This window comes from Agriterribacter sp. (genome assembly GCF_035497235.1).
GTDB lineage: Bacteria > Bacteroidota > Bacteroidia > Chitinophagales > Chitinophagaceae > Agriterribacter.
Map to the genome: position 1 here is coordinate 1 of NZ_DATJEB010000003.1, position 57,671 is coordinate 57,671.

A 57,671-nucleotide genomic window follows, 5' to 3' on the forward strand; every position below is an offset into this window, starting at 1 on the left:
GTAGAAAATATTGCAATAATTTTCTCCCAGTCTTGCATCATCTATTCCTCGATATTCCCAATCCATTGTATTTTGCAAGGAAATATCCATTTTCAGTCCGATCCCATTCTTCTTCCTTCTTAATGCTATATCTTCCCTGCAATCCAGTATAATATACTGAAAATTATAATGGGGCAGGTCAACAAGCTGCACCAGCAAACTACCAAAGCTGCTCTCCACAGTAAATACCTGGCTGCCTTCTATTATGTATCTCTCCAATCTCGCAGGTATTTCCCGGGTAAATCGTAAGTCACTCCCGCCAGGAATACTTATATTCAGATCTGTTTCTTTCATTTGATAGGGATTTAGAGGGAATTGGTGCACTGGGTTTTGCATAGTCATAAGATATAATGAAAGCTATCTGCTTGTCTAAAAATAAATGTTGCGCTTGCGGGGAAAAGATTTGACTGGCAGTCTTTGCTTTGATCTGTACTTGTATGCCGGGAATATTATTGCTGCAACATTTAGTGGCTGGAAGTAAAATTAAAAAACAGTGGACGAAAGTAAAATGGTATCAACTTCATTCGCATAGAGCAAACAGCATTCTGCATAGAGCAAACCGGCTTTGGTGTAATCGTTTATTCTGAAAGTCTTGCCTGACAAGCGTTTTACTTTCCCCAAAAAAATATTTTTTTCCCATAAAACTTAAGGTCTTTATTTATATGTTTTGCACGACAATACCGCATTCTGCATACAGCAAATGAGTGCTGGTGTAACAGATTTTAAAAGGCTTTTAAAACTGTTGAGGTTTGATGTGTAAAGACAATGTTGATGTACACAACAATTCATACACATTAAAATCAAAACAAATGGAAAAGACTAAAAACATCTTCGAAAATGCGATCAGCATTGAAGAGCTTGAAACAAGATTTGAAATGTCATCTACCGGACTGGGCGCTGTTTTAGCCAACCCATCCTGTATTGGCCCTACGCCGCCCTTTCCACCACAAACCGGGAATTAATGAAGTGATACATAGCCAGCTTCATTTCAGGAATCTGCAAGGATTCCTTTTTTGTAAACGGATTCCCGGTTCTTGTGCACATCAATTTGTCTTAAAAAAACATATAACCATTACCATGCACAATTTTACATTACAGGTAGTACCGGAGAAAAGGCAGTCAAGGCATATACTTATAACCATTGATGAAAGAATATACACCATCAGTGAAACATTGTACCATATTCTCACAAAAAAGCAAACGGGAGTTTTATCAGACGACCATATCGCCGATACGTTAAACACTCAATTTGCTACTGAAGCATTTACCGGTAATTATGTGAAAGATGCAGTTGCAAAAACAATAGATAAGATAAATCCTGTCAAAAGTAAAAACACGGTTCACCCGCAATCATATATTTTATTTCGCCGGACGATAGTACCTGAAAAAAAAGCGGGAAAACTTTACCGGCTTTTATCTTTCCTGTTCATCCAAAAATTATTTGGTGTTTTATGTGTGGGATCTATAGTCGCCACTGTATGTTTTTTCTGGCAAAGTGATCCATATTTGATTCTGGCAATCTATAGCCATGCTTCATCCTATTTTTCGGTTAGCAGCCTGCTTATGCTATATGCAATTTTTCTACTCATCATTTTAGCTCATGAAACCGGGCATGCCGCTGCCGCATCGAGATTTGGGATAACACCAAAAGAAATAGGCATCGGGTTGTATTTTATTTACCCCGTATTCTATACAAATGTTACAACGATATGGAAACTTCCCTCCAACCAACGGATTATTGTAAACCTCGGCGGAATATATTTTCAATTACTTATCAATATCATTTTGATCTTGTTGTTTTATACAACTTCCCTCAAATCCGCTTTTCTTTTATTGGTCATCATTAATTCAGCCAGTATACTCTCTTCACTAAATCCATTTTTCAGGTTTGATGGTTACTGGATTTTTTCTGACTGGTTCAATTTACCGAATCTGCGGGCAAGATCGTTAGGGCTGTTGGCAAAATTAGTAACGGGAAAGATAGTTGGCATTCCTGTTTCCCCTGCTTTGGCAGTATATACTATTCTGAATACCCTGTTCTGGTCGTCTTTGGGATATTATCTCATCAGGTTCCTGGCAGAACAGCTTTCAGGTTTGCCGGATATTATTTCAATGGAGCACCCGGCCACCTATAGTAACATAATCAAACTATCTATTGGAATTGCAGGATTATTGTTTGCAATTCTATTACTCGTTAAATCCGCTTATCAAACCTTTAAAATATTTCGCCATGAAACCAGGTAATTACATTCAACAAAGGGATGAACTGATTAACAACTTTGCCACTAAGGTAAAGATCAAACAGGACGATGCCCTGAATGCACAATTTAATATTGTCAGCGCGGGGCTGTATAATTATTTACCGTCAATTCCTTTTAAAAAGCATGAAGAGATTTTTGTAAATATCCTGCTGTACCAGCAATTAAGCATGCTGGAACAATCGTCTTTTGAAGTATTGGAGCACATAACCTATGAAAATCTTGATAGCAATACTGAAACAATATTGAGAAGCCGTCCTTCTATTATTTGCACTTTTCATATGGGCTCATACAGGGCGATCAATCTTTTCCTGGCAAAACATAATATTCCCTATTCATTGGTCATTGCCAGTAAAGTGATTGAAGAATCCGGCAAACTGTTTACCGGTCTTTATAAACAATTGCCCGGAGAAAACAGGATAGACAAATTTTCCCTGATTGACGCGGAAGCTCCGGGATCGGGTTTACGTATGCTAAAAGAACTGAAAGGCGGAAGGAGCCTGTTATTATACATTGATGGCAATACAGGATCAGGAACTAACACGACTAATAATACGAACTGTTGTACCATTAATTTTCTTCAGCAACAGATCTTTGCCAGAAAAGGTATTGCCTACCTGTCTCATGCAACAGGAGTACCCATAATTCCCGTTGCATCCTATAGAAAATCACTCAATGATATACGGTTAAAGTTTTTCAATCCAATTTATCCTGACACTATTACCGGCCGGACAGAATTTTCAATGAAAGTAACACAACAACTATATGACTTGGTAGCTCCTCTCATCAGGAAATATCCCAGTCAATGGGAATCCTGGTTATATCTTCATAAGGTAGCCCGCGTTGTACATCAAATGAGTACACATTGCAACACGCATAAAAAAATACCCGCCGACAGCGATCAATTTCGTTTTAATTCATCCGGATTTGGTATTTTTAGAGAAGAGCAAAACTACTTTTTATTCCAGAAAGCTGGTTATATTTCCTACCCAATAGACAATAGTCTGTATGCCTTGTTATCTGCCTGTTTTGATAACCCGGTTCTAAAACGAAACATCAGTGATGGGCTATTCAATCAGCTTTACGAAAAGGAAGTATTTGTATTTGCCTGATCATGGTCTAAAAGACTTCAACTCAAATACTACTTTATGGCTGCTTTACTCATTGAAAGCAAGAACAAACAACTAATTATCGGCTTGCATCTTGCCGGATGGTTTATGTACGGGGCTTTAATGAACCTGACCCACCGGCTTTCCACACCTACTGTAACCATTACAGATACGGTATCCGCACTCATTCCTTATATCCTGACATTTTATGTCAGCCTTGCTTGTTTCCACTTGCTGAAAGCGAAAAGGTTTGTCGTAGGTGTTGCCGTTTTCGTTGTTGTTTTTATTACGATGTCTGGTATTGGCTATTTTTATGTGTACTGGTTTTTACCAAGGAATGGGATCGTACTTTTTTTAGATTCTGATTTCGGGCTTTTCCTGTCACAAGCGATATGGGGCTTTTTTTACATGTTCTTTTCCGCTGCCCTGTATTATATCATTCCACTGCTTTTAAAAAATGAAAGAAAGCTGAGAATAACTGAAAATGAGAAAATGCAGCAGGAACTGGAGAACGTGCTATTAAAACAGCAGGAGTTAAAGGCGCAGCAGGAAAAGTTACAGTATGAAAATGCTTTTGTCCGTTCGCAGATCAATCCGCATTTTTTGCTTAATACACTTAATGTGCTTTTTTCACAGGCATTGCCTCATTCAGAAATGCTTGCTGCCAATATCAGGAAGTTGTCTGAGATGATGCGTTATTCTCTGGACAGCATACAGTTTGAAAGTGATAAGGTCCCGGTGCAACGGGAATTGGATAATCTTAAAACCCTGATTGAAATAAATGAAATGCGATTCCCTTCAGCTAAAGTTATTGATTACCGCATTGAAGGTGAGGCGGGCTCACAGATGGTACCGCCTCTATCGTTAACTACCATTGTAGAGAATGCTTTTAAATACGGCGACTTAAAAGACCCCGGTAACCCTTTGCAGATAAAGGTGGTGTTTCATCCTGAGCAGTTCTACTTCTATTGCCGTAATAAAAAAAGGAAGCAAAAAAATAATATCGAAATATCATCTTACAAGATCGGTCTCTCCAACCTGCGCAGGCGATTGGATGTTTCGTTTAAAGGCCGGTATCTTACTAAGGTAGAAGATGAAGAGGATTTTTACACTTTTGAATTAACTATAAACGCTATCCACTATGATTAAATGTGCCATAATTGACGATGAACAACCTGCTATTGATGTAATTCAATTTTATATTGACAGAATGAGTCGGCTACAATTAGCCGACCTGGAATTAACGGGCACGGCGACCAATCCGCTTACCGGGCTTGATATGATAAAAGAACAAAAGCCTGATGTTGTTTTCCTGGATATTCAAATGGACGAAATGAGCGGGCTGGAAGTAATGCGAATCATCAGCCCCGAGACCAAAGTGGTATTTTGCACGGCATTTTCTGAATTTGCGGTGCAAAGCTATGACCTGGAAGCCGTGGATTATTTGATGAAGCCGGTGGAATTTGAGCGGTTTGTGAAAGCGGTGCAGAGGGTTGCTGTTAGTTTATCCGCTCCTCTTTTACCCATACACAATATCGTTGTAAAGGATTATGTGTTTGTAAAGACAGAAAACAAGGGAAGGATGATTAAAATTGATTTTAACGATATTGATTATATAGAAGGCCTGCGCAACTATGTAACATTTTATCAGGCAAACCGAAAAATAATAGCCCATTATACGATGAAAGAAGTGGAAGATTTATTACCTGCCGACCAGTTTATGCGGGTGCACCGTTCATACATTGTAGCCGTTAAAAAGATCAGTGAGATCCGGGGCGGGGAGTTAATATTGAAAACGACGCCGGTGCGTATCCCTGTAAGCAACCACTACCGGGAAGATTTTTTGATCCGGACAGGTAATAAATAAATAAGAAATATTATTGGTTTGGCGTATGGCAAATAAAGAAATAACAATTCAGGTTTAAAAGATTTAAATTCGGCTATCTATCACCTCTCCGAAAGTTGTAAGATATGAAGAGCTCAACCTGGCAGGAAACAAAAGAGGAAATTGAACGGATTGCCGTTCTTAAAAAATATAATATTCTTGATACTCCCCCTGATGGCTGTTTTGACCGGGTGACAAGATTAGCAGCTAATATTCTTAAAGTACCTATTGCAATTGTCACAATTGTTGATACAGACAGGGTTTGGTTTAAATCAAAATATGGAATAGATATTAATGAGATAGACCGCGAGCCTGGCTTATGTGCCTCGGCCATTCTTTCTAATGAATTATACATAGTCGAAGACGCTATTTCCGATCCGAGAACATTATCAAATCCTCTTGTTGCAAGTGAATTTGGGTTACGGTTTTATGCAGCAGTTCCATTACAGGTCCGGGATGGTTATAATCTGGGTACTTTATGCATTATTGATAAAAAACCCCGAACGCTTTCAGCAGAAGAAAAGCAAATATTAGAAGATCTTGCACAAATACTCATTGATCAACTGGAACTGCGCCTGGAAGCCCGGACAGCAAATTTTCAGCAAAACCAGGTGCTTAGCTTTGCCGCTCACGATTTAAAAAACCCGCTTGCTACCATTCTGATGTCTGCTAATCTTATCAAAGAGGAAAGCAAAGCATTACCTGGAATGATTCATCAGTTGGGCAACAGCATTGAAAGAGCCAGTAAACGAATGACTGTTTTGATTAATGAATTACTTGAGTCAGCGAAGAGGCTTACGAGCCAAATTCGTTTAAAGTATTCCCAGGTTGATTTCACAGCTATCGTTAGTCGTGTAGCAGCATCTAATCTTGTATTGGCGAATGCTAAGCATCAAAAGCTTTTTGTAAATATTAATAGCAACCCCTTAATCCTGGGAGATGAAAGCCGTCTCTCAGAAATAGTTGACAATCTTATCAATAATGCGATTAAATATTCACCACCAGGTACAAGTATATCCATATCATTAACAGAAAAAGATAGAATTGCAATATTGATGGTAAGTGATCAGGGCCCGGGTTTATCAGGCGATGACCTGCAAAATCTTTTTCTTCCTTTTATGCGTCTTAGTGCACGACCAACCGGCGGTGAAATATCAACCGGACTTGGATTATCTATAGTGAAGTTCCTGGTTGAAGCACACGGAGGAAGAATATGGGCGGAAAATAACAAGGATGAACCGGGCGCCAGGTTTGTGGTGCAATTGCCTTCTGTTATGCTGCAATAAAGTGAAAGTCCTATCCCCTTCAATTTATATATATTTCTTTATTACCGATTTTTAAATGTTAGCTTTTTGCGTCAGCTTATCATCTGCAAACACCTATGCACATGATGCATATAAGTGGTTATCCTTATTAAATGCTTGCAGTTTGATTACGCTATATCAAATAAAATAAATTAGTCACCCGTTTCATTTGATTTCAGTGAAGATTATAGTAATTTTCTAATCGTCTTACTACCTGTTAGTAAGAAAAGAGCTGGCAGTTTCAGAATGGCTCCCCTGGATTAACGAGTGTCCAAGCTTCCATACATACTGCCTACAGCCCTGCAATTGTCATTTGTTGTTAGCAACGAATGCCTGTTGTAGCATTTCAAAGGACACTTGTAATAATTAATTAAACGCATTTATAGCGCGACGCAATCAAGAAATGAAACCTATTCGCGATAAACAAATCGCCAGGTGTTTCCTTGTGTGAATGAATTGATCTAACAATTAAACCCTTGCCCATGATTACACTAATCCGGTTACTGCAGGCATTTTCGCCCATGAGCCACGACCTGATAAATCATTTTTACGGGATCGTAGAAGAAAAGGAGGCTGAAAAGAAAAGCTATCTTCTTAAAGCGGGGAAAATATGTCAAAACGTTTATTATATAAAAAAGGGATTGATTCATTGCTACATAAAAGGCAAAGAGGAAGAAGAAATAACCACCTGGTTTATGAAAGAAGGTGATATTATTATGTCACCAGTCAGCCTGTACAAGCAATCTCATAACCGGCAATATATCCAGTGCCTGGAAAAATGTGAACTACTTTATATTAGTCGCAGTCAGTTGGACAGCATATACGAGCATCATCCTGAATTTAATTTAACCGGCAGGTTAATAACCCAAAAATACAATACACTCCTGTCCAGGTATAATTACATTACCAGGATACGTCGTATGGAGGAACGTTACCGGCATTTTCTGGATCATTTCCCCGACCTGGCTAACCGTGTGCCTGCAAAAGTTATCGCTTCCTTCCTGGGAATGTCTGTATATCATTTTAGCAGGTTAAGGCATGCCGGTCATAAAACAAATCATTGCCAGCCGCAACAATAATCCTGGTTTTATTGCTATTTCACAATCATAAGAGACTATTTATAGTCAAATCACAAAACAAATTACTAATCTGCAAACTATTTTTATATAAGCAAGCCCTGTTACCTGTCCATCTCATTTTACTATTATCGAAATATAAATACATGAGATCGTGCAAGTTTTTGAAACAGACTTATATGATAAACTAAAGGGTGCATTGAAAAAGATCATTGCTGAGGAACATCATCGTTTTATGCAAATAAGGCAATGCATCAATGCTTGCCAGGATGCAATCACCGAGTTGAAATCTTATGTTCTCCAAAAACCTTTTGCCGGTTCATCGGAAGAAATACATTTCTTTAAGGAAGTACAACCCAGGTTCTATTGCCAGTTCATTTACTACGTAAAGGTCTGCAGGATAGAAACGAACCGCCCTGCAGGCAGTGACAAAGTCCTGCTGAAATATCTTCGTGTACAACTTCATAAAATAAAACACTTCTTTTATAACAACCGGGATCTTTATCAATACTACAGAATGGGCGCTACTTATCTTGATGAAACCTATTTCATACGGGGGAGGTCTGATATACAGCTATTGCCGGATGCCCTGGCATTAACCATAGACCCCGGTTTCAGCACTATACAAAGTTACAAGCTTGCCAAACTTCAGGCCAATGAGCTTCTCCGTATTTATATAAATCGTGCCATCGCGGAAATCCAGGGAACAGATGATCCGGCGACAATTCATGTCAATAAAAAATCCGTGCTGCAGTGGACAGGTTCCAAAGTTGCATTGATCGAATTGAGCTATGCTTTAAAAGATGGGGGTGTTTTTAATAAGGCAACAGCGGATGTAAAACAAATCATCGCCTGTTTTGAAGAGGTATTTAATATTGAGCTTGGAAACTTTTATAATGTTTTCCAGGAAATGCGTATGCGCAAGAAAAACAGAACAAGTTTCCTCGATTTATTAAAGGAAAGACTGGTTCAGCACATGGACGAGGCGGATGAAGGGTATTAAAAGGCATATATCGGGATGCTACTTACAGGCAAAATATAGTTAATAAAAAATATTTTTCCATCTATGGAAAAGGAATCACTAAAAATTTGTAATGAAATCGAAATTTAAAAACAAGTCATTGTTTCTCAATCAATGCGCGGTTATAGTGTTTTTAATAATTTTCTTCAACGTGTTCTGTTCTTTAGGCTTTTACAAAGTATTTATACATAAAAAATTATTCTGTAGTCTATCCGTCTATTGATCAATTCCTTAAATTTTATTTTTCCCGACTCGGGATTAACTATTGAAAAATGATTTTTTGGTGCGCCCATATTTGCAGTAGAAAATCTATTGCAAATGTTTACATCAATTTCATGGAAGACTTACCTGACAGCCATAATAGTTCTGGCAGTTATCTATTACCTCATTATCGCAATCCTTTATTACCGTAAAGATATTCAGAAACGAGTTTCCGGTTACAGTGGGTCAAAACTACGCAAGCAGCCGCCTGCCGTTGCTACCAGCGAGGAAGATACTAATGTAACAGCATCCGCTTCACAGGAAAAGCGTAACAAGGATGATGTTTTACTACCCGCTACTTATGAATTAAAAAGGGAACTGAAAGAACTGTTTGAAAAATCTGCGGCCAATAATTACCCTGTTTCTGAATTACTCAGGAGCATACAATTACTCCTTAGAAGTTATCCGCACCTGCAGGATACGGCTTTCCAATATGCCATCAACAATTTTATCAAATCTGAAATTAAAGAACTGTTTGACATTCCTATCCCGGATGCTGATTTAGCAAAAGCATGGGTGGGATAACCAGATATATTTCTAATAAGTAAACATACAATGAATATGAACAGGATAAAACAAAGAATAGCTATTGCAGCGCTGCTGCTATTATCGCAAATAGACGCTATGTCTCAGGATGGTAATGCCGGGATAAACGAAGCCAATACTAAAGTGCGTGGATATTTTGATTCCGGAACCAACCTGATGTACGCTGTAGGTGCCGTCCTCGGATTGATCGGCGCAGTTAAAGTATACCAGAAGTGGAACTCTGGTGACCCCGACACGGGGAAAGTGGCGGCCGCCTGGTTTGGCAGTTGTGTATTCCTTGTGATCGTGGCTACTGTCATCAAATCATTTTTCGGCGTTTAAATTTCTTTTATGCAAGAGATATTAATAAGAAAATTAGAAGAGCATATCAGGATAAATAATCCTGACCTGTTGCTGCATCTGCAAATGGAAAAGGCAGATGTTGACTACCTGCGCGAAAAGGTTCAGCATGTTGAGCCATTGCTCAGTGAATTGTTAGCTGCGGACATACCACTTTATATTATTGAAGATAGCTGCATGGATGTGTTGACGCTGGATCTGCGCCCTTCCAAGTTTAATTATCTCTTGCTATTACTCCAGGAAAATTTTCCCATCCACTATGAACGCTTCGGTATGAGCGGGATACTGCTTCTGGAGTTGGCTAACCTGGTCGCTTTTTGCCAGCCCCTGTTAGATACACTGGGGTTTAATGAAGAAAATGAAACAGATAAAAATTCAGATAACACTGTAATACAGGCAATGCAAGACTATTTACAAAGTAATTAAGTGAATAAAAAATTGAGACGTGGCTTATAATCCTCTACATAAACTAAATGATAATATTGCGGCGATCCGTATTGGGTTGACAAACAAAGTTCCATCAGGTCCGGAAATAAAACTGCTGCAACGTTACAGTGGTTTCGGCGGTATCAAAGCCATTTTATATCCTGAAGGGATAAAAGAAGAATGGTCTAAGCTTGGTGCAACCAATGCAGATATGAAACTGTATGATAGTGTCCAGCAGTTACACCGGCTATTACATGATTCATTCAGTGAACCCGAATACAAGACGATCATTGAATCTCTGCGCAACAGTGTTTTAACTGCCTTTTATACACCTGCGATCATTCCAAAAACATTCTATGAAATACTTGAGCAACAAAATATTGTTGTAAGGAATTTGTATGAGCCAAGTGCTGGCAGCGGTATTTTTATTACCGAAGCTGTACGTGCATGTAAGGGTTTGCGAAATGTAACAGCGGTTGAAAAAGACATCCTGACCGGAAAAGTATTAGCTGCTTTATGCAAGGGATTATCCCTATCAACGAAAGTGCATATCTGTGGACTGGAACAAACACCTTTGCATGAGAATGAAAAGTTTGATCTGGCTATCAGTAATATCCCCTTCGGAAATTTTCCTGTTTATGATCCCGGGTTTACCGACCCCTCTATTTCCGGCAAAATCCATAATTATTTTTTCGCAAAAGGAATTGATAAGGTAAGTAATGGCGGCTTACTCGCTTATATCACCACAGATGCATTTCTGAACAACCCGTCCAATCAATCCGCCAGGGAATACCTGTTTAGCCGTGTTGATTTTATCAGCCTTAGTGTAATGCCCGATAACCTGATGAAAGATACCGGCAATACCGAAGCGCCAAGTCATTTACTGGTCGTTCAAAAGAACACCGGGAAACAACAACTATCCGCGGAAGAACAATTACTGCTTCAGACCGTAACCAGGGAAAACCAGTTCGGTACTTATCAGCTTAACCAATATATCGACCTGCATCCCGGATGTATTTGCGGCAGTGAAATAAAGGAAGGTAAAAATCAGTATGGCCATGCGCATCAAACGGTATGGCAGCACGGAGATATAAGCGGCATTGCCGGAAAATTATCCGCAACTATCAGCGAAGGGTTTGAAGGAAGATTTGACGCCAAAGCATTTAAAAAATCACAACAGCAGGAAAACATTGAATCAGTCAAACAAGGAGCCATGTTGACCTTTCTTGAACTGCCTGAAAATAGAACAGACAATACAGGGATACAATTAGGGTTATTTGATGCTGCACCTGTAGAGAATATCAATCGTGCAATGGCATATATCAATGAAGCAGATACATCCGTAGTGCAAAAGCAAACGGCAAGAATCGCAGGCATCGTCAAAACAACGGAGCATCCCGAACATGAAACTATTGTTTTGCTAACTGCAAAAGGGAAAAACAGTCCTTTCTATATTTATAAGCTGCACTCCAATGTAAAAGAGATCGGGCTATCCGCTAACTGGATGAACGGTTCCTCTTTGGGCAACAAGCTGGAGAGATTATCAGTCCAGCTAAAAGCATTCGAACATGATTTCCGTTATGAAGGGGAAAAATATTTTGCATCATCTCTGGGACTTGCCGGCAAGCAAGAGTACTTCACGGGGTTAAAGCCTCATTATAAAGAAGGAACATTGGTAATTCACCAGGAAAGGGCTGGCACTCTCCATCATTTAGATCAGGATCATGACCGCTCGGAATTCAAAGCGTTTTTAATGAATGGGAAAAGCACATCTTTCTACCGGCAATACATAACTGTAAGGGATTGCTATTTTGAGTTATCTGAAAAGGAAAATGCAGCCGGTATTGAATTCAGCGTATTAAGGGAAGAGCTTAATCAGGCTTACCAGCAATTTTACTCTCAAAATGGTTGGCTCAATCAACCAGGCAACCGCAAACACCTGTTAAATGATGCGCTGGGGTTTATTACACTGTCTTCACTGGAGCGTAAAAATGGTGAGCGATATGAAAAAGCAGATATATTTTATGAATTCCTGCATAAAAAACAGGAAACCTATATATCTGATGACCCACTGGAAGCTTTGGCACGTTGTTTAAATGAAAGGGGCCGTGTAGAAATTGATTTTATTGCCAAAGCTACCGGCAATACGGATGCGCAAGCCATTGCAGCATTATCATCGCATATATACCTGAATCCTTCCACCGGCCAATGGGAAACCGCTGACCAGTATTTAAGTGGTAATGTAGTAGCCAAACTAGAGGGTGCCCAAAAAATTGCAGCACAAAACCCCGGGGATACTCAAATAAACAGAAGCCTGGAAGCTCTTATCAAAGTACAACCGGAAAAAATCCCTTTTGAGCTACTGGATTTCAACATGGGAGAACGCTGGATACCCATTGAATACTATACCCAGTTTGCTTCCCACTTATTTGAGCAGGACATTAATGTCCATTATTTCCCTTCTATTGATAGTTTCAAAATAACGGTTGAAAAACAGAACGCCAAGGTCCTTATAGAATATGCGGTAACACCCCGCAATGGGAAACCTATGTATGGCAATGCTATCCTGGAACATGCATTGGAAAACACAGCTCCATTCTTCACGTATGAAGTAGAAGTCCCGGATGGAAGAAACATCCGTGTTCCTGACAACGAAGCAACGCAGCTCGCCCATCAAAAAATTGAATCCATACGTACCCGTTTTACAGAATGGTTAAATGAACTGCAGGCAGAGGAAAAAAAGAAGATTGAAAATTTATATAATGCTATTTATAATTGTTATGTACTCCGGGAATATGATGGCAAACATTTAAGTTTTCCCGGCTTAGATAAACAGGCACTCGGCATTACTGATCTGTACGATTCTCAAAAAAATGCAGCCTGGCGTATTTTGCAAAACAGGGGTGCATTGGTAGATCATGAAGTGGGGCTGGGTAAGACGCTTACCATGATAATTGCAGCTCATGAAATGAAACGTCTTGGCATCCTGCATAAGCCGCTAATCATTGCCTTAAAAGCAAATGTGTCGCAAATTGCAGATACTTACCGGAAAGCCTACCCATCTGCAAAAATCCTTTTCCCTGGTGTAAGTGATTTCTCGCCCGCCAAAAGACAAAGCTTATTTCATGCGATCAAAAATAATAACTGGGATTGCATCATACTTACACATGACCAGTTCGGAAAGATCCCGCAATCGCCCCAAATACAAAAAGGAATTTTTGAAAAAGAACTGGAGAACCTGGAACGTGATCTTGCGACACTTAAAGACCTGGGTGGGGATATTTCCAAAAAAATGCTGAAGGGACTGGAAGTAAGAAAAAATAATCTCTCAGCGGGCTTGCAGCAAATACTGGATAAGATCGAACAAAAAAAAGACACCGACATCAATTTTAAAGAATTGGGTATAGATCATTTGTTTGTAGACGAAGCTCATAAATTCAAGAATCTCACATTTACCACAAGGCATAACCGGGTGGCCGGACTTGGTAACATAGAAGGAAGCCAGAAGGCACTCAATATGTTGTTTGCCGTCCGCACATTACAAGACAGGTTTCAGACTGACCTGTGCGTTACTTTTTTATCCGGTACCCCTATTTCAAACAGCCTGACGGAAATGTACCTTTTTTTTAAATATCTGCGTCCCCGTGAAATGGAACGTCAGTGTATTGAAAACTTTGACGGATGGGCAGCAGTGTTTGCAAAGAAAACAACAGACTTTGAATTTTCTGTTACCAATGAAATTATAGCGAAGGAACGTTTTCGCCATTTTATCAAAGTGCCGGAGCTGGCTTTGTTCTACAATGAAATCACCGATTATAAGACGGCCAAACATATCAACCTGGATAAACCACGTTTGGCAGAAGAATTAGTGAACATCAGGCCTACTGAAGAACAAAAGACATTCATCAGGAACCTGATGGCGTTTGCAAAAACCGGCGATGCAACATTGATTGGCAGGCATCCATTAACAACAGAAGAAGACAAAGGCAGGATGCTGATCGCTACTAATTATGCTAAAAAAATGGCAGCGGATATGCGCCTTATTAACAGTAACCGCTATGACGATGATCCGGGAAATAAAGTCAGTACCTGTGCGAAGAAACTCGTTCATATTTATCATGAAACTGTAGCGCACAGGGGCACTCAAATTGTTTTTTCTGACATTGGCACACCCAAACCAGATGAGTTCAACCTCTATGATGCGCTCAAAGAAAAATTGGTGAATGAGTTTAACCTTCCTTCCCATGAAATAAGCTTTATCCATGACTGGTCAGATCATAAAAAGCCTGAACTCTTCCGTAAAATGAATAGCGGCCATATCAGGATACTTGTCGGCAGCACAGAAAAAGCCGGAACGGGCCTGAATGTTCAGCAGCGGGTAGTTGCTATGCATCACCTTGATATTCCCTGGAAACCTGCCGAGCTTGAACAACGCAACGGACGTGGCGCAAGGCAAGGTAACCAGGTTGCTAAAAAGTATTACAACAATGAAGTGAAAAGTTTCATCTATGCCGTAGAACAATCATTGGATAATTACAAATTTAATCTGCTGAAGAATAAACAAACTTTTATCAGCCAGATGAAGAACAGCCAACTGAATGTGCGGACAATTGATGAAGGCGCCATGGATGAAAAAACAGGGATGAACTTCTCAGAATACATCGCCATTCTATCCGGTGATATCTCGTTGCTCGAAAAATCAAAGCTTGAAAGAAAGATTGCCGTACTAGAAAGCCTTCGTTCCGTTCATTTCAAAGAGACAACCCGTTCAAGGCATAGCCTGGAAAGATTACGTAATGATCACGAATCCAAAAGCTCTATTCTTTACAAGCTAAGTACTGATGAAACCGATTATAAAAAGCAGCTATTATATGATAAAGATGGAAGCAAGTTAAATCCTTTGAAGCTGGATGGGCTCAATAGTGCAGATCCTGAAATGACAGGGAAATTTATCATTGATCTTTATCTGCATTGGAAACCGCCGGAGCAACACCTGATTGATCGCAGGATCGGTAGCCTCTATGGTTTTGATTGTTGCATACGCCGGCAGCAGGAAGGCTTTGAAGATAACGGATTATTCAGCTATCGCTATCACAATTCCTTTTATATACAAAGTAAAGAGGGAGGCATTAAATACACCTACAACCAGGGACACCCGACTGCCGATAATCCAAAGCTTGCTGCACGTCATTTCCTGAATGCACTTGACAGGGTCGTGAAAATAAAGGAACAATATGGGAAAGAACTGGCAGAGATTGATATGAATATGCCGGTGCTTGAAAAGCTTATCGTCAAACCATTTGAAAGAGAAGAAGAGTTAAAATCATTGAAGCAGGAGGTGTCAAGGCTGGAGCGGGATATCTCCCTTAAAATAAAAGAGAACCAGTTGAAGCAGCAACAACAAAGAGATGATGAGCCGGGTAGTTCAAAAGAACTGCAAACGACAGAAGTTATTAAAGAAGCGCCTGTCATAAAAATGTCGGATGGCAAGCAGAGATTGAAGAAGGAACAAGTGATTGAACAAAAAACAAGAAGGGCTAACAGGTTTAAACTATAATAACGATGGCAAACAGTGTCTATAATATCAACAAAGGAATCAATAAAAGCATTGAGTTCAAAGGTTTAAAAGCACAATACATCTGGTATCTCGGAGGCGGATTGATCGGACTGCTGATATTTTTCGCAGTGATGTATATCACCGGTATAAACACCTTCATTTGCCTGGGTATTATACTGGTCGTTGGTGGGTTTCTCTTTAACTATATCTATAAGCTCAGCAACACCTATGGCGAATATGGCATGCTGAAAAAAATCGCACAAAGAAATATCCCCGGAAAAGTAAAATCCAATAGCAGGAAAATATTTCAGCAAATCAAAGCCGGTACTTCATTTCAAAAAAAACATCATCATTAATGGAAAAAAATCTTCATACTATTTTACCCATCAAAGGTGTCGAGCATGATTGCATCCTCTCCAGAACAGGTGATGTAACAGTAGCTTACGAGGTGACGCTGCCTGAAATTTTCACACTATCTGACCAGGAATATGAAGCGTTTCACCAGGCATGGATCAAAGCTATCAAAGTACTGCCCCGGCAATCTATTTTCCATAAGCAGGATTGGTTCATTGAAAGTAAATATAGCCCGGACTTTTCAAGAGATGACACCAGCTTTTTATCCATGAGCAGTGAACGATTCTTTAATGAACGGCCCTATTTGGATCACCGCTGTTATATTATGCTGACCAAAAAACCGGCTAACCGGAAAGCATCAAGTTCTTTATTCTCTACCCTGCTGCGTAATTCTATTATACCCGAGGAAACATTGAAGCCACAACTGTTGCAGGATTTTTTAGATAGTTGCGGACAATTTAAACGCATACTGGAAGACAGCGGATTTGTGCAATTAAAAAGGTTGACTGATGATGAACTACAAAGCCAGGAAAATAAAGCCGGGTTAATTGAAAGGTATTGCTTTCTATCCGATAGCAGCAGCGACCTGCTGATCAAAGACATCAGTTTTAAGGATGATTTCAGGGTGGGCAATCTTCATTGCCAGTTGTACACTCTTGCAGATGCGGTGGATTTACCCGCATTATGTGGCTCACGCATCAACTATGATAAGTATAGTACCGATAAAACAAAATTCAGCATTGGGTTTGCATCTGTATTAGGGCAGTTACTTCCGTGCAATCATATCTATAACCAGTATGTATTTGTAGATGATGCACAGGCAACGATTAAAAGGCTGGAAAGCAAAAGGCTCAGGCTTCAGTCCTTATCGGCTTATTCAAGGGAAAATGCCATCAGCCGGGATGCGACCAATGATTTTTTAAACGAAGCGATCAGCCAGCAGCGATTACCGGTTAAGGCGCATTTCAATATCCTGATATGGACGGATGAAAAGGAAAAACTAAAGGATGCAAAAAACCTGGTATCAAGTGCCCTTGCCCAGATGGATGCGGTACCGAAGCAGGAGCTGTCGGGGGCGCCGCAGATCCACTGGGCGGGCATACCAGGAAATGCTGCTGATTTCCCAATGAATGACACGTTTGACACATTTGCAGAACAGGCTTGTTGCTTTTTGAATTTAGAAACCAATTACAGAAGTTCCATCAGTCCGGTTGGCATCCGGTTGGGCGACCGGCTGACAGGAAAGCCGGTACATGTGGATATCAGCGATGAGCCGGTTAAAAAGGGCATTTGTACTAATAGAAACAAATTCATCTTAGGGCCATCTGGTTCAGGCAAAAGCTTTTTCACCAATCATATGGTGCGCAGTTATTATGAACAGGGAACGCATGTGGTGCTGGTAGATGTCGGGCATAGTTATAAAGGGCTTTGCGATATGGTGAAGGGATACTACTTCACTTACTCAGAAAAAAGCCCCATCAGGTTCAATCCATTTTATATCGGCGATGGGGATACACTGGACACGGAAAAGAAAGAGAGCATCAAGACGTTGTTGCTCGCACTGTGGAAAAAGGACAATGAAACCTTCGGTCGCTCTGAATATGTTGCCCTGTCCAATGCCCTGCAAACCTATTATGATCATCTTGACAAGAATAAAGACCTGTTCCCTGGTTTTAATTCATTTTATGAGTTCCTGCAAAAAGAATTCGTCGCCATACTGGAAGCAGATAAAGTAAAAGAGAAAGACTTTGACGTTACCAACTTTCTTTACGTGTTACGTCCTTACTACAAAGGTGGCGAATTTGATTACCTGCTGAATGCCACGGCGAACCTGGATTTATTGCAGCAGCGCTTTATCGTCTTTGAACTGGATAACATCAAGGATCATCCCATTCTGTTCCCGGTAGTAACCCTGATCATTATGGAAGTATTTATTTCCAAAATGAGAAAGCTAAAAGGGATTCGCAAGATGATACTGATCGAAGAAGCCTGGAAGGCTATTGCCAAAGAAGGCATGGCAGAATACATCAAATACCTTTTCAAAACAGTCCGGAAGTTTTTTGGAGAAGCCATCGTGGTAACACAGGAAGTAGAAGATATTATTTCCTCACCCGTAGTAAAGCAAGCCATCATCAATAACAGTGATTGCAAAATATTGCTGGATCAAAGCAAGTATCAAAACAAATTCGATCAGATACAGGAATTATTAGGGCTAACCGAAAAAGAAAAGGCATTGGTGCTCTCGGTCAATAAGGCTAATGATCCTGCCCGTAAGTACAAGGAAGTATTTATCTCGCTGGGTGGTATGCTATCGAGGGTTTACAGGACTGAAGTATCCCCCGAGGAGTATTTAGCCTACACAACGGAAGAAACGGAAAAAGTAAAACTGATGCAATACGCTAAAAAGTACGGTAGTATTCATCAGGGGATTACGGCATTGGCGGAGGAAATCAGAAACAGGAATTAGGTATTAAAAATTACAGGCTTGAAACAACGATTTCAAATAATAGTAATTGATCTGCCATGGAAAAAAAAGAAAGGTGGAGTGCGAAGAATAAGACCGAATCAAACCAGGGAATTAAACTATAGCACTCTATCAACGGAAGAAATTTTTAGGTTATTGGATAAGGAAATATTTGTTAATGCTGGTAACCCGCATTGTGTTTTTATGTGGACCATTGAACAGTATTTGCTGGAGTGTGAAGGTTATATGAAGGAGCGGAATTATAAAAGACATTGCCGGTTTATCTGGGATAAGACCAATGGAGTTGCCCCCGCTTTCACTGTGCGGTTTTCCCATGAATACCTGATTTGGTATTATAAGCCACATCTGCTTCCTGTTGCAAAAGAAACGCGGGGAAGTTTCAGAACTGTATTTACGCAAAAAGCAAGGGAGCATAGCAGGAAACCGGACTTCGCTTATGAAATGATCCAACGATTGTATCCGGAGCTTAGAAAGATTGATGTTTTTAGCAGGGAGAAAAGGGATTTGTGGGAACAATTTGGGGATGAGCCAAATTACTTTATACGGGAGTAAAAAGATATAACAGGAACACCAGGGTTAATTCATTTTAAAAAAATAACAAGATGAAAAAAATAGTATTGATAATTATACTTAGTGTTGGTTTATCCATTGCTCCTACCACAAAAAGTCATGCGATAGTATGGGTGGTGGTGCAGGAAGCCATAAAAGCGGTGATCAATGCAATGGACCTGGCTGTACAGCGATTGCAGAATAAAACCATCTGGCTTCAGAATGCACAAAAGACCCTTGAGAATACCATGTCCAAATTAAAACTGGATGAAATAACGGGTTGGGTTGAAAAACAAAGGAACCTTTATAAAGATTATTTCGATGAATTAAAAAAGGTCAAAAGTCTTATTGCCTATTACCAGCGAATAAAATCCATTACAGAGAAACAACTCAGGCTGGTTGAAACCTACAAACGGGGCTTTGCATTATTTAAAAGAGATAAACATTTTTCTGTCCGGGAAATTCAATACATGGGCCAAGTGTACACAGGTATTATCAATGAGAGCCTGAAAAACCTGGATCAGATATTCTTAGTTATTAATTCTTTCTCTACACAAATGACCGATGCCAAAAGATTGGAGATCATCAATGCAGCGGCGGACAGGATTGACCAAAACTTTACAGACTTACAGCAATTCAATACACAAAACCAGTTACTGAGCCTGCAAAGAGCGAAAGATCTCAGGGAAATAGAAATCGTGAAAGCACTATATGGTATTCAATAAATAAAGTGGCCATGAAAAAAATGATAACTATCATATTTATGTTGGGTTTTGCTATTTGCAGCCAGGCACAGTCTTCGCAGATCAAGCTTTATATAAAACAAATAGCAGCCAATAAAATATACATAGAGTACCTGCAAAAAGGATACAGGATCGCAAGGAAAGGACTTACACTGATTAGCAACATAAAGAATGGAGAATTAAACCTGCACCGTGATTTTTTTAGTTCACTAAAAGGCATTAATCCCAAAATAAAGAACATGTCCCAGGTAGCTGACATGATTACTGCACGGGCAAAAATCTTCGGTACATATAAAAGCAGTTTTAAAAAAATATTGGACAGCGACCAGTTTACTCCATCCGAGATTGCGTATATCCATGCTGTTTTTAAAAAGCTGCTGGATGATACGGCTGCTTCGCTGGAGGAGTTATTGACGCTTATCACTGCCGGCAATTATCAGATGAGTGATGATGAACGGATAAAAAGAATTGAAGAATTATATACCGGTATGCAGGACAACTGTGGATTTGTACAAAAATTCAGTAACGAAATACTCGTATTGGGAGCGCAACGGATGAAAGAAAAACAGGATGTGGAAACCAGCAGGGCATTGTACGGCTTGCCTCAACAGCCCTGATCTAAACTATCATTAAATAACTGAAGATGAAAAAAATAGTGATAATACTTGTATTGGTCATTACCAGCTACAAGTCTCCGGCACAGTATAAGGAAATCATGCAACTGGCACTTAACATAGAAAAGCTGGCGCAATTCAAGCAAATCCTCACCGATTTAAAAAAAGCTTACGAGATATTGAACGGGGGTTATAATACCATTAAGAACATATCTAAGGGAAACTTCAGTTTGCATAAAACCTTTCTGGACGGGCTACTTGAAGTAAGCCCTGCTGTAAAAAAGTACCGGCGTGTAGCAGACATTGTTGATCTGCAGCTACTATTGGTAAGAGAATATAAGTCCGCTTATAACCGGTTTAAAGCTGAAGCCAGCTTTACTCCGCAGGAAATTGAATACATGGGGAAGGTCTATAAAAATCTTTTTGAAGCCAACCTGAAAAACCTTGATGATCTGTTCATGGTAGTTACGGCAAAAAAACTTCGCATGTCGGATGATGAAAGATTGAATGCTATTGATAAGATTTTCACCGAAATGCAGGACAAGGTTGTTTTCCTGCGACATTTCAACAGCAGTACTTCCTTATTAAATATACAACGCAGCAAAGAGCAGCAGGATGTGGACGTGCTGAGAAAGTTATATGATGTACCCAAACCCTGATCAGTTTTAAAGCAGTAACATGAAAAAGCATACAAGGATATTTTTACTACTGGCAATGATTTGTTTTCCGGGGATGCTTCTTGCCCAGGATCTGACGGATGAAATTCACAGCCTGCATTCGGTGCTGGATAAATTATATGATGATATGATACCCCTTTGCAGTAAGCTGATCGGCGTGGGAAGAGGCATTGCAGGATTTGCGGCTACCTGGTATATTGCCTCAAGGGTTTGGCGTCATATTGCCAATGCAGAGCCTATTGATTTTTATCCCCTGTTCAGGCCATTTGTTCTCGGCTTTGCGGTTATTATATTTCCCTCGGTGCTGGCCATGATCAATGGCGTTATGAAACCGACTATTTCCGGTACCGAAGATATGGTAGCCGGTTCTGACAAAGCCATTGCAGCACTATTAAAACAAAAAGAAGAAGCGATAAAAAAAACGATCTACTGGCAAATGTATGTAGGTGAATCAAGTGAGGGTAACCGCGACAAATGGTACCAGTACACTTTTGATGAAGCACCCGGGGAAGAAGGATGGCTGGAAGGAATCGGCAATTCTGTTCATTTCGCTATGGCCAAATTGAGTTATAATATCAAAAACTCCATTAAGGAATGGCTGAGCGTAGTGTTAAAAGTTTTCTATGAAGCTGCCGCACTTTGTATCAATACTATCAGGACATTTCATTTGGTTGTATTAGCCATCCTTGGACCGCTTGTATTTGGCATTGCCGTTTTCGATGGGTTCCAGCATACACTCACTGTATGGATTGCCCGCTACCTGAATATCTTTTTATGGCTTCCGGTCGCCAATATTTTCGGGGCAATCATGGGCAGGATCCAGGAGAATATGCTAAAGCTTGATATCAGCCAGATACAGGAGCAGGGTGATACCTTTTTTAGTTCCACTGACATCGCTTACCTCATTTTTATGATTATCGGAATAGCAGGCTATTACCATGTGCCCAGCGTAGCCAATTATATCGTCAATGCCGGTGGGGCCAATACGCTTTTACAAAGAGTGAGTTCAGGTTTTTCCAGGTCTGTTACAACAGGAAGGAATATTGTAGTAGCTGCGCCGGGCATGGCTGTTGACGCATTGGGTAATGCTGCGTCAGCGATGAGTCAGAGCATGGCAAGCCAGGGCACCACCAGTGGATATTTTAACGATGATAAAAGTTCTTCCGGGAATTATATGCGTGATAAATTAAAAGGATAGGCAATTATGTTTAGACAAATGAAAAATATTGATACTGCCTTTAAGTATGTCCGTGGATTCACACTGCTGATCATACTGGTAAGTACCGGGCTGTGTTGCTATTCATTATACAAAAGCTTTCAACTGGTAACCAATATCCAGGATAAGATTTACATTTTGGCCAATGGCAAGGCACTGGAGGCTTATGCGGCAGAAAGAAAAGATAATATACCGGTAGAGGCAAAAGATCATGTAAAAACCTTTCATCACTTCTTCTTTACCCTTGACCCTGACGAAAAGGTAATTCAATCCAATATCACCAAAGCGCTTTACCTCGCTGATCTATCTGCAAAAAGGCAATATGACAATTTAAAAGAAAGCGGGTATTATATCAATATCATCTCAGGTAATGTAAGTCAAACGATCAATGTGGATAGCGTAGTTGTGGATATCAACCAGTCTCCTTATTATTTCAGGTGTTATGCTACACAAAGGATTATCCGGACTACAAGTGTTGTCGCCAGGAGTTTGATCACAACAGGTTATTTGCGTAACGTATCACGGTCAGACAACAACCCGCATGGTTTTTTGATCGAGCGATGGCGAACAATTGAAAACAAGGATATAAAAATTCAAAACAGGTAAGTCATGTTTGGATTATTTAAAAAAGAAAAAAAGTTGCCTGTCTCCAAAGTTCATAAAGGGCAGGAAAGGATTGCTGATGCTCTTGTCAGTAAGACCTTACGTTTTCAAAAACGCTGGGCTGATTTTATGCAGGGATGGAGTGAAAAATTCTCAATACGGTCTAAACGGCTCATCCTTGTATTGTTCTGTTTGTTTACAGGAGGATATAGTGTTTTGGTGTTGGTGAACAGTATTACCGGGAAGGACAAGCATATATTTTCCGTAACCCGGATAAAAACATCAAAAAACATTACGCATACCGGTGATGAAAGTACAAAACCCTCATCCATCGTATCAAAACGTGCATATCGAAACATTGTTGAGTTTCGCAGGTACATGGATAGCCTGTACGGTAGCAAACAGGGAAAGAGAATCGCCGACAGTATTATAAATGCGCGACCAGGGTTGATTGATAGTATTTATCAGCTTGAACGCATCTATCAATTGCAAGCCCCGTATGAAAAAGACAATAAATAAATACCGTTAAATAAAAATAAAACATATGAAAGATATACAACAGCCGCAAGCATTCCTGCGAAAGCGAAAAATGTTACTGGCACTACCTCTTTTGATTATTCCTTTCATTACAATGGCTTTCTGGGCATTGGGCGGTGGAAAGGGTTCCGATGCCCAGGCAGCTATGAATACCCGGCAGGATGGGCTTAACCTTAATCTTCCCGGTGCTAATAATAGAGAAGATAATTCACTTGATAAGCTTGGGTACTATGAAAAGGCTGCAACCGATTCTGCGAGGCTGCGGGAATTAATAAAGAATGACCCTTATTTCAACAAACAGATTGAACAGGAAAAGGAAGATACCATTGCGGAAGAAACTATAGAAGAAGTCATACTTCCCGGTAATAAATCCTATTTATCCGGCGAACTCAATGCCTCACCATATGGCAGGAAAGCGTACAGTGACCCTAATGAAGAAAAAGTATACCAGAAGTTAGATCAGTTGAACCGGTCTTTGAATGAGGCGACCACGGGTAATGAGCAAGAAGAAATCTATTTGCCCGAACACCAACAAGCCGGGTTACCTACTGAAAACGTTGACAGGCTGGAACAAATGATGCAGATGATGACGCAAAATGCTACGACAGAAGACCCGGAAATGAATCGGCTTAGCGGCATGTTGGATAAGATCCTGGATATACAGCACCCCGAACGAATGAGGGACAGATTGAAAGATCAATCAGAAAAAAGCAGGGACCAGGTATTTGTTGTGACCAGCGATGCACCAAAAAGCAATATCAGCTTATTGGACACGTCACGAATAATTGCACCAACAAAGGCTACAGGTTTTTTTGGCTTGAATGATGAAATGGCTGTCGTTGTTTCACAAAATGCTATTGAGGCAGTAGTACATGAAAACCAAACGCTGGTTAACGGTGCCGTTATTAAAATGAGGTTGCTCAATGATATTTATATTAATGGTCATCTCATTGGCAAAGACAATTTTGTATTTGGCACTGCTTCACTTAATAATGAACGTCTAAACGTTGAGATAAACTCGATCAGGGATCAGAATTCCTTATATCCCGTTAAGCTGGAAGTATTTGATATGGATGGATTACCTGGTATTTATATACCCGGAGCTATAACCAGGGATGTAGCCAAACAATCTACCGACAATGCTCTGCAGTCAGTCGCCTTAAATAACCTGAATCCATCTATCGGCTCCCAGGCTGCCAGCGCAGGTATCGAAACGGCTAAAACCTTACTAAGTAAAAAAGTAAAGCTGGTGAAAGTGCAGGTGAAAGCCGGCTATAAGATCCTGTTGAAAGACAAAAACACCCAACAATAATTTTTACTATTAAAGCTATACACATGAAAAAATTACTATTACTGGTTTGCGGATTCATCTTACTATCCGACTCTCATGCACAAACAAAAGAACTTAACATAGCCACGGATAAAACAATCAGCCTGGTCTTTCCTTTCCCTGTCCGTCATGTTGACCGGGGAACAAGGGATATACTCGTCCAACAGGTAAAAGAGGCAGATAATATCTTACTTGTTAAAGCTGCGGGGAAAGAATTTGTACCAACTAATCTGAGCGTAATAACGCAGGATGGAAGTTTGTATTCCTTCTCTGTGCTATATAATGCAGATCCTGTCCAGTGGATATATAAATTGCCAGCCAATACTAAAGTTTCAATAGCAACCTACTCCAACGGGGTGCTGGATAACCCGGCAACCATGAGCGGCATCAAGGATCATAAATGGGATATGGAAGCGGCAATTACAGGTATCTATATCAAGGAAAATGTGATGTACTACCAGTTACGGCTAAAAAATTATAGCCCTATTGATTATGATATTGATTTTCTCCGGTTCTATATCCGGGATAAGAAGAAGGGAAAACGGACCGCTACGCAAGAGAATGAATTAAAGCCATTGTATATAGCCGGTAATATCCGTCAGGTCAAAGGAAATGACCAGGGTACACTTGTTGTTGCGTTGGATAAGTTCACCATTCCGGATGCAAAATACATGGCGGTGGAGATCAACGAACGTAACGGCGGAAGACACCTGTTGATGAAAATAAAAAATAGCAGGATCATCCGGGCCATTCCTTTACCAGACCTGCATTAAATAATAATGGAAAATGATTATCCCATATCACGGAACATCCTGGATGCTTTTGACATGGCCGGTCTGATGAGAAAGATGGCAAAAGCTGACTGGTATTATGAATACACCGATGATCCCGATGTTTGGGACCGGGGAAGGAAGGAAATTAACGGTATACGGCAGGACCTGTTAGTGATTTCCAAAATGCCAAACGGTTTGCATACCGCCAACTATTTATGGGAAGCTTATGTACCTGTGTACTCTATTAATAAACCTGCATTCCTTATTGAACAGGAACTAAATATTTCTTCATTTCAAAATAATAGTATCATGAATGAAAAAAATTTCGATTACCTCAGTAATCAATTAAAGTATTCCGGATTTGGCGAAAGCCATACCGAAGAGTTAAAAACAAAAATACAGAAGGGGCAAACTGACTTTGTCATTCCACATCAACAGGAATTTGGAAATGACAGCACAGCGTCCGTTCTCCATTTCAAAAAATCTGGTGAATCAGACATGTATTTTTTTAATAAGTATTCTCTTGCCGTTAGCAAAGCCAACAGTCCTGATGTTGCCCAGCAAACATTTTATATAAATAACAAGGAGGATAATATTACCCTTAAAGAAGCCTATAACCTGATGCAGGGCCGTGCGGTTTATAAGAAATTATCCAACAAGGAAAACGAAAAATATAAAGCATGGGTACAACTTGATTTTAAGGAAACGGATGGCAACAGCAATTTCAAGTTGAAAAAATTTAACGAGAATTATGGCTTTGATCTGGTAAAAGAATTATCAAAACATCCTATCAGGGAACTGGAAACCCCCAAGTACAAAGAATCTCTTATTGAATCCCTGCAAAGAGGCAACCGCCAGTCAGTAACGTTTTCTTCGCCTGACAAAGAAGTAAAAATGTTCATTGAAGCGTCGCCCAAGTTCAAATCGTTGAACCTGTATGATAATAACATGAAACGCGTGCTGTCCAATTCACTGAATGGAGAAAGCAAGGGCAGTGAACAGTCCGTTAAACAGGAAGCAAAAAAGGAAAGCACCAAAGGAGATGCGGAAGAAGGTGGTCCGGCAGAATCATCGCAAAAGAAACCGCGACGAAAAAGACAATCTATTTCATAAAAAGAGAACCTGAGTATTAAGTGACAGAGATAGAACATATCAATGCGTTTATAAAATATGCGGCGGAAGACGGCCGCATCGCACCGGTTCATGTAAGCCTGTACTTAGCATTGTTCACTCAATGGTGCAATAATAATGTTCAGAACCCTGTTACCGCGTATCGCAACGAAATCATGCGGTTGGCGAAAATCTCCGGAAGAACGACGTATCAGAAATGCATCCAGGAATTACACAATTATGGGTATATAAGGTATGTGCCATCCTTTAATCCATTTCTTGGAAGCCTGGTGTATATGGCGCATTTCCCTGAATGCATTGCTACCATCACTATTAAAACTTAGCCATGCATTATTATATTATCGTTAAGGAAATTGAGTATTGCATTATGAAAGTCCGGCCGGATGACAGGGAATCTTTTGAGAAACACTACCAGGGCAAGATCCTTTTTGAAGCGGAAAGTATTGCGGAGTTGCTGGTTAAGTTCTCTGAAAAATTAAACGATAAAACACTCAGCCGAATGAATTAAAATAAAACCGTCTGAAAAGGAAGTGAGCGCTGCAGGAGTGCATCTTACCAGCGATAAGGCGGCAGGTAGGGATAGTCCCATGGATGAGGTCTTTAATAAGCCTCATCCATTATTAAACTAAAGAAACTTATATATCATGGCAGATTTAAAAAGGAGAACATTGACATTAATTACGGGAAAACAAATTAGGCTGTTTGGTAATAGCATTGCTATTGGAAAGTCACTGGAGGTGGGTGAAGGATACGCGCCGAATATCTTTTCCTGTACGTTGGATCAAACGATTGAAAAGCCGCTCGCTACGCCATCTAATCCACATAAGTTAACGGTTGAAGAAATAATGGATCTTGCTGATTATAATATCCAATTGTGGATGGATTTAAAAGCTAATATCCGGAAGTATGGTTTGGATAGCTCCAGAATATTTAATAGTGAAGCTTTGAAATAGGGATAACCTTATTTCAAAGTAAAATAATATTATCAGTTTGTCCCTCGCGTTTTCAATCCGTTCTTTTAAAAATATTGAGTAATATGATCAGGAGAAACGAATTAGCTATAATGAAAGCTATAGCTATTTGCCATAAACCTTATTTAAAGCCGGAAGAGGCATTGATTTATTGCAATCTTGGCCGGACTCAACTGGCTAAAAAATGTGATGAGTTTGGTGTATATAAAAATAGTAGCGGGTATTTCAAAAGAGAGGAGCTGGACCTGATGATGTCAGGTGGAGAATCTTTAATCGAGAAAGCGCTAAAGAAACACCGATTATAATAAAAAGAATACAAATAAAAATGCCGGCTTTTGATCCGGCATTTTTATTATTTGAATATCACTTCAGGAGGCGGCTCCATTTTTTCAGGTGAAGGCAACTTGGCAATTACAGCTTCCTGATCTTTAGGACGATGCCTTTTATAAGTAATTTCCACATACCTGGTGGAAGTATGTCCAAGTAACAGGGCAACGGTAGCTGAGTCTACTCTTTCATCCTGAAGAAGGATAGAAAAACTGAGTCTTGCCGAACTCCATGTGATGTATTTATCAATGCCAGCAATGTTGACCCATGCCGTCAGGATTTTATTAGCGCCATCCGCTGCAGGAAGTTTAAATACTTTTCCTGTTGGTTTCTCCCCTTGAAATCTTGCTTTCCTTTTGTCAAGAATGGCTTTCGCAACTGGATGCATGGTGAGTACAACAGGTTCACCTGTTTTTGCCTGTATAAGCTGGGTTTTAATAGTATCCGCGCCTATATCTGACCAGTCCAGGAGTTTAATATCCACCCATCTTAATGCGGTATAACAGCAAACAATATATCCTTCCCGTACTTCCTCGTTCAAACAAGGCGTTCTTAATAACTTGAGGTATTCTTCTACTTCCAGATGTTGCTTTAATTTTCGTTTTTTACCTGCTTTAGCTTTTATTTCATCTACCGGATTGATGCGAAAATAGCCCTGCTTGGTAGCTGCACGGATCATCCGCTTGAACTCGGAAAAATAATTCATCGGTGTATCACCGTTAAATTTTCCGAGTAGATAATTTCTATACCGCTGGCATAGCTCTTCTGTTACCTCGATTGGGGCAAGCTGTTTTTTTCCTATAAAGGTTTTGAAATGATTGAAGCTGCATTGCAGATGTCTTTTTCCTTTACGCACATTCTTTTTAGTGAACTCTTCAAAGAATTCAAGGAAGTTTTGTTTGTACCGGTGAGCCGGTATGTAGCCGGTTCCGATGGACTGACGATCTAAAACAAGTTGAGATCGTTTTAATTCCAGGATTGTCAGCGATTCCTTGTTGTGGTTCTTTTCAATTTGTGATTTGGGTTTGGCGTAGGTAAAAATGCCTGCGCTCATTTTATCACTTGAACCACGTCCCCATATAAACCGGTAGTAAATTTTCTTTCCGTTGGCAGATAGTCTTTCCTCTATAATCATAGTAATTTTGTTTATGGGCTATGCCACAAACAAGACACCAAAAGTGTGGGAACAACTGTGGGAGCTTTACGGGAACAAAACAGTGAAAATAAGCGTAAAAAAGTGGCAAAAAAAAGCGTGTTAAAAATTAGAAACCCCTGAAAATCAACGATTTAAAGGGGTTTCTCAGTGCCCAAGACTGGATTCGAACCAGCACGCCGTTTCCAGCGCTACCACCTCAAGGTAGTGCGTCTACCAATTTCGCCACCTGGGCAGGTATTGTTTTTAAAGCGGTTGCAAATGTAATGCTTTTCTACTATTCAAATACAGCCTGCACAGATTAAACAGGGGTGTTCAATTCTAAAAAATAAAAAGGTAGTAAACAAAATAGATGTGGATAACTTTGTAATGAACTAAAAAACAAAGTGATACATACTATGCTTACTACCTTTTTTGCAGACATTGCTGATTTCAGACGTCCACAGGAACGAAGATACAAACTGCGTAATATACTGACCTTATCTGTTATTGCATATTTTATGCAATGCGAAATCCTACCGTGATATCAGCCGGTTTATCAAAATAAAATTTGAGATGATTAAACAAGATTTGTCATTGAACTGGAAAACTCCTCCGGCCTATACTACTGTTTGTAATATCATTCAGTGAGTGGATAAAGAAGAACTGGAAGCTGCTTTTCGTGCATTCACGCAGTCCATCACCCATTACGGTCAGGAGGATAGGCAGATGATTATCCCTATCGCTGTTGACGGCAAAACCCTGCGCCATAACTTTGACCATTTTGAAGATCAGAAAGCCATGCAGAAACTGATGTTTTTTGATACGGAGCAATCATTGATATTAGGACATATGGCTATTGTACAACTTAAGGACAATCAACCCACCTTACTGGAAGATGTACCATGCCTGATCAAAACACAGGTACCTTGTGATGTGCATAAACAAAAACCCCATAGCGGTCATGGTCGTATTACCAACAGAACGACTATGATCTATCAACAGAACCTGACTGATTTCATTATACATTATAGACGATGATTGGGCTGCCTGTATTAAAACCGTTGTACAGGTACACCGTTCTACCAATGGCTTTGATACAAAAACCAAACAATACATCAACCGCCAGGAAACAGCATTTTATCTGTCCAATCACCGCCTTGAAAATGCTGAAATATGCAGCCGGTATGTAGTGCAGCATTGGGGCATTGAAAACAAAAACCATTATGTCAGGGATGTGGCTTTACACGAAGGTGCTTCACGTATCAGGGAGAATCCATATATTCTATCGGTACTTATGAGTACAGCCATGAATATCCTTAGAAAAAATAAAATCCTCAATATTAAAGCAGAAATATACGAAAATGCCCTTCATTGGGCAAGAGTCTTTAGTTATCCACCGGTTGCTTAGAATTGAACAGCCCTGGCTGGGAAGGAGGGGGAGGCAAATATTTTACCTATTTTCGCCTCAACCCCTTAATTTTAAGCCATGAGAATTGTGTTCTTTTGTGTTTCATGTATGATAACGGTGGCGCTGATTATCTGCCTCGGTACTCCCACCTTGCTGCCGCTTCCCCTGGGCAGTTTTTTAAGTCCCCAGCATGGTATATGGCAAAATGCGGAACCAATAAAACAGAATTTTAAAGCTAAGTTCCGGTTCCCCGGGCTTAAAGGAAAGTCCACGGTATACCTTGACGATCGTTTGGTGCCTCATATAGTTGCGGATAATGATGAGGACGCCTGTTTTTTACAGGGATACCTGCATGCCCGTTTTCGTTTATGGCAAATGGAATTTCAAACCTATGCGGCGGCAGGACGTATCAGTGAGATTGTTGGGGATAAAGCGGTGAATTTTGACAGGGGCAGGAGAAGGCTGGGAATGGTATATGCGGCGGAAAACATGCTGAAGGAAATGGAAGCCAATCCCATTACCAAAGCGCAGGTGGATAATTATACAGCGGGAGTAAACGCATATATAGCTGCATTGCCTGAAAGCCGGCTACCGGTAGAATATAAGTTATTAGGGTACAAACCCGAAAAATGGAATAACCTTAAAACCGCGCTTTTTGTAAAGCAGATGGCTCAAACGCTGTCGGGCTTTTCGGATGACCTGCCTTTAACACAAGCCAAAGCTTTTTTTGGCGATGCAGCCCTGCGCGTTCTTTTTCCACAGGTAAATGATTCACTTGATCCTGTTATACCCAAAGGCACGCTTTTCCCCCCGGCTTCTGTTACTCCTGTTGCACCTGCACATGCCGATTCGGTATACATTAATAATATGGCCGGCGCCCTGCAGGAAATAGAAAAACCCAATCCTGCCAACGGCAGCAATAACTGGGCGGTAAGCGGCTCACGAACACAAAGCGGCGCACCTATACTTTGCAATGATCCGCATCTTGATCTGTCGTTTCCGTCCATCTGGTACGAAATGCAGGTAATTACACCCACTATGAACGCTTACGGTGTAAGCTTTCCGGGAGCGCCGGGCATTATTATCGGCTTCAACGATAGTATTGCATTTGGCTTTACAAATTCAGAAAGAGATGTAATGGATTATTATGCGATACAGTTTAAAGATGAAACCAAAACACAGTACAGGTTTGATAGTGGCTGGAAAAACAGCCAGCTAAGAATTGAAGCGATTAAAGTGAAAGACAAGCCGGTGGTATATGATACGGTTGCTTATACGGTTTTTGGACCGGTTACATATGATGAAAGTTTTCCTTCTTCTGCAAAACCTGGCGCAGCATTGGCTTTACGCTGGAAAGCGCATGACCCTTCGAACGAACTCCTGACATGGTATTATTTAAACCGCGCTAACAATTACGAAGATTATAAAAATGCGTTGCAATACTTCACCAACCCGGCGCATAATGTTGTTTTTGCGTCCAAAGCCGGCGATATCGCCATCTGGCAGCAGGGTGTTTTTCCCGCATTGTGGAACAGGCAGGGCTTGTATGTAATGCCGGGGGAAGATAGCAGCTATATGTGGCAGGGGTTTATTCCCCGGGATGAAAACCCGCATATCCTTAACCCTGAAAGAGGATTCGTGAGCAGCGCCAACCAGCGGCCGGCCGACAGTACCTACCCTTATTTTATTCCGGGTTATTACGATCTGTACAGGGGCATCGCTATCAACCGGAAATTGCATGCCATGCAGAACATTACGCCGGATGATATGATGAAACTGCAAAACGATAATTATAATGTATTTGCGGAAACAGCCAGACCCTTATTGCTGAAATATATTAACGACAGCAGCCTGAATGAAAATGAAAGGAAATATCTTGATTTAGTAAGCGGGTGGTCGCTTTACAACAATGTTAATGAAAGAGGCGCTACTATTTTTAAGTTGTGGTACGCTAATCTTGAAAAGCAGGTATGGGATGATGAATTTGAAAAAGCCGGTGTTGCCGGGCTGCGTCCGTCCGATAAAACATTAACAGAAGCTTTACTGCGCGATACTGCCTTTACATACATTGATAATATTAATACGCCCGGGCATGAAACCATTGCGGATGTAATAACCAGTGCTTATAAGCAGGCTGCAAAAACCGCGGACTCGCTCAGCGCTGTCAATCAGCTTACCTGGGGCGTCAATAAAAATACATCCATTTATCATTTGCTGGGCGCCGCCATGATGCCTTTTGCAAGAACAGGATTGCCTGTAGGAGGAGGAACGCATATCATTAACGCTATGCAGCACAATCATGGTCCCAGTTGGCGCATGGTGGTTGAATTAACAAATGAAACCGGGGCTTATGTTGTATACCCGGGCGGACAGTCGGGAAACCCCGGAAGTCCTTATTACGACTCGTTTGTAGATAAATGGGCGGCAGGTGAATATTACAAAGCATGGTTTATGAAAAGAGGCGAACAGGAAGGAGATAAACTGGTGTGGAAAATGGAGTTTGGCCGTGAGTGAATGGTGAGAAGTGGATGGTGAAACAGCGCGGTCGGTACGCGATGAAGGAGCGTAGACCGCTGGGTAGTGAATAGTGAATGCATCAATGAGTTATCAGGCAATCGTTAGTACGCTCAAGCTGAAAGCCGAAAGCTGACGGCTAAGAGCTACCAGTCAACTACAAATCAATCAACAATCAACAACATGAAGTTTATAGTTTCCATTATACTAACCGCATTGCTGAGTTTTGTAGCCTGCTTGTACCTTCCGTGGTGGAGCATTGCGATTGTATCTTTTTTAATACCCGTCATTATCATTCAAAAGCCTTACCTGGCCTTTATAACCGGCTTTCTTGCGCTTTTGTTGCTGTGGGGCGCACTCGCCTGGTGGATCAGCGCAGCCAATGATCATTTGCTTGCGCATAAAATTGCCGTGCTGGTAATAAAAGCCGACAGTCCGTTATTGCTGGTTGGTTTAACGGCTTTGATTGGGGGGTTGGTAGCGGCATTTTCGGCGCTCAGCGGTTCCCTGCTCCGCCGGCTGTTCTGAATGGTTTTGTAATTTCATTTACGTGCAAAGCCTTATTTTCGTCACGGAATGTTGTTACATGAAAAAATTTTCGCTCCTTATTATTTTTCTTACCGGTTTTCGTTTGCTTGCGCTGGCTGTTCCTGTTATGGGAATAGTAAAAGACAATAACGGGAATCTCCTTCCATTTGCTTCGGTAATAGTTAAAGGTGGCATACTGGGTACTACGGCTAATAATGAGGGGAAGTATATATTGAACCTTCCTGCAGGCAGCTATGTGCTGCAATGCATGCATGTGGGATATAAGATGGCGGAGAAGGAAGTTACAGTAGCGCAACAATCTTTGCAAATTGATTTTACACTTCTTTTGCAGGAACTCACGTTAAAGGAAATTGTTATCGGCGATGGCGCGGAAGATCCCGCCTATGAAATTATCCGCCAGGCTATAAAAAAGCGATCCTTTTATAAAAACCAGGTAAATGCTTTTCAATGCCAGGTGTACATCAAGGGGCAGCTCAGGCTGCAGGATTATCCTGCAACCATATTTGGACAAAAAGTTGATTTTGCAGACGGCGATACGGGGAAAAATAAAATGATCTACCTCTCCGAAACTATTGCTACCTATTCGTTTCAGAAACCCGAAAAGGAAAAAGTAGAAGTTACTTCCACCAGGGTAAGCGGCCAGACGGAAGGTTTTGGATTCGGGAGTCCGCGATACGTTACTTTTTACGATAATAATATACAAATCAGTAACGCGCTTAATCCGCGTGGCTTTATTTCTCCCATTGCAGAAAATGCCCTTAATTTCTACCATTATAAATTCATGGGCAGCTTTACCGAAAACGGAAGGCTGATCAATCATATAAAAGTTACGCCCAAACGGACTTATGAACCCCTGTTCAGCGGTTATATCAATATTGTTGAGGATGAGTGGCGCATTCATAGCGTGAACCTGCTGCTTACCAAAAAATCGCAGATGGAGCTGGCCGACACATTGCGTATTGAGCACCTGTACGTACCCGTTACCAAAGAAGTGTGGATGATTCACAGCCAGGTAGTGTATCCCGCGGTTAAAATGTTTGGGTTTGATGCCAAAGGAAGCTTCATTACCGTGTATTCGGATTATACGCTTGATCCGAAGTTCGAAAAAAATTTCTTCAGCAATATCATTCTTGCATATGATACCGCGTCTAATAAAAAACCACGCACTTACTGGGATACCGTTCGGCCGGTACCGCTTTTGGATGATGAAATAATGGATTACCTGAAAAAAGACAGCCTGGAGATCGTACGGCGTGATCCCCGGTACCTTGATTCAGTTGACAGGAGAAAGAACAGGTTTACTCCTGCGGGTATTTTGCTTTTCGGACAAACATTCAACAGGCAAAGCAAAAAATCATCGTTCAGCTATCCGCCATTAATTGAAATAACCAATTTCAATACGGTAGAAGGATTTAATATCAATTTGGGTCCAACCTATTCCAGGAATTTTACAGCAAACCGGTCTGTTTCCATTACGCCCACAGTGCGTTACGGATTTACCAACCGGCACCTGAATGCCGATGTGGCTACGCGGTATACTTTCGGAAAAGGGCGTATAAATTCGATTGCGCTTGCAGGAGGTAAAAAAATATTTCAAATCAACAATGATAACCCGGTAAAGCCCATCGTTAATTCTTACAATACCCTGCTTTTTGGAAGTAACTATTTGAAAATTTATGAGGCGGGGTTTGCAGAAATAGTATATACAAGAGGGGTGGGAGAGGGTACCACTATAAAAGCCAATATCGGTTACCAGGACAGAATTCCATTAGCGAATACAGATGATACCTATTGGGGTAAAGCCAAAAATATTGACAGGCGAACACCCAACTACCCGGTAGAACTTGTTTCAGGAAATTTTCAACCGCACCAGGCTTTGTTTGCGGCATTTACCGTTAGTTACCGGCCCGGCACTAAGTATATACAGTTGCCCGAACGGAAAATTAACCTGGGCTCCAAATATCCAATGTTTACTGTAAGTTACGCTAAAGGTATAAGTGGCGTACTGGGCAGTGATGTAGATTATGACCGCTGGAAATTTTCTGTAAAGGATGATATTAATGTAAAGCTGGCAGGTATGTTTGATTATAACATTTCAGTAGGCGGCTTTTTTAATACCCGCAGGCTGGAGATACCCGATTACCAGCATTTTAATGGTAACCAGATGCTTGTTGCTACAGAATACCTCAACAGTTTTCAGTTGGCGCCTTATTATGCCCGCTCTACCACCGAAAGCCTGTATGCTACATTGAATGTGGAGCATCATTTTAACGGATTTCTCACCAATAAAATACCTTTTATTAAAACGCTCAACCTGCATCTTATAGGTGGCGCTAATGCGTTTGTGGTGAATAAAAATAATTATTATTATGAAGCCTTTGGCGGTATAGAAAACATTCTTAAAATTATAAGGATTGATTATATATGGGGTTTAGGCAACCAGGGATTTCAGAGTTCCGGGCTTCGCATTGGTTTCAGGGGAGCATTGGGAGGAAATTGAGTGAAGAGAGTAGTAAGTGGTAAGAAGTGAGAAGTGAAAGAAAGGTGAAACGGGAGACGTGAAATGAGAAAGGTGAGACGAATGAATAGTGTCTTGATAGCCCTTGTTAGTACACTTTGGCAGACTGCTGAAGGCTGATAGCTGATTGCAGCTATAACTTGTACCCTGCAACTTGTATCCTGTAACCTGGAACTGGAAACCCCAAACTTCCAAACTCTCCCTATCTTTGCGCCGTTTAAGAAGTTTTGTTCGTCATGCAAACGATCCATTCCGCCTCGTAGCCGGGATATAAAATTTCAATCATTATGGCAGTATTACACAATCGCGTTTCTCAAAAGGAACTGAAGCAGCTTATGCTTCAGGAAACAGCACCCCGCACCACCCTTTCCTTTTACAGGTATTTTAGAGTAAATGACCCGCAGCAGTTCAGGGATGAATTGTATAAGGCACTGGATGCTTTAAAAGTATTTGGCCGCATATATGTAGCTCACGAAGGCATTAATGCGCAGGTAAGTGTGCCGCAGTCGCACTTTGATGCATTTCGTACTTATTTGTATTCCGTAGCGGGTTTGGAAGATGTGCGTTTGAATATTGCCGTGGATGATGACGGAAAATCTTTCTGGGTATTAAAAATAAAGATCAGGGAAAAGATCGTAGCGGATGGTATTTCTGATCCGGATTTTGATATGAGCAAAAAAGGGAAATATGTGGATGCAGAAAAACTGAATATTTTGGCGGAGGATTCGGATACCATCATCATTGATATGCGCAATCATTACGAATATGAAGTGGGTCATTTTGAAAATGCGATAGAAGTACCCAGCGATACATTCAGGGAACAATTGCCCATGGCAGTTGAAATGATGCAACCTTATAAAGACAAGAACATAATCATGTATTGCACCGGGGGCATCCGCTGCGAAAAGGCAAGCGCTTATATGCTGCACAACGGCTTTGAAAATGTATTTCACCTCGAAGGCGGTATCATTAATTACGCAAGAGAGATAAAAGAGCGCAACTTAGAAAGTAAATTCACCGGGAAGAATTTCGTGTTTGATGACCGTTTGGGAGAACGCATAACCGAAGATGTTATCGCCCATTGCCATCAATGCGGAAAATCCTGCGATACCCATACCAATTGTAAAAATGACGGCTGCCATTTGCTTTTTATTCAATGCAAAGAATGCGCAGAAAAATATCATGGCTGCTGCAGCGTGGAATGCAGTACGGTATACCAGCTTCCGTTGGAGGAACAAAGACAATTGCGCAAAGGAATAGATAAGGGACGGCATATTTTTAATAAAGCTAAAGCAAGGCTTAGACCCAGGCTGTGGGAGAGAGGGTAAGGTTACAGGTTACAGGTTTCAGGTTACAGGGTTCGGGGAAATTCATTAAGATTTTGGATAGCCCATTGCATATACCTGTTTACCTTTTTGCTCAAAGCTTCATAACGGCTTTTAATTCATCCTAAACATCTTTATCCATTAGTGAATGCGTTTCAAAAAAAATCTAAATAAATCATGGTCTCACCACATTCGGCATGAGCGTATATAAGGTATTTAAGAAAATCTGCTTTATGATTTTCTTCTGCCGTAGCCTTCTACTATTGTTGATGTTACGGATTTTGAAGAACGTCTTATTTGGGAGCCTTCCTCATACAATTCAAATTTTGGCAACGTCAACGTGATCTTATGAATGTCAATTGCCAATTGTTTTGATTCTGCATATATCTGCAGATCATGGCAATTTTTCATGGTTAAATATTTCAAATACAAAACAAACATTTTGGTTGTATTGTGTATTTCCCTGCACCTTGCACCCTGTAATCTGCAACCCCTCCCTGCAACTTGCAACTTGTAACCGCTTTACTCCTTTCCAATCCATTTCAAACAAACCGGCTTGCCCACTTCAATGCGGTTACCCGTATCTGTTAGCAACCCTGTTTGCGCGTCTCTTTTAAAGATCACAATATTGTCGCTTTCCTGGTTGGCGGCTAATAAATAATTGCCTGAAGGATCAATACTAAAATTCCGGGGGATTTCTCCGAGGGATGACTGGTGCCCGGCTAAAGTAAGCATTCCGTTCTCCTGGTTAATGGTATAGATAGCAATGGTATTGAATCCGCCCCGGTTGGAAGCGTATAAAAATTTTCCATCAGCGCTTACATGTATGTCGGCGCTGCCAATAAAGCCTGTGTCATTAGCCTGCACCGAAGCAATATGCTGTATAGGTTTTAGTTTTCCGTTACTGTATTGAAATACATCTACCGCGCCGCCCATTTCTTCCACCAGGTAGGCGTATTGGTTATTGGGATGAAAAGTAAGGTGCCTTGGTCCGCCACCGTCCTTTATTTTAGCATAGGGCTGCAGTGCGGGCTTCAGCTTGCCCGTTTTTGAATCGAAAGCATAGATCATTACCTTATCAATACCCAGGTCGGGTACAAATAACCATTTATTATCCTTCGAAAGTATAGTACAGTGTACATGCGGCTTTGCCTGTCTTTCTTTGTTTACACCGGAACCCCTGTGCTGTATGGTAGTAGTGGCTTTGCCCAATTCGCCGGATGCGCTTACGGGCAGTACGGAGAGTGTTCCACTGCTGTAATTGCCGGCAATTATCCATTTGCCTGTTTTGTCTACCTGGATATAACAGGGCGCATCGCCGCCGGACAATTGTTTGTTGATTGCAGTGAGTGTACCTGTTTTTTTATTGAATGAAAAAGCGCTCACTTCACCGCCGTTATCATTGTTCCCGTTCTCATTTGTGGCGTAAACAAATTTTTCATCGGGCGAAACTGCCAGGAAAGACGGGTTGGAGGTTTTAATATGGCTGACGGCTTTATAGCTTCCGTCACTGCTGTTGAACTCAAATACATAAATGCCTTCACTTTTGCCACCGGTATAAGTGCCGGTAATAAGATAATGCAGGGGGTTGGATTGTGTCATGCCGGTAAAAAATAAAGCGGATAATAAAATAGTTAATGCGGTAGATTTTATTTGCATAATAATCACATATTTAGTTCTTCCAGTCCCTTTACAACCCGGTTGTAGGTTTCTTCCTCACTCAACATTTCCGGTTTAAACTTTTCGCCGGTTACTTTTTCAAATAATTCAATATACCTGTTGCTGATGGTTTGTACCCATTCATCACTCATATCCGGAACGGTTTGTCCTTCTTTGCCCATAAAGTTATTGGCAATCAGCCATTCCCGCACAAATTCTTTACTCAGTTGTTTCTGGCGTTCTCCTTTTTGCTGTCTTTCCTCAAATCCATCAGCATAAAAATATCTTGATGAATCGGGCGTGTGTATTTCATCCATCAGGTAAATGGTATCGCCTATTTTTCCAAACTCGTATTTGGTATCAGCCAGTATCAGTCCCTGCTTCGCGGCAATGACTTTTCCTCTCTCAAATAGCTGTAAAGTATAGGAAGCCAGTGTGTTCCATTCCTCCTCTGTTGCCAGCCCCTTTGCAATAATTTCTGTTTTGGAAATATCTTCATCATGCCCCTGTTCGGCCTTTGTAGCCGGTGTTATAATGGGGGTGGGAAACGGGTCGTTTTCTTTTAATCCTTCGGGAAGCGGCACACCGCATAATATTCTTTGGCCACTGCTGTATGTGCGCCAGGCATGTCCTACCAGGTGGCCCCTGACTACCATTTCTAATGTAAAAGGAATACATTTTTTGCCTATAGCAACATTGGGTGCAGGTACCGCCAGCAGCCAGTTCGGACAAATATCGGCTGTTGCTTCCAGCATGCGGGCGGCAATTTGATTCAGTACCTGTCCCTTATAGGGTATAGCACGGGGAAGAATAACATCAAATGCGGAAATACGGTCACTGGCAATCATAACCAGGAGGCCATTGCCAATGGTATATACATCACGTACTTTGCCTTTGTAAAAAGCGGTTTGTTGCGGAAACGAAAATTTGCCCATACGCGAAAGTAAACAGCAGGTTCGATATGTCCAACTCAGTACAGCTAAATCCTTGCGGTGGATGCTTAACTTGTGGCTATTCACTACGGGAAGATTTTATAAATCTCTTTTCCATTATTTCTGAACAGCTTGCCTTTTTACTTTTATTAACCTCATGCATAAGTTTAGACATTCCAATAGCTGCCAGTTCATGCTGTGATAAAGCAAATACAACGTTGCCTGTTATCACGCTGTTTTGCCGGCATCTTCATTAAACTCCTTATTTTTAAACTTCTTGTAGAAGAACCAGATCATGCCCAGTATTACTATATAGCAGCCATAATTGAACAGGTCGTGGTGGTCAAGTGTTCTTCCGTGCTTCCATCCCTGTTTCCATTCTTTCCAGTTGTTTTCAAGCGCAATCATCAGCAAGGCAGTGCGGCAGCAGTTAAGGAACCAAATGGCCAGAAATCCCCCCATGCCCCATTTGATTTTTTTCTTCCAGCTCATGCTGTTGGCAAGCACAAAAGCGGTCCAAAAACTGAATATGCCCAGCCCTACGCACTGCCAGTTCATAAAAAGGCTGTGCCCGCCGGGCACTACAAGATACCTGGTGTTAACAACATGGGTATCCAATCCAATTGCCTGTGTCATCAGGTTGGCCGTATGCATAATGCTCCCGGTGATCCAGTTAATATAATTTAAGTGCTCAACAAACCAGGCATTGTATAGTTTCCCGGGTAGGGTAAGATCAACAAAAAACATATTGGTATAATAGAACAGCGCAAATAATGCAATGAACTTTAGAAGAAAGGAGAAATCAAAATAGCGGTTTATTTCCCTGCTTACGGATTTGATGAAAACGAGCATAAGTTTTTTGCGATTTTCAGTGAATAAAAGGGTATACACCATAATAGCCAGTTACTTTGAAGCATATGTCAGGCGACAACGCTCCTCAAAGTAACCGGCATTTGATATATAGAATAGCTCTACAACTTATTCAACCTTTTTTAAGTCATCCTGTGCTTTCGGTTCTTTTTTCCTTTTGTCGTATGCTTTCTTTGCTCCATAGGCAACACCTGCGGCAATCAGCAGGCTTAAACCTCCGTCAAGAGGTATTTCATCAGGGTCTGTTCCCGGATCGCCCGGTAACTGGGCTAACAGGGAAGGAATATACATTACAAAGCATACAATGGTCAAAACTGCAGTTGTCAAAAGGGGTTGTAGTTTCATAATAAACGTTTTATAAGAATTAAAAAAGTGGTTACAGGTTTATTTGTTCAAAAGTTTAATAATGGTACGCGTATCTTTTCCGGTTATCCTTAACTGGTAAATGCCGGCAGGCAATTTTCTTTCCAGGTTAAGCTGCTGGGTAAGGCTGCCACCGGCATGCTGAATATTCCTGCGCAATACTACCTGGCCCGCACTGTTCACCAGCTCTAAGCTGTACATGCCTGCTGCTGCATTTTCAAACTGCAGGTTTACATTACCATTGATAACCGGGTTGGGGTAAGCTTTGATCAGCGATTTACCCAATACACCGGCATTGGTAAATGCTTTCCTGGTTGAAAGCACCACTTTAAACCGGTCGCAGTTTGCGGAAGCCGCATCGGAATTAACCTGGAAATATACCTGCGATATTTCCGATGTGCTTATTGTTGTAGAAGTGTGCAGATAATTATCTTCAATAGTAGCCGAAACCACATCCGTAAGATCAATGGGATTGAACTCCAGGATATAGCTTCTTTGCGTTGTATTAGAAAGATTAAGGTAAAGCGTATCGCCATGCTCACTTACCGGTGACCTTCTGTCTACCATCAGCGATTGCCCCTGACGTATGATGGCCAGGTTCTCAAGCACGTTGGGCATCTTAATGGCATCCATATCATCAATGCCGCTGGAGAAATTGCGACTGTAAGAAGTGAATACTTCATCTAAGATATTTGTTCCGGAATCATTGATGGTTTGCAGGTTGATCCTTAATCCCTGCGCGTTTCTGGCCGGGGCAAACAGCGGAACATCCGTACCATCATCGCCTTTACGGAAAACATTTTGTGCAGGGGTGGCCGATTTATCGGATTCTTTGATCATGATGCTTCCGGCTGCTCCTGTAGATTGTACCAGGAAACCCTGACCAGACTGGATATACTGGCTTTCGGGACTTACCGAAGCCGGCGTTACATCGTAACCTGTACCATTGTAACTGATATTTACATAAGCGCCTACACCATAAGTGCCACCCATTTTGGGATCCCATACATAGAAGCTGTTCTTCACATTGGTTCTGGTAATGGTTGCAAAATTGATGGGTGATGCAAACGGATTGGCTACCGCTGTAAAGCCTGAAGCACCAACAGGTATAGTTTGGTTACCGGTCAGCAATGGCCCGCTCGCACGAAGTGTTGTATTGTTAGCCGGAACTGTATTGTCTTTCATCGTAAGACTTCTGTCTCCTCTTACAAACAGGAAGTAAGGCTTATTGGCAACCGTTGCTGTTTTTGTGTTGGTAACGACCTGAAGGGCGCCGGTGGCAGTAAAGCTTTTCAGTGATGAAGTACTTTGACCCAGTATATTCTGATCAAACCCATTGGCTACTGTACCTACTGTTACGTAAGTACCGTAACCTGGTGCAGGGTTAGGATTAGCCGATGCAGTTGTTACGCCTTCCTGCCATGCCTGGTTAACGGTTTGATTACCGCTTACGGGTGCATTAATAAGTCTCCATGCCCTGCGTGCGGGTATATAGCGTTCAACCGTAACATTGCCGCTGATGCTTCCGCCTATGGGCGCCACACGTGCCGTATTGGTTGCATTGCTCTTTAATGTTAGTTTATTGGCTGTATTCAGTATTCCGTTTGTAATCATCAGTACGTCATAAATATTTAATGCCGTACCAATAGTGGCTGAAGCGCCTGTTCCGGTGCGGTTTAGCGTGAATGTTTTTAAGCTGCTGCCGGCGCCTGCCGTAAAGTTCAGGTTACCCGGACTGCCGCCATTGGCGCCGATAATAGAAAGATTTGATGCAGTAGAGCCGGTTAAGGTTCCCGTACCGGTTAAGGTAGTAATGGATAAAGTATACCCGTTTATCTTTAACTGACTGCCCGATGGATTGTTGAGCGTGCCGTATACCGTCCAGTTGCCGGTCATGGTATAGGAACCGGCACGGTTGGCCAGGTTAAATATCTTGCCTTCCCCAAAATCTGTTGGATTGGTTCCGCTTCCATCAAGGTTTACGCCCCAGGTAAGCACATCATGCAAATTGCCCGCCGCTTTGGAATAATATATGTTGCTTGCGGTTTTTGTCCATGTAAATTTAGCAGGCGCAGAAATGGTCCCTACGGAGGCAACTATATTATCATCACCTGCATTGGCGCCGGTATAGCAGAATTTAGCTATCCCGCTTGCGTTCGTATTGGCAAAGCCGGTACTGCCCGGGTTAGCACCTGTGATCGTAAAGTCTACACGAACGCCTACCAATGGGTTATTGAACTGATCTTTTACCAAAGCTTCAAGACAATGTTCTGTACCCACCGCGCCCGTGCCGGTTAATGGGGTAATACTTAAATTGGTTACGCTGGCAACCGGGGCCAATGACTGACCACCCGGATACCCGTAAGAATCATAGCTGTCATACCCGTAAACAAAAATTCCGAAAGGAAGATTGGAGCCATTGATCGTATGCGAACCCAGGGAGATATTCAATTGTGCCCCCCTGAACCCGGTAGTTCCAATAGGTGAAAATGAAGCGGCTGGTATAACCACACCATCTAACTTTAATGTTCCCACTGCTGCGGCCGGTGCCACTACATTTACATAATTGCCGCTAAAACCCGATGCAGGAGTGGAAAAAGTATAGTTTCCGAGAAACTGTTCATAGGGGGTTATCAGCATCATAAAAGGATCAGATGTAACGCCGTCAAAGCTGCTGCTATTGGAATACTGTGCAACCAGGATGGGATTGTTGGATTTGATCTGGGATGCTGTAGTAAGGATGGTTTCGAACAATTGTCCTTTATTTAAAGTAGCAACAATAGAACCATTTACTTCTACTGTTGTGTTATTGGCCGATGCCAGGAAACGAAACGTATCACCTTTAGTTCGTGTTTTTAGCGGAACGGAAATGAAGTTTTTACCCCATGCAGTGGCAGGGGGAAGTTGCTCTATAATGTGATCGCAGGCTACATACCCCATGGGAATATTAGCGCACTGCATACCACCAAATACAGCTATGGGTTTATTGGAGGTAATCAGCGTACCGGAAAGATCCTGTGGGGCTGCATCTGTATTGCGTAGAAGATAGGTTTGTCCCTGGTTAAGCGTAATAGTATAAGGTATGCCTGCAAGCCTTCCATTAGTGGTAACCGTTGGTGTAATAGTAACGGTGGTTGCATTTTGCGTGGCTACAATCCCAAACTGCGTGCTGTTAACGATGTTGGTATTTTTATAACCGAGATTGATATAAGAAGTACCCAGAATGTCTGTAGGCAGCGCCAGGTAAGCATCGGTGGTAGCCTGGTACCTGTTCAATCCGTATACCGTAACTTCTTTACCGGCCACAATATGAATACCTTTATTCTCTATCACGTTTGAGGCATTCAGTTCGAGTGTACCGGTAGGCAACGTAACGGTAGTTACCGTGCCGGGTGTAACGGTAAAATTTATACTAAAGCCTGTTCCGGGAGCGGAAACCGTACCTGTAGTGCTTTCATCCCCGCTAATAAAAAAAGAGAGTGTACCTGGACTGTAATTGCCCGGGAAGGCAAGCCAGAAGTCTTTACCCTTACTGTCGGGTGCCTGGGCGTTGGCAGCAATGAAAAAAGTGCTTAAAAAGAGAGAGAAGCAGAATGGTAAAAAGCCTTTTTCCAAAGACGAAAGAAAGTGAAATTGTTTCATACATGCTGGGATTGTTGGTGATAGAATTTTTAATTGGCTTTATTTACGGTTACATCTTTATAATTGAAATTTGAAATAACTGCTATATAGGTAGGTATGGCATTTCCCGCAGGAACCACCAATACTTTATGGGTGGGGTTATCACAATCAGACTCAAATATTTCACCGGGTTGAACAATTATTTTTTTCACTCCGCCGTAACCTTCGGCAGCCTTTTCTGCCTGCGTTTCGAAAACTTCTTTCCATGATACTTCCACCGGGTACCTGTTCTTATTGTTCATTTTCAGGAATACCGCGCTGCCGCCTTTACATAGCGATATAGCGTAGTAAAGTTCTACGCCTCCTACTGTTTTATTGTGTTGCCAGTTCAGGTACTGCTCCGCTGAAGACAGTGGATAGTTGTGGTTGTTACCGGATGCATACAGAATGGGAGAAAGTAATACAATAACGATGATCAGTAAAGTTTTAACCTTCAGGCTGTAATACAGAGCGGAGGGCATAATAACAGCATGCTCAAAAAAAACTTTCATAAAGCATTTATTAAAGTTAAATGGTCATTCTTACAGGCTGGTTATGCATTACATATTGGAGGAAGGACATAGCATACTGGGGAGTAAACCGGGTTTACATAGCTATTTACAGGCAGGGCTGAATGATTGAAAAAAACTTTTGGATATGATTTTAAAATAGAACATTAAGTATAGGTACTATATACTTAATAATAATGTGGAGTAAAGTAAGCGGAATTTAACGGGGGTACAGATTCAAAGCCGGGTTAAACGTAGAAATTTTTTTTTACAAAATGAAATTTTCAGGGAACTAATTTTATTAAAAAATGCTGTTTATATTTTAGTGATATCATTTAGTCCTTTCTTTTGTTACCGTAAAAGAGGCGCTAAAACTTTTATACTATACTAACAATCGTTAATTTGCCGCTAACATCTTTAACTCAATTTGCTTATTATGAAAAAAACATACCGTTTCTCCGCGGCTTTACTATTATTATTATCTTCCCTCAACTCCTTTTCGCAAAGCCATACCCTATCCGGCGCTGTTAAAAACAGTGCCAGCAAGGAGTTTGTAAGTGCCGTTTCCGTAATCATCAAAGGCACTACGGAAGGCACTTTTACGGATTCGCGTGGCAATTTTAAATTAACTACCAGCCAATCATTACCACTAACCCTGGTCTTTTCATCTATTGGTTTCGAAACAAAAGAACTGCAGGTTACCGGAACGGATCCTGTTGAAGCGGAACTTACGCCTTCCTCAGTATTGGGAGAAGAGATAGTGATTGCCGCTACCCGAACGGCTACAAAAGCGATGGAGTCGCCGGTAACCATTGAAAGAGTAAGCGCAGCCAATATCCGCAATACACCCGCCACCAGCTACTACGATATGGTAGCCCAGCTAAAGGGTGTTGACGTTACTACCTCATCGCTCACCTTTAAAACACCGAGTACGCGCGGATTTAATTTCTCCGGTAATACCCGCCTTAACCAGTTGGTTGACGGAATGGATAACCAGGCGCCCGGACTTAATTTTCCCGTAGGGAATTTTACAGGGCTTACTGAGCTGGATGTTGATAATATGGAATTGTTACCCGGTGCTTCATCGGCATTATACGGATCGGGCGGCGTGAACGGAACATTGCTGATCAATAGTAAAGATCCCTTTAAATACCAGGGATTGAGCTTCCAGATCAAAACAGGTATGAATCATGTAGACAAGCGGCAGCGCGGCCAACCCGGCTGGTATAACGACTGGTCTGCACGCTGGGCTAAAGCCTTTAATAATAAATTTGCCTTTAAAATGGGTTTTCAGTTGGTGCAGGCCAAAGACTGGATTGCCAGCAGTACGCAGGATTATGACCGGCTTACACGTAAAACATTACCCGGTAACCGGCAAACAGACCCTAATTACGATGGTATAAATGTATATGGCGATGAAACCAATATGCGCGACAATGGATTAAGTATGAAGAGCCTTGCCCAATTAGTGCAGGGGCAAACACAACAGGGCGTGCTGGCTGCAACAGGTGGTACGGTAGATATTGTTCAGATCATGAATGCGGCATTGCCTCCCAATGCAACCCCAGCTCAAATCGGAGGTTTTATTAGCAGCCTGCCCGCGGCTTTACAAGGCCCGGTTACCAATATGGTGCCGTTTTATTTTGGGTTGAGAAATAATATCATTCCCGAGGCCAGCGCATCGCGCACGGGATATGCTGAAAGTGATATGGTGAACCCGAATACAATAAACTTTAAATTAACGGGAAGCCTGCAGTATAAGATAACCTCAGACCTGGAAGCTTCATTAACCGGCTATTTTGGAACCGGAAGCACCGTGTATACCGGAAGCGACAGGTATTCTTTAAAAGATGCCAAAATAGGTCAGTATAAGCTGGAACTGCGCAGTAAAAGCTGGTTTGTACGCGGCTATACCACGCAGGAAGACGCGGGAGAAGCCTATAATGCAACTATCACCGCCCGCCGGTTAAATGAAGCATGGAAGCCCAGCACACAATGGTTCCCGGAATATGTAGCCGCTTTTGTGCAGGCCAGGGGAGCAGGAGCCGATGAGGCCGCCGCACACACTGCGGCACGGGCATTTGCCGACCAGGGTATGCCTGCAGCAGGTTCCGTGCAGTTTAAGCAATTGTTCAACCAGGTGCGCTCTACACCTATACCGGCCGGTGGCTTATTCTTAGACCGCAGCGACCTGTGGATGACGGAAGGGCAATATAATTTTAAAGACGTCATTCCTTTTATTGAATTGGTGGTTGGGGCTTCATGGAAACAATACATCCTCAATTCAAAAGGCACTTTGTTCATTGACTATGATGGGCCTATTGCTATTAACGAATACGGCGCTTACGGCCAGCTTACCAAAAAGCTAATGAAGGATCGTTTAACTTTAAGCGTTTCAGGGCGCTATGATAAAAACGATAACTTTAAAGGACGGTTCACGCCCAGGGCATCGGCTGTAGTGAAATTAGCCGATGATCATAATGTTCGCCTGAGCTATCAAACCGCGTACCGCTTCCCTTCCACACAGCAGCAATACATCAACCTGGAAATAGGCGGCGGACAATTTTTGATAGGCGGATTACCCTGGATACACGATGCCAGCCTTCCCGGCGGGAGGCCCGGGCCCAACCTGAACGCTCAAACATCAGTACGTTTGGATAATAACGCGCAGCCACTGGGTACTTATAATCCACGGGAACTAAAACCGGAAAGCGTTGCTTCTTATGAGATAGGATATAAAGGGCTGATTGCAAAAAAATTATTGGTTGATATATATTACTATACCGGCGAATACGACAATTTTATAGGAAGAACACTGGTAGCGCGGCAGGTTGCTCCCCAGCAAAACCAGATATACTCCATTGTAGAAAACGCGGCCACCATGTCTTCTTCCGGCGGCGGGAATGTAAAAATTGATCCCATTAAAGTAAAAACCTCCGGTTATGGCATAGGGCTGGATTATCGCTTAAGCGGCGGGCTTTCTGTTTTTGCCAATTATTTTCACGATGAACTGGGTGATGTACCTGCCGATTTTATCGCCAATTTTAATACGCCTGATCACCGTATCAATTTTGGCGTGGGGCATACCGGTTTTGGAAAAAATAAACGTGTAGTATTGAATGTTACGGGCCGCTGGCAAACCGATTTTTTGTGGGAAGGCGATTTTGCAACCGGTACGGTTCCTTCTTTTTTTACCATGGATGCTATGATAGGTTACCGGTTTCCGGCTATCGGTTCGCTGGTTAAGCTGGGCGCTACCAATGTGCTCAATAAATATTATATGAACGGATTTGGTAACCCTGAAATAGGGGGATTGTATTATGTGAGCTTTGCCTACAATGTTTTTTAAACTGCAGCGTTATTTAAAAAAACACACACTAAAAAAAGCCCCGGCGCCTCACATAAATGGCGTTGGGGTTTATTTTTATTGATAGGGTTAAACATATCACGCCCTACTTTCTCTATTTTCAATTTAGATTAATCCGGAGTCATATCTTTAATGACGGACTGCTTTTGCATACAATAGAAACTTTGTAGTGTTATATGCCACGAATTTTAGTGGTGAGCAGGCTGGCTGATTGACGAATACAACTTAAAATAGCCACCAGTGTACGAATATTTGATGTATTTTGATACATTTATCCGTGCATTTGGTGCATATGAATTAAAATGGCGGATAGCCATTCTATTTTTCATCCAAATCAAAAAATTATGAACAGGCGTTTCATCTCTTCTGCGTTTTTGATATTTCTTGTATTGATGGTGCCGTTTACATTTGGCTTCAAATCCTTTACGGGTTCTGCTCAATATAACAATGCGCAACCCAATATCATTATCATTTTTATGGATGATATGGGCTATGGCGACCTGGAATGTTACGGTGGATTTCCCTACCATACACCCCATATCAATAAACTTGCGGTACAGGGTATGCGCTTTACTAATTTTTATGCTGCCCAGGCCGTTTGCAGCGCTTCAAGGGCCGCACTGCTTACGGGTTGCTATCCCAACCGGATCGGTATTAACGGCGCGCTTTTTCCCTGGAGTACAGTAGCGCTAAACCCCCAGGAAGAAACGATGGCGGAATTGTTGAAAGCCAAAGGATACAAGACCGGTATGGTGGGCAAATGGCACCTGGGTCAAAAAGAACCCTTCTTCCCGCTGCAACAGGGTTTTGATGAATGGCTCGGACTTCCTTACTCCAATGACATGTGGCCGGTGAATTACGATGGGAAACCCATAACGGATACGGCCGACCGGAAATTCCGTTACCCGCCGCTGCCTTTGATGGATGGCAATAAAAAAGTAAGGGAAATTAAAACCTTAGATGACCAGGCGGCGTTAACCGGCTTGTATACGGAAAGGGCTAAACGATTTATAAAACAAAACAAAGCACATCCTTTTTTTCTGTATTTCGCGCATTCCATGCCGCATGTGCCCATTGCCGCATCCCCGGCATTTAAAGGAAAAAGTGGTGCCGGATTGTTTGGCGATATGATAGAAGAAGTAGACTGGTCGGTTGGCGAAATTGTGCATACCCTCGAAGAACAGGGATTGACAAAGAATACCCTGGTTGTTTTTACCAGCGATAATGGCCCCTGGCTCACTTTTGGTAATCATGCCGGCAATACGGCCGGGCTACGGGAAGGGAAAGGAACCGCATGGGAGGGCGGACAAAGAGTACCCTGCATCATGCGTTGGCCTGCAGTTATACCGGCCGGAACCATCTGTAACAATATTGCTTCCACCATTGATCTGCTGCCCACTATTGCAGATATATGTAAAGCCAAACTACCAGCCCGTAAAATTGACGGTGTAAATATATTGCCGTTAATGCAGCATAAAAATGAAGCTGATCCAAGGAATGAATTTGTATACTACTACGATGCAAATAATTTGAAGGGCATCAGGGTAGGGCAATGGAAACTGGTTTTCCCGTGTATTTCACAAACCTATAAAAAAACGATGATGGGCAACGATGGCTGGCCGGGTAAGTATGCAAGTGATACTGTTCACCTGGCTTTGTACGACCTGCGTACAGACCCTGGCGAAACATTGGATGTAAAAACACAACATCCTGAAGTGGTAGAACAACTGAGTACGATAGCTGACCGGTATAGAAAAGAACTGGGTGATGATCTTACGGGCATAAAAGGAGAGGGTAGAAGAACGGCCGCTGTTGTACAATTGAATTAAATCTTTCTCTCTGCATAAAAAAGCGACAGATGAAAAAAAGCATTTTCCTTGTAGTGGCAGTCTTTTTATTGAAAGGTATGTTTGCTCAGCAACACCCGAATATAGTATTCATTTATGCCGATGATCTGGGTTATGGTGACCTGAGTTGTTATGGCGCTACGCAAATCCAGACACCCAATATTGACAGGCTGGCCAAACAAGGACTTCGTTTTACCAATGCGTATGCCACTTCAGCCACCTGCACGCCTTCAAGGTTTTCATTAATGACAGGTACCTATGCCTGGCGGAAAAAAGGAACTGGCATAGCCCCTGGTAATGCTTCGCTGATTATACCGGTTGACAAGATCACACTCCCCGCTGTTCTTAAAAAAGCAGGCTATCAAACAGCCATCGTAGGTAAATGGCATTTAGGACTGGGCGGCCCCGAAGGCCCGGACTGGAATGGTGAAATAAAACCTGGTCCCAGGGAAATTGGATTCGACTATTCTTTTATTTTACCCGCCACGGTTGACAGAGTTCCCTGCGTATATGTAGAGAATCATCATGTAGTGGGGCTCAATCCGGCCGATCCTATACAGGTGAGCTATAAAGAAAAGGTGGGAGACTGGCCTACGGGTAAAGATCACCCTGAACTGCTGAAACTGAAGCCCTCTCACGGTCATGATCAAACGATCATAAACGGCATTAGCCGTATCGGCTATATGACCGGCGGCAACAACGCCTTATGGAAAGATGAAGACATAGCGGATGTACTCACGGAGCGCTCAAAGCAATTTATTATTGAACACCGGTCCCGGCCTTTTTTCCTGCTGTTAACAACACATGATATTCATGTGCCGCGAACACCGCATAGTAGGTTTGCGGGGCAAAGCAGCATGGGCGCCAGGGGCGATGTGATCCTGCAATTAGATGCTACAGCAGGGCAAATTACCCGAACGCTTGATAGCCTTGGCCTATCGGAGAACACCATTGTAATTTTCAGTAGTGATAATGGGCCGGTAGTGGATGACGGCTACCAGGATAACGCTGTTCAAAAGCTCAACGGTCATCGCCCTTACGGGAATTTGCGGGGTGGAAAATACAGTGCCTTTGAGGCCGGAACAAGGGTGCCGCTTATAGTGAGATGGCCGGCTGCTATAGCTGCAGGAACAGTATCAGATGCCTTGTTCAGCCAGGTGGATATGCTGGCTTCCTTTGCGGCGCTTACGAAGCAATCGCTGGCAGAAGATGAGGCAACAGATAGTTTTGATATGCTTGGAGCTTTACTCGGTAAGTCTAAAAAAGGCAGGCCTTATATTGTTGAACAGGCCAATGCGCTTTCTGTTGTAAAGGGGCATTGGAAATATATTGAACCCAAATCCGGAGCCGCGAAAAATAATGATGTGAATATTGAGCTGGGCAATGCCATGCAGCCGCAATTGTATGATCTTTCAAAAGATATTGGTGAAAAGAATAATCTTGCGGTAAAAAAACCATCGCTCGTAAAAGAACTTTCCGCCTTGCTGGAAACCATCAGGCAGAGCGATAATGAACGCAAACGCAACTAAACTTACCACTCACTACTTACTGTTTACCACTTTCTCATCATACATTAAACCTGAAGTGCATAATATCCCCGTCTTCTACTACATAATCTTTTCCCTGGACGGCTAATTTGCCGGCATCGCGGCATGCCGCCTCCGATTTGTACTGGATAAAGTCATTGTATTTGATCACTTCCGCACGGATAAAGCCTTTTTCGAAATCGGTATGTATTACACCGGCAGCCTGCGGCGCCAGCATGCCCCTGGTAATGGTCCACGCTCTTACTTCCTGTACGCCTGCTGTAAAATAAGTAATAAGGTGCAGTAAATGATAGGTAGAGCGGATGAGCCTTGTAACCCCGCTCTCCTTTAATCCAATATCCTCCAGGAACATCTGCCTGTCTTCAAAGCTTTCCATAACTGCTATTTCACTTTCAATAGCGGCACTAACATACAGTATCTCGGCGCTTTCATCTTTTACCATTTCCTGCACGGCAGCGGTATGTTTATTTCCTGTAATTACACTTTTCTCATCTACATTACAAACATAAATAACAGGCTTAAGCGTGAGTAAGAATGTATCGGCAATAAATTTTTCCTTATCTTCTTTACTTACGTTAAATGATCTTGCATTTTTCCCCTGTTCCAGGTGTTGTTTTAATTGCTGCAAAATTTCCAGTCCTCTTACCTGTTCCTTATCTCCGCTGGTGCGGGAAATTTTTTCAGTACGGTTTATTTTTTTCTCTACACTATCTAAGTCTTTTAACTGCAGTTCGGTATCAATAATCTCCTTATCTCTTACGGGGTTTACATTGCCGTCCACATGTATTACATTATCATCATCGAAGCAGCGCAGCACATGAATAATGGCATCTGTATTACGGATATTGCCCAGGAACTGGTTACCCAATCCTTCCCCTTTGCTGGCGCCTTTTACCAGCCCGGCTATATCTACAATTTCAACAGTAGTGGGCACTACCCGCTGTGGCTTTACCAATTTTTCGAGTTCTATCAGTCTTTCATCGGGCACGGTAATTACGCCCACATTGGGTTCAATAGTGCAAAACGGAAAATTGGCAGCCTGCGCTTTGGCGCTGCTTAACGCGTTGAACAAAGTTGACTTTCCCACATTGGGCAACCCTACGATACCTGCTTGTAATGCCATGTTTTATTTTTAATTGTAAGGCCGGTTAGTTTAGCTTCAGCCTTTTTTAAAGGCGGCAAAGGTAGCATTACGGAGGGAATTTTCAAATCCGGAGCTGAAAGTGCTAAACCCGATGAAAAGAACCAAATGACGAATAACAAGAACCGAAAGAATTTTCAAATCCGGAGCCTTAAGCTCTAAATCTGAAGGGAAGAAGCAGGAAATTTTAAAACCGAATCATAAATGCCTGTTTTTAGGAAGTGCTATTCACTATTCACATCTCACCATTCACATCTCACCATTCACATCTCACATCCCTGCTCCTTGTAACCTGAACCCTGATACCTGCAACTCTCATATCATTTTTTGCTATTTACGTTTTACCATTTATCTTCAACTATGGCGTTGAGTTACATATGGATGGCCTTTTTTTTGCTGGCTTTTGTCATTGCCTTCATCAAGTGGGCCTTTTTAGGAGACATGGAAATCCTTAAGTTGCTGGTAGATGGAATATTCAAAGCGGCCAATGATGGTTTTGATATTTCCCTGAAATTGGTGGGCATTATGTCGCTGTTCCTGGGCTTTATGAAGATTGGTGAAAAGGCAGGAGCTATAAATTTTCTTTCCCGGCTGGTAGCGCCTTTTTTCTCAAAGCTGTTTCCGGAAGTACCCAAAAACCATCCGGCCACGGGGCATATGATGATGAACTTTTCTGCCAACCTGCTGGGATTGGATAATGCCGCCACACCTTTCGGAATTAAGGCGATGGAAAGTTTGCAGGAACTTAATCCCAATAAAGAGACAGCCAGCAATTCGCAGCTCATGTTTTTAATTTTGCATGCCAGCGGGCTAACATTAATACCGGTAAGTGTAATGGCCATGCGTGCTTCCGTAAAAGTGCCTGCCGCCAATCCAACCGATATATTTGTTCCCTGTATGATCGTAACGTTTGCGGCAACGATGGCGGCATTGCTGATCGTGTCTTTCCGGCAGAAGATCCGTTTGTTTCAGCCGGTAATATTGGCCTGGATAGGAGGGATATCTGCTTTAATAGCAGCGCTTGTATGGTATCTTACCACGCTTAGTCAAAGCAGTCTTGAACTTTTTTCTTCTACCTTAAGCAGTGGAATTATTTTACTGATCTTCCTTGCTTTTTTATTGGGTGGGTGGAGAAAGAAAATAAATATGTTTGATGCTTTTGTGGAGGGCGCTAAAGGCGGATTTGAAATTGCTGTCCGCATTATTCCCTATCTTATTGCCATGCTGGTGGCTATAAGTGTACTGCGCAACTCAGGTGTATTTGGCTATATTACAGAAGGGTTTCGTCATTTGTTTACGCTCCTGGGTATGAATACTGATTTCGTGGAGGCGCTGCCTACGGCATTAATGAAGCCGTTGAGTGGTGCCGGTGCCAGGGGTATGATGGTGGATGCGATGAATACCCATGGCGCCGATTCGTTTATTGGAAGGCTCTCCAGCATATTTCAGGGCACCAGCGATACCACTTTTTATGTGGTGGCGGTTTATTTTGGAGCGGTTGCTATCAAAAATACAAGGTACGCTATTCCCGTAATGTTACTGGCCGATCTTGCCGGGGTTATTACCGCCATCGCTGTGGGATATTTATTCTTTCATTAAAAAAGCAATCTGTCTATCAGCAGTCAGGCACCAGGTGAGTAACTACTAACCATAGGAGGAATACTCCGGGTTTGTATTGCTGATAGCTGACGGCTGATTGCCGATAGCTTCTACCGGATTTTGGATTTGAGATTTATTTGTTTCTTGTAATTTGTCTTTTGGTGCTTTTTGAAAAGAGGTCTGACCCTCCTGCCTCGGGTGCCGACCGGATTTTAATCTCAACCAAATATCTTATTCATCCGGTCAATAATCACTTTAAGCCTTTCCCTGTCGCCGCCCGGCACTTCCGCGGAGGCCCAGCCATTGTAACCAATTTTTTCAAGGGATTCTATGATTACGGGCCAGTTGTTGTCGCCTTCCATCAGCTCCACATCAAAACCTTTCCACAGCCCTTCATCATTTTGTTTTTTGCGGCTGTATTCTTTCACATCTAATTTCATAATGCGTTTATCTAAGGTTTCAATCCAGTGTTCGGGCCAGCCATACCGCAATATATTACCAATATCAAAATACCAGCCCAGCAAAGGATGGTTGATTTCATCTACATACCTTGCCGCTTCAATGGGGCTGATCAGGAAATTATTCCATACATTTTCAATGGCTATTTTAATACCGGTTTTTTCAGCATGCGGTAATAATTTCTTTATTTCTTCCTGGGTGCGTTTATAAGCATCGGCATAACTGATCTTTTCATTTACAACACCGGCTACAAGCAACACGGTTGTGCCGCCATACATTTTACAATCATTCAGGGATTCAATAACCGAATCAGAACATTGTTTCCGGATTGCAGGATCCGGATGCGACAAGGGTAATTTCCAATGCTGGGAATTTACAACCCCCGGAATTTCCAATCCTGTTTTTTGTTTTGCTTCTAATATTTCGCGATGGTCAAATTTGTGTGGTGAGCTCAATTCCACACCATCATAACCCAGTTCTTTCAGCAGTCTAAATTTGTCCATTATGGTGTTGCCTTCTTTCACCATTTCAATCTTAAGGCTTTTTTTAATTTTAGGCTTCAGGGCTTTGGGTTCTGCTATGGAAGGAACGCCAATCGTTGTTGCCGCCGCAAACAATGCGGTGTTTTTGATAAAGTTTCTTCTTTGCATAAACATTATTTGAATGGGGTGATGCCTGGCATAGCTACTTCAGCTACGGGTATTACCAGGTCAAAGCTATACGTGTCTGCAGGTGGGCCTAGCTGTTCGGTTGAATTCAATGCGTCCTCCCAGGTAATTTTTTTACCGGTATAAGCGGCCATTCTGCCCATTATGGCAATCATGGAACTATTGGCAAGCGCTTCACCCTGGTTGATGGTATTACCCTTTCGTATAGCGGCGAATAATTCATTGTGTTCTGTTTGGTACATATCATTTTGCTGGCCATTGTATGTCCACACCTTTTTCCCTGTTTTTATTTCATGAAAATTGCGTGAGCAGTCTGCAATGGCTTTCCCTTTATTACCCCAGGCTTCTGCCGCGTAACCGCCCTGGCATCCGGCCTGCTGGCGGCTGAAATGATATCCTCTTGCGTCACCGGGGTATTCGTAAGTGATAGCAAAATGATCGAAGATATGGCCGTATTGCGGGGCTGTTCTCACCTGCCGTCCGCCTGTGCCTATGGCGTTTAAAGGCAATTTGTCGCCAAAGGCCCAACTCATCATATCTACGCTGTGTACGGCCTGCTCTACAATATGATCGCCCGAAAGCCAGTTGAAAAACGGCCAGTTCCTTAACTGCCATTCGGCCGATTGAAGCTGCGGATTTTCGGGTTTCCAGCTTCTGTAGGTGGCGCCGGTATTATACGTATTGTACACGGCAGATACATCACCGATGGCACCGTCAACAATTTTTTTAAACGTAGCTCTTTTGGGTTCATGAAAACGCCAGCAGAACCCGGAAACAATACTCACGTTTTTTTCTTTTGCTCTTTTTACGGCTGCCAGTATCCTTCTGATGCCCGGGCCATCAACGGCCGCAGGCTTTTCGCAGAAAATATGTTTCCCGGCTTCTACAGCCGCTTCCAGGTGCAAAGGCCGGAATCCCGGAGGCGTGGCCAATATCACAACATCCACGCCCGATGCCAGTACTTTTTTGTAAGCGTCAAATCCAATGTACTGGTGTTCAGGACTAACATTCGCTTTATCGGCATGTATTTCTTTGAGATTGTTAAGTGATTTTTCCAACTGGTCACTAAATATATCTCCCATAGCGTGCAGCACTACATTGGGATCGGCAGTTAAAGCCTGGCTGGCTGCTCCGCTGCCACGGCCTCCGCAGCCAATAAGTCCTACCTTAAGCGTATCGGCATTCTTTTTTTTATACCCGGGGGTTGCATGAATAATATTGAATGGCAAAGCGCCTGCGGTAACTGCCATACCCGAAAGTTTGAGGAAGGTCCTTCTTTTCTGATTGCTCATTGGGGATGATAATTTTTAATAAGAATGCAATATAAAATATTATTCCTGAAAATGCGTCCTGCAAAGAAGGGAAAAACACATAGACACAGTAGAAACATAGGATCACAATAGAAAGAATAAGAAAAACTATGTGTACCTATGTGCCTATGATCCTATGCGTCCTGCAAAGAAGGGAAAA

Annotated in this window: 49 protein-coding genes and 1 tRNA gene; 37 read left to right on the forward strand and 13 right to left on the reverse strand. The window is 41.9% G+C overall.

The genetic code is table 11. The features are described 5' to 3' along the window. A partial coding sequence (locus VL121_RS00180) for a hypothetical protein (RefSeq protein ID WP_325400955.1) occupies positions 1 to 333 on the reverse strand: 333 nt, incomplete at its 3' end. Between the two features lie 515 nt (positions 334 to 848). Between VL121_RS00180 and VL121_RS00185 the strand changes: the two genes are divergently transcribed. The 28 genes from VL121_RS00185 (at position 849) to VL121_RS00320 (ending at position 28,109) form a co-directional block, all read left to right on the forward strand. After that, the gene (locus VL121_RS00185; RefSeq protein WP_325400956.1) at positions 849 to 1,001 is read left to right on the forward strand and encodes a hypothetical protein; all 153 of its coding nucleotides are present in this window, start codon (positions 849 to 851) and stop codon (positions 999 to 1,001) included. A 115-nt stretch (positions 1,002 to 1,116) separates the two neighbouring features. Continuing rightward, positions 1,117 to 2,283, forward strand: coding sequence for a site-2 protease family protein (locus tag VL121_RS00190; RefSeq protein ID WP_325400957.1), 1,167 nt, complete (start codon positions 1,117 to 1,119; stop codon positions 2,281 to 2,283). Beyond that, positions 2,270 to 3,409: a lysophospholipid acyltransferase family protein gene (locus tag VL121_RS00195; RefSeq protein WP_325400958.1), complete on the forward strand. Its 1,140-nt coding sequence runs from the start codon at positions 2,270 to 2,272 to the stop codon at positions 3,407 to 3,409. Before VL121_RS00190 ends, VL121_RS00195 begins: the two co-directional genes overlap by 14 nt. A 36-nt stretch (positions 3,410 to 3,445) precedes the next feature. Further along, positions 3,446 to 4,555, forward strand: coding sequence for a sensor histidine kinase (locus VL121_RS00200; RefSeq protein WP_325400959.1), 1,110 nt, complete (start codon positions 3,446 to 3,448; stop codon positions 4,553 to 4,555). Then, positions 4,548 to 5,273, forward strand: coding sequence for a LytR/AlgR family response regulator transcription factor (locus tag VL121_RS00205; protein WP_325400960.1), 726 nt, complete (start codon positions 4,548 to 4,550; stop codon positions 5,271 to 5,273). Before VL121_RS00200 ends, VL121_RS00205 begins: the two co-directional genes overlap by 8 nt. Before the next feature lie 104 nt (positions 5,274 to 5,377). Further along, positions 5,378 to 6,577, forward strand: a complete 1,200-nt coding sequence (locus VL121_RS00210; protein ID WP_325400961.1) for a GAF domain-containing sensor histidine kinase — start codon at positions 5,378 to 5,380, stop codon at positions 6,575 to 6,577. Between the two features lie 500 nt (positions 6,578 to 7,077). Beyond that, positions 7,078 to 7,674, forward strand: coding sequence for a Crp/Fnr family transcriptional regulator (locus tag VL121_RS00215; RefSeq protein WP_325400962.1), 597 nt, complete (start codon positions 7,078 to 7,080; stop codon positions 7,672 to 7,674). Positions 7,675 to 7,825: 151 nt separating this feature from the next. Further along, positions 7,826 to 8,674, forward strand: a complete 849-nt coding sequence (locus VL121_RS00220; protein ID WP_325400963.1) for an RteC domain-containing protein — start codon at positions 7,826 to 7,828, stop codon at positions 8,672 to 8,674. 336 nt (positions 8,675 to 9,010) lie between these two features. After that, positions 9,011 to 9,478 (forward strand): hypothetical protein, encoded by a 468-nt coding sequence (locus tag VL121_RS00225; RefSeq protein WP_325400964.1) that lies wholly within the window; start codon positions 9,011 to 9,013, stop codon positions 9,476 to 9,478. 36 nt (positions 9,479 to 9,514) lie between these two features. Further along, positions 9,515 to 9,820: a DUF4134 domain-containing protein gene (locus tag VL121_RS00230; RefSeq protein WP_475364167.1), complete on the forward strand. Its 306-nt coding sequence runs from the start codon at positions 9,515 to 9,517 to the stop codon at positions 9,818 to 9,820. 9 nt (positions 9,821 to 9,829) lie between these two features. Next, positions 9,830 to 10,264 carry a hypothetical protein gene (locus VL121_RS00235; RefSeq protein ID WP_325400966.1) on the forward strand — a complete coding sequence of 145 codons (435 nt, stop codon included), beginning with the start codon at positions 9,830 to 9,832 and terminating at the stop codon, positions 10,262 to 10,264. Between the two features lie 19 nt (positions 10,265 to 10,283). Beyond that, a complete protein-coding gene (locus VL121_RS00240) occupies positions 10,284 to 15,821 on the forward strand; it encodes a helicase-related protein (protein ID WP_325400967.1) in 5,538 nt (1,845 codons plus the stop codon). A 5-nt stretch (positions 15,822 to 15,826) separates the two neighbouring features. After that, positions 15,827 to 16,177 carry a DUF4133 domain-containing protein gene (locus tag VL121_RS00245; protein ID WP_325400968.1) on the forward strand — a complete coding sequence of 117 codons (351 nt, stop codon included), beginning with the start codon at positions 15,827 to 15,829 and terminating at the stop codon, positions 16,175 to 16,177. Beyond that, a complete protein-coding gene (locus VL121_RS00250) occupies positions 16,177 to 18,642 on the forward strand; it encodes a TraG family conjugative transposon ATPase (RefSeq protein ID WP_325400969.1) in 2,466 nt (821 codons plus the stop codon). Before VL121_RS00245 ends, VL121_RS00250 begins: the two co-directional genes overlap by 1 nt. Before the next feature lie 18 nt (positions 18,643 to 18,660). After that, entirely contained in the window at positions 18,661 to 19,212 is a 552-nt protein-coding gene (locus VL121_RS00255; RefSeq protein ID WP_325400970.1) for an MT-A70 family methyltransferase, read from the forward strand. 50 nt (positions 19,213 to 19,262) lie between these two features. Beyond that, positions 19,263 to 19,934, forward strand: a complete 672-nt coding sequence (locus tag VL121_RS00260; RefSeq protein ID WP_325400971.1) for a conjugal transfer protein TraI — start codon at positions 19,263 to 19,265, stop codon at positions 19,932 to 19,934. 11 nt (positions 19,935 to 19,945) lie between these two features. Next, positions 19,946 to 20,569, forward strand: a complete 624-nt coding sequence (locus VL121_RS00265) for a hypothetical protein (protein WP_325400972.1) — start codon at positions 19,946 to 19,948, stop codon at positions 20,567 to 20,569. Between the two features lie 26 nt (positions 20,570 to 20,595). Beyond that, positions 20,596 to 21,225, forward strand: a complete 630-nt coding sequence (locus VL121_RS00270) for a TerB family tellurite resistance protein (RefSeq protein ID WP_325400973.1) — start codon at positions 20,596 to 20,598, stop codon at positions 21,223 to 21,225. A gap of 19 nt (positions 21,226 to 21,244) precedes the next feature. Next, a complete protein-coding gene (gene traJ / locus VL121_RS00275; RefSeq protein WP_325400974.1) occupies positions 21,245 to 22,441 on the forward strand; it encodes a conjugative transposon protein TraJ in 1,197 nt (398 codons plus the stop codon). Positions 22,442 to 22,447: 6 nt separating this feature from the next. Beyond that, positions 22,448 to 23,065, forward strand: coding sequence for a conjugative transposon protein TraK (gene traK / locus VL121_RS00280; protein ID WP_325400975.1), 618 nt, complete (start codon positions 22,448 to 22,450; stop codon positions 23,063 to 23,065). 3 nt (positions 23,066 to 23,068) lie between these two features. Beyond that, positions 23,069 to 23,581, forward strand: a complete 513-nt coding sequence (locus VL121_RS00285) for a hypothetical protein (protein WP_325400976.1) — start codon at positions 23,069 to 23,071, stop codon at positions 23,579 to 23,581. Positions 23,582 to 23,606: 25 nt separating this feature from the next. Further along, on the forward strand, positions 23,607 to 24,911 hold the full coding sequence (gene traM / locus VL121_RS00290; protein ID WP_325400977.1) for a conjugative transposon protein TraM: 1,305 nt from the start codon (positions 23,607 to 23,609) through the stop codon (positions 24,909 to 24,911). Positions 24,912 to 24,934: 23 nt separating this feature from the next. After that, complete coding sequence (gene traN / locus VL121_RS00295; protein ID WP_325400978.1) at positions 24,935 to 25,702, forward strand: conjugative transposon protein TraN; 768 nt, start codon at positions 24,935 to 24,937, stop codon at positions 25,700 to 25,702. A 6-nt stretch (positions 25,703 to 25,708) separates the two neighbouring features. Beyond that, entirely contained in the window at positions 25,709 to 26,815 is a 1,107-nt protein-coding gene (locus VL121_RS00300; RefSeq protein ID WP_325400979.1) for a hypothetical protein, read from the forward strand. A gap of 20 nt (positions 26,816 to 26,835) precedes the next feature. Beyond that, complete coding sequence (locus VL121_RS00305) at positions 26,836 to 27,156, forward strand: hypothetical protein (protein ID WP_325400980.1); 321 nt, start codon at positions 26,836 to 26,838, stop codon at positions 27,154 to 27,156. Positions 27,157 to 27,158: 2 nt separating this feature from the next. Beyond that, positions 27,159 to 27,341, forward strand: a complete 183-nt coding sequence (locus VL121_RS00310) for a hypothetical protein (RefSeq protein ID WP_325400981.1) — start codon at positions 27,159 to 27,161, stop codon at positions 27,339 to 27,341. A gap of 136 nt (positions 27,342 to 27,477) precedes the next feature. Continuing rightward, on the forward strand, positions 27,478 to 27,786 hold the full coding sequence (locus VL121_RS00315; protein WP_325400982.1) for a hypothetical protein: 309 nt from the start codon (positions 27,478 to 27,480) through the stop codon (positions 27,784 to 27,786). 83 nt (positions 27,787 to 27,869) lie between these two features. Then, complete coding sequence (locus VL121_RS00320) at positions 27,870 to 28,109, forward strand: hypothetical protein (protein WP_325400983.1); 240 nt, start codon at positions 27,870 to 27,872, stop codon at positions 28,107 to 28,109. Between the two features lie 47 nt (positions 28,110 to 28,156). Here VL121_RS00320 and VL121_RS00325 read toward each other — a convergent pair whose 3' ends face one another. Beyond that, complete coding sequence (locus VL121_RS00325) at positions 28,157 to 29,266, reverse strand: site-specific integrase (RefSeq protein ID WP_325400984.1); 1,110 nt, start codon at positions 29,264 to 29,266, stop codon at positions 28,157 to 28,159. Positions 29,267 to 29,435: 169 nt separating this feature from the next. Next, positions 29,436 to 29,519 (reverse strand) — tRNA-Leu (locus VL121_RS00330). Positions 29,520 to 29,914: 395 nt separating this feature from the next. Here VL121_RS00330 and VL121_RS00335 point away from each other — a divergent pair. The 5 genes from VL121_RS00335 (at position 29,915) to trhO (ending at position 37,583) form a co-directional block, all read left to right on the forward strand. Beyond that, positions 29,915 to 30,304: a hypothetical protein gene (locus VL121_RS00335; protein ID WP_325400985.1), complete on the forward strand. Its 390-nt coding sequence runs from the start codon at positions 29,915 to 29,917 to the stop codon at positions 30,302 to 30,304. 448 nt (positions 30,305 to 30,752) lie between these two features. Further along, a complete protein-coding gene (locus tag VL121_RS00340) occupies positions 30,753 to 33,188 on the forward strand; it encodes a penicillin acylase family protein (protein WP_325400986.1) in 2,436 nt (811 codons plus the stop codon). A 183-nt stretch (positions 33,189 to 33,371) separates the two neighbouring features. Next, positions 33,372 to 33,716: a hypothetical protein gene (locus VL121_RS00345; RefSeq protein WP_325400987.1), complete on the forward strand. Its 345-nt coding sequence runs from the start codon at positions 33,372 to 33,374 to the stop codon at positions 33,714 to 33,716. A 58-nt stretch (positions 33,717 to 33,774) separates the two neighbouring features. Continuing rightward, on the forward strand, positions 33,775 to 36,237 hold the full coding sequence (locus VL121_RS00350) for a DUF5686 and carboxypeptidase regulatory-like domain-containing protein (RefSeq protein ID WP_325400988.1): 2,463 nt from the start codon (positions 33,775 to 33,777) through the stop codon (positions 36,235 to 36,237). A 305-nt stretch (positions 36,238 to 36,542) separates the two neighbouring features. Next, complete coding sequence (gene trhO / locus VL121_RS00355; RefSeq protein WP_325400989.1) at positions 36,543 to 37,583, forward strand: oxygen-dependent tRNA uridine(34) hydroxylase TrhO; 1,041 nt, start codon at positions 36,543 to 36,545, stop codon at positions 37,581 to 37,583. Between the two features lie 228 nt (positions 37,584 to 37,811). On the opposite strand, the gene VL121_RS00360 is transcribed toward trhO, so the two are convergent. The 7 genes from VL121_RS00360 to VL121_RS00390 all read right to left on the reverse strand — a co-directional run bounded on the left by VL121_RS00360 (position 37,812) and on the right by VL121_RS00390 (position 45,576). Beyond that, the gene (locus tag VL121_RS00360) at positions 37,812 to 37,991 is read right to left on the reverse strand and encodes a four helix bundle protein (protein ID WP_325400990.1); all 180 of its coding nucleotides are present in this window, start codon (positions 37,989 to 37,991) and stop codon (positions 37,812 to 37,814) included. Between the two features lie 111 nt (positions 37,992 to 38,102). Continuing rightward, a complete protein-coding gene (locus VL121_RS00365; protein ID WP_325400991.1) occupies positions 38,103 to 39,239 on the reverse strand; it encodes a lactonase family protein in 1,137 nt (378 codons plus the stop codon). Positions 39,240 to 39,244: 5 nt separating this feature from the next. Continuing rightward, positions 39,245 to 40,174 carry a phosphoribosylaminoimidazolesuccinocarboxamide synthase gene (locus tag VL121_RS00370; protein ID WP_325400992.1) on the reverse strand — a complete coding sequence of 310 codons (930 nt, stop codon included), beginning with the start codon at positions 40,172 to 40,174 and terminating at the stop codon, positions 39,245 to 39,247. Between the two features lie 225 nt (positions 40,175 to 40,399). After that, positions 40,400 to 41,023 (reverse strand): hypothetical protein, encoded by a 624-nt coding sequence (locus VL121_RS00375; protein WP_325400993.1) that lies wholly within the window; start codon positions 41,021 to 41,023, stop codon positions 40,400 to 40,402. Positions 41,024 to 41,149: 126 nt separating this feature from the next. Next, on the reverse strand, positions 41,150 to 41,386 hold the full coding sequence (locus VL121_RS00380; RefSeq protein WP_325400994.1) for a PID-CTERM protein-sorting domain-containing protein: 237 nt from the start codon (positions 41,384 to 41,386) through the stop codon (positions 41,150 to 41,152). A gap of 39 nt (positions 41,387 to 41,425) precedes the next feature. Continuing rightward, positions 41,426 to 45,046: an Ig-like domain-containing protein gene (locus VL121_RS00385; protein WP_325400995.1), complete on the reverse strand. Its 3,621-nt coding sequence runs from the start codon at positions 45,044 to 45,046 to the stop codon at positions 41,426 to 41,428. Between the two features lie 29 nt (positions 45,047 to 45,075). Continuing rightward, positions 45,076 to 45,576: a hypothetical protein gene (locus VL121_RS00390; protein ID WP_325400996.1), complete on the reverse strand. Its 501-nt coding sequence runs from the start codon at positions 45,574 to 45,576 to the stop codon at positions 45,076 to 45,078. Positions 45,577 to 46,009: 433 nt separating this feature from the next. Here VL121_RS00390 and VL121_RS00395 point away from each other — a divergent pair, with 433 nt between their 5' ends. The 3 genes from VL121_RS00395 (at position 46,010) to VL121_RS00405 (ending at position 52,316) form a co-directional block, all read left to right on the forward strand. Then, complete coding sequence (locus tag VL121_RS00395; protein WP_325400997.1) at positions 46,010 to 48,922, forward strand: TonB-dependent receptor; 2,913 nt, start codon at positions 46,010 to 46,012, stop codon at positions 48,920 to 48,922. Between the two features lie 362 nt (positions 48,923 to 49,284). Further along, entirely contained in the window at positions 49,285 to 50,769 is a 1,485-nt protein-coding gene (locus VL121_RS00400) for a sulfatase family protein (protein ID WP_325400998.1), read from the forward strand. Positions 50,770 to 50,798: 29 nt separating this feature from the next. Next, positions 50,799 to 52,316, forward strand: a complete 1,518-nt coding sequence (locus VL121_RS00405) for a sulfatase family protein (protein ID WP_325400999.1) — start codon at positions 50,799 to 50,801, stop codon at positions 52,314 to 52,316. A gap of 37 nt (positions 52,317 to 52,353) precedes the next feature. Here the strand turns inward: VL121_RS00405 and ychF are convergent, their stop codons facing one another. Further along, positions 52,354 to 53,457 carry a redox-regulated ATPase YchF gene (ychF, locus tag VL121_RS00410; protein WP_325401000.1) on the reverse strand — a complete coding sequence of 368 codons (1,104 nt, stop codon included), beginning with the start codon at positions 53,455 to 53,457 and terminating at the stop codon, positions 52,354 to 52,356. Between the two features lie 378 nt (positions 53,458 to 53,835). On the opposite strand from ychF, the gene VL121_RS00415 reads away from it, so the two are divergent. Then, a complete protein-coding gene (locus tag VL121_RS00415) occupies positions 53,836 to 55,074 on the forward strand; it encodes a nucleoside recognition domain-containing protein (RefSeq protein ID WP_325401001.1) in 1,239 nt (412 codons plus the stop codon). Positions 55,075 to 55,292: 218 nt separating this feature from the next. Here VL121_RS00415 and VL121_RS00420 read toward each other — a convergent pair whose 3' ends face one another. Both VL121_RS00420 and VL121_RS00425 read right to left on the reverse strand, forming a co-directional pair. Then, positions 55,293 to 56,183 carry a sugar phosphate isomerase/epimerase family protein gene (locus tag VL121_RS00420; protein WP_152269533.1) on the reverse strand — a complete coding sequence of 297 codons (891 nt, stop codon included), beginning with the start codon at positions 56,181 to 56,183 and terminating at the stop codon, positions 55,293 to 55,295. Positions 56,184 to 56,188: 5 nt separating this feature from the next. After that, positions 56,189 to 57,451 (reverse strand): Gfo/Idh/MocA family protein, encoded by a 1,263-nt coding sequence (locus VL121_RS00425; protein ID WP_325401002.1) that lies wholly within the window; start codon positions 57,449 to 57,451, stop codon positions 56,189 to 56,191. Between the last annotated feature and the right edge of the window lie 220 nt (positions 57,452 to 57,671).

Coding starts and splice junctions, on each gene's coding strand:
- VL121_RS00395 (WP_325400997.1), top strand. CDS start 46,010: ATGAAAAAAACATACCGTTTCTCCGCGGCTTTACTATTATTATTATCT.
- VL121_RS00360 (WP_325400990.1), bottom strand. CDS start 37,991: ATGAAAAATTGCCATGATCTGCAGATATATGCAGAATCAAAACAATTG.
- VL121_RS00320 (WP_325400983.1), top strand. CDS start 27,870: ATGATCAGGAGAAACGAATTAGCTATAATGAAAGCTATAGCTATTTGC.
- VL121_RS00245 (WP_325400968.1), top strand. CDS start 15,827: ATGGCAAACAGTGTCTATAATATCAACAAAGGAATCAATAAAAGCATT.
- traK (WP_325400975.1), top strand. CDS start 22,448: ATGTTTAGACAAATGAAAAATATTGATACTGCCTTTAAGTATGTCCGT.
- VL121_RS00380 (WP_325400994.1), bottom strand. CDS start 41,386: ATGAAACTACAACCCCTTTTGACAACTGCAGTTTTGACCATTGTATGC.
- VL121_RS00365 (WP_325400991.1), bottom strand. CDS start 39,239: ATGCAAATAAAATCTACCGCATTAACTATTTTATTATCCGCTTTATTT.
- VL121_RS00190 (WP_325400957.1), top strand. CDS start 1,117: ATGCACAATTTTACATTACAGGTAGTACCGGAGAAAAGGCAGTCAAGG.
- VL121_RS00420 (WP_152269533.1), bottom strand. CDS start 56,183: ATGCAAAGAAGAAACTTTATCAAAAACACCGCATTGTTTGCGGCGGCA.
- VL121_RS00270 (WP_325400973.1), top strand. CDS start 20,596: ATGAAAAAAATAGTGATAATACTTGTATTGGTCATTACCAGCTACAAG.
- VL121_RS00225 (WP_325400964.1), top strand. CDS start 9,011: ATGTTTACATCAATTTCATGGAAGACTTACCTGACAGCCATAATAGTT.
- VL121_RS00195 (WP_325400958.1), top strand. CDS start 2,270: ATGAAACCAGGTAATTACATTCAACAAAGGGATGAACTGATTAACAAC.
- VL121_RS00390 (WP_325400996.1), bottom strand. CDS start 45,576: ATGAAAGTTTTTTTTGAGCATGCTGTTATTATGCCCTCCGCTCTGTAT.
- VL121_RS00385 (WP_325400995.1), bottom strand. CDS start 45,046: ATGAAACAATTTCACTTTCTTTCGTCTTTGGAAAAAGGCTTTTTACCA.
- VL121_RS00425 (WP_325401002.1), bottom strand. CDS start 57,451: ATGGCAGTTACCGCAGGCGCTTTGCCATTCAATATTATTCATGCAACC.
- traJ (WP_325400974.1), top strand. CDS start 21,245: ATGAAAAAGCATACAAGGATATTTTTACTACTGGCAATGATTTGTTTT.
- VL121_RS00250 (WP_325400969.1), top strand. CDS start 16,177: ATGGAAAAAAATCTTCATACTATTTTACCCATCAAAGGTGTCGAGCAT.
- VL121_RS00235 (WP_325400966.1), top strand. CDS start 9,830: ATGCAAGAGATATTAATAAGAAAATTAGAAGAGCATATCAGGATAAAT.
- VL121_RS00300 (WP_325400979.1), top strand. CDS start 25,709: ATGGAAAATGATTATCCCATATCACGGAACATCCTGGATGCTTTTGAC.
- VL121_RS00350 (WP_325400988.1), top strand. CDS start 33,775: ATGAAAAAATTTTCGCTCCTTATTATTTTTCTTACCGGTTTTCGTTTG.
- VL121_RS00200 (WP_325400959.1), top strand. CDS start 3,446: ATGGCTGCTTTACTCATTGAAAGCAAGAACAAACAACTAATTATCGGC.
- VL121_RS00310 (WP_325400981.1), top strand. CDS start 27,159: ATGCATTATTATATTATCGTTAAGGAAATTGAGTATTGCATTATGAAA.
- VL121_RS00400 (WP_325400998.1), top strand. CDS start 49,285: ATGAACAGGCGTTTCATCTCTTCTGCGTTTTTGATATTTCTTGTATTG.
- VL121_RS00260 (WP_325400971.1), top strand. CDS start 19,263: ATGAAAAAAATAGTATTGATAATTATACTTAGTGTTGGTTTATCCATT.
- VL121_RS00285 (WP_325400976.1), top strand. CDS start 23,069: ATGTTTGGATTATTTAAAAAAGAAAAAAAGTTGCCTGTCTCCAAAGTT.
- traN (WP_325400978.1), top strand. CDS start 24,935: ATGAAAAAATTACTATTACTGGTTTGCGGATTCATCTTACTATCCGAC.
- VL121_RS00325 (WP_325400984.1), bottom strand. CDS start 29,266: ATGATTATAGAGGAAAGACTATCTGCCAACGGAAAGAAAATTTACTAC.
- VL121_RS00370 (WP_325400992.1), bottom strand. CDS start 40,174: ATGGGCAAATTTTCGTTTCCGCAACAAACCGCTTTTTACAAAGGCAAA.
- traM (WP_325400977.1), top strand. CDS start 23,607: ATGAAAGATATACAACAGCCGCAAGCATTCCTGCGAAAGCGAAAAATG.
- VL121_RS00230 (WP_475364167.1), top strand. CDS start 9,515: ATGAACAGGATAAAACAAAGAATAGCTATTGCAGCGCTGCTGCTATTA.
- trhO (WP_325400989.1), top strand. CDS start 36,543: ATGGCAGTATTACACAATCGCGTTTCTCAAAAGGAACTGAAGCAGCTT.
- VL121_RS00210 (WP_325400961.1), top strand. CDS start 5,378: ATGAAGAGCTCAACCTGGCAGGAAACAAAAGAGGAAATTGAACGGATT.
- VL121_RS00315 (WP_325400982.1), top strand. CDS start 27,478: ATGGCAGATTTAAAAAGGAGAACATTGACATTAATTACGGGAAAACAA.
- VL121_RS00265 (WP_325400972.1), top strand. CDS start 19,946: ATGAAAAAAATGATAACTATCATATTTATGTTGGGTTTTGCTATTTGC.
- VL121_RS00345 (WP_325400987.1), top strand. CDS start 33,372: ATGAAGTTTATAGTTTCCATTATACTAACCGCATTGCTGAGTTTTGTA.
- VL121_RS00205 (WP_325400960.1), top strand. CDS start 4,548: ATGATTAAATGTGCCATAATTGACGATGAACAACCTGCTATTGATGTA.
- VL121_RS00415 (WP_325401001.1), top strand. CDS start 53,836: ATGGCGTTGAGTTACATATGGATGGCCTTTTTTTTGCTGGCTTTTGTC.
- VL121_RS00185 (WP_325400956.1), top strand. CDS start 849: ATGGAAAAGACTAAAAACATCTTCGAAAATGCGATCAGCATTGAAGAG.
- VL121_RS00375 (WP_325400993.1), bottom strand. CDS start 41,023: ATGCTCGTTTTCATCAAATCCGTAAGCAGGGAAATAAACCGCTATTTT.
- VL121_RS00405 (WP_325400999.1), top strand. CDS start 50,799: ATGAAAAAAAGCATTTTCCTTGTAGTGGCAGTCTTTTTATTGAAAGGT.
- ychF (WP_325401000.1), bottom strand. CDS start 53,457: ATGGCATTACAAGCAGGTATCGTAGGGTTGCCCAATGTGGGAAAGTCA.
- VL121_RS00340 (WP_325400986.1), top strand. CDS start 30,753: ATGAGAATTGTGTTCTTTTGTGTTTCATGTATGATAACGGTGGCGCTG.
- VL121_RS00215 (WP_325400962.1), top strand. CDS start 7,078: ATGATTACACTAATCCGGTTACTGCAGGCATTTTCGCCCATGAGCCAC.